Source organism: Demequina sp. NBRC 110055, from assembly GCF_002090135.1.
In the GTDB taxonomy this organism is placed as follows: Bacteria; Actinomycetota; Actinomycetes; order Actinomycetales; family Demequinaceae; genus Demequina.
In genome coordinates this window covers 227,847-283,736 of record NZ_BBRL01000004.1, presented here as the reverse complement: position 1 = coordinate 283,736, position 55,890 = coordinate 227,847, and the positions used below count along the sequence as shown (strand labels likewise).

52 protein-coding genes, 1 tRNA gene and 1 riboswitch (2 of these 54 running past the window's edge) are annotated in these 55,890 nt (G+C 69.0%); of the genes, 29 read left to right on the top strand and 24 right to left on the bottom strand.

Annotated elements, in window-relative coordinates:
• The 3 genes in view from B7K24_RS01390 to B7K24_RS01380 are tightly spaced (at most 8 nt apart) and all read left to right on the top strand, a layout consistent with a single transcriptional unit that may run on beyond the window.
• On the top strand, nucleotides 1-714 hold the 3' portion of the coding sequence (locus B7K24_RS01390) for a carbohydrate ABC transporter permease (RefSeq protein ID WP_307181561.1). It extends 234 nt beyond the left edge of the window; the window shows 714 of its 948 coding nt (coding positions 235-948); its start codon lies off the left edge, out of view; its stop codon occupies nucleotides 712-714.
• 1 nt (nucleotide 715) lies between these two features.
• The gene (locus B7K24_RS01385; protein WP_084128157.1) at nucleotides 716-2,113 is read left to right on the top strand and encodes an arabinan endo-1,5-alpha-L-arabinosidase; all 1,398 of its coding nucleotides are present in this window, start codon (nucleotides 716-718) and stop codon (nucleotides 2,111-2,113) included.
• 8 nt (nucleotides 2,114-2,121) lie between these two features.
• Nucleotides 2,122-2,829 (top strand): YesL family protein, encoded by a 708-nt coding sequence (locus B7K24_RS01380; RefSeq protein ID WP_159449099.1) that lies wholly within the window; start codon nucleotides 2,122-2,124, stop codon nucleotides 2,827-2,829.
• Between the two features lie 27 nt (nucleotides 2,830-2,856).
• On the opposite strand, the gene B7K24_RS01375 is transcribed toward B7K24_RS01380, so the two are convergent.
• Together B7K24_RS01375 and B7K24_RS01370 are read right to left on the bottom strand one after the other, a co-directional pair.
• Nucleotides 2,857-3,849, bottom strand: a complete 993-nt coding sequence (locus B7K24_RS01375) for a LacI family DNA-binding transcriptional regulator (RefSeq protein WP_084129192.1) — start codon at nucleotides 3,847-3,849, stop codon at nucleotides 2,857-2,859.
• A 37-nt stretch (nucleotides 3,850-3,886) separates the two neighbouring features.
• Nucleotides 3,887-5,818 carry a glycoside hydrolase family 127 protein gene (locus B7K24_RS01370; RefSeq protein WP_084128153.1) on the bottom strand — a complete coding sequence of 644 codons (1,932 nt, stop codon included), beginning with the start codon at nucleotides 5,816-5,818 and terminating at the stop codon, nucleotides 3,887-3,889.
• A 109-nt stretch (nucleotides 5,819-5,927) separates the two neighbouring features.
• On the opposite strand from B7K24_RS01370, the gene B7K24_RS01365 reads away from it, so the two are divergent.
• Nucleotides 5,928-6,251 (top strand): DUF4190 domain-containing protein, encoded by a 324-nt coding sequence (locus B7K24_RS01365; RefSeq protein ID WP_159449098.1) that lies wholly within the window; start codon nucleotides 5,928-5,930, stop codon nucleotides 6,249-6,251.
• 97 nt (nucleotides 6,252-6,348) lie between these two features.
• Here the strand turns inward: B7K24_RS01365 and B7K24_RS13755 are convergent, their stop codons facing one another.
• From B7K24_RS13755 to B7K24_RS01340, 5 genes are all read right to left on the bottom strand, one after another.
• Nucleotides 6,349-12,102 (bottom strand): fibronectin type III domain-containing protein, encoded by a 5,754-nt coding sequence (locus B7K24_RS13755; protein WP_307181557.1) that lies wholly within the window; start codon nucleotides 12,100-12,102, stop codon nucleotides 6,349-6,351.
• Between the two features lie 357 nt (nucleotides 12,103-12,459).
• Nucleotides 12,460-12,972, bottom strand: coding sequence for an LURP-one-related/scramblase family protein (locus B7K24_RS01355; protein WP_159449097.1), 513 nt, complete (start codon nucleotides 12,970-12,972; stop codon nucleotides 12,460-12,462).
• A 145-nt stretch (nucleotides 12,973-13,117) separates the two neighbouring features.
• Nucleotides 13,118-13,205 (bottom strand) — tRNA-Ser (locus B7K24_RS01350).
• A 33-nt stretch (nucleotides 13,206-13,238) separates the two neighbouring features.
• Nucleotides 13,239-14,351, bottom strand: a complete 1,113-nt coding sequence (locus B7K24_RS01345) for an FUSC family protein (RefSeq protein ID WP_084128147.1) — start codon at nucleotides 14,349-14,351, stop codon at nucleotides 13,239-13,241.
• A complete protein-coding gene (locus tag B7K24_RS01340) occupies nucleotides 14,352-14,783 on the bottom strand; it encodes a nucleoside deaminase (RefSeq protein ID WP_084128145.1) in 432 nt (143 codons plus the stop codon).
• Between the two features lie 93 nt (nucleotides 14,784-14,876).
• Between B7K24_RS01340 and upp the strand changes: the two genes are divergently transcribed.
• From upp to B7K24_RS01300, 8 genes are all read left to right on the top strand, one after another.
• Nucleotides 14,877-15,518 (top strand): uracil phosphoribosyltransferase, encoded by a 642-nt coding sequence (gene upp / locus B7K24_RS01335; protein WP_084128143.1) that lies wholly within the window; start codon nucleotides 14,877-14,879, stop codon nucleotides 15,516-15,518.
• 60 nt (nucleotides 15,519-15,578) lie between these two features.
• Nucleotides 15,579-16,589: a LacI family DNA-binding transcriptional regulator gene (locus B7K24_RS01330; RefSeq protein ID WP_084128141.1), complete on the top strand. Its 1,011-nt coding sequence runs from the start codon at nucleotides 15,579-15,581 to the stop codon at nucleotides 16,587-16,589.
• A 228-nt stretch (nucleotides 16,590-16,817) separates the two neighbouring features.
• On the top strand, nucleotides 16,818-18,467 hold the full coding sequence (locus B7K24_RS01325; RefSeq protein ID WP_200808286.1) for a glycoside hydrolase family 13 protein: 1,650 nt from the start codon (nucleotides 16,818-16,820) through the stop codon (nucleotides 18,465-18,467).
• Nucleotides 18,468-18,491: 24 nt separating this feature from the next.
• Entirely contained in the window at nucleotides 18,492-19,901 is a 1,410-nt protein-coding gene (locus tag B7K24_RS01320) for an ABC transporter substrate-binding protein (RefSeq protein WP_234986504.1), read from the top strand.
• 64 nt (nucleotides 19,902-19,965) lie between these two features.
• Nucleotides 19,966-20,901, top strand: a complete 936-nt coding sequence (locus B7K24_RS01315) for a carbohydrate ABC transporter permease (protein WP_084128137.1) — start codon at nucleotides 19,966-19,968, stop codon at nucleotides 20,899-20,901.
• On the top strand, nucleotides 20,898-21,902 hold the full coding sequence (locus B7K24_RS01310; protein ID WP_084128135.1) for a carbohydrate ABC transporter permease: 1,005 nt from the start codon (nucleotides 20,898-20,900) through the stop codon (nucleotides 21,900-21,902). The genes B7K24_RS01315 and B7K24_RS01310 overlap by 4 nt, the downstream gene beginning before the upstream one ends.
• 334 nt (nucleotides 21,903-22,236) lie before the next feature.
• Nucleotides 22,237-23,517: a multidrug effflux MFS transporter gene (locus B7K24_RS01305; protein WP_234986503.1), complete on the top strand. Its 1,281-nt coding sequence runs from the start codon at nucleotides 22,237-22,239 to the stop codon at nucleotides 23,515-23,517.
• Between the two features lie 22 nt (nucleotides 23,518-23,539).
• Nucleotides 23,540-24,142, top strand: a complete 603-nt coding sequence (locus B7K24_RS01300; protein ID WP_084128131.1) for a DJ-1/PfpI family protein — start codon at nucleotides 23,540-23,542, stop codon at nucleotides 24,140-24,142.
• Between the two features lie 23 nt (nucleotides 24,143-24,165).
• Here the strand turns inward: B7K24_RS01300 and B7K24_RS01295 are convergent, their stop codons facing one another.
• On the bottom strand, nucleotides 24,166-27,267 hold the full coding sequence (locus B7K24_RS01295) for a sigma-70 family RNA polymerase sigma factor (protein ID WP_084128130.1): 3,102 nt from the start codon (nucleotides 27,265-27,267) through the stop codon (nucleotides 24,166-24,168).
• Between the two features lie 174 nt (nucleotides 27,268-27,441).
• Here B7K24_RS01295 and B7K24_RS01290 point away from each other — a divergent pair, with 174 nt between their 5' ends.
• Complete coding sequence (locus B7K24_RS01290; RefSeq protein WP_084128128.1) at nucleotides 27,442-28,209, top strand: hypothetical protein; 768 nt, start codon at nucleotides 27,442-27,444, stop codon at nucleotides 28,207-28,209.
• Nucleotides 28,210-28,308: 99 nt separating this feature from the next.
• Here the strand turns inward: B7K24_RS01290 and B7K24_RS01285 are convergent, their stop codons facing one another.
• From B7K24_RS01285 to dnaK, 4 genes are all read right to left on the bottom strand, one after another.
• Nucleotides 28,309-28,725 (bottom strand): heat shock protein transcriptional repressor HspR, encoded by a 417-nt coding sequence (locus B7K24_RS01285; protein WP_084128126.1) that lies wholly within the window; start codon nucleotides 28,723-28,725, stop codon nucleotides 28,309-28,311.
• Between the two features lie 37 nt (nucleotides 28,726-28,762).
• Nucleotides 28,763-29,728, bottom strand: a complete 966-nt coding sequence (locus tag B7K24_RS01280) for a DnaJ C-terminal domain-containing protein (RefSeq protein ID WP_084128124.1) — start codon at nucleotides 29,726-29,728, stop codon at nucleotides 28,763-28,765.
• Between the two features lie 23 nt (nucleotides 29,729-29,751).
• Nucleotides 29,752-30,321, bottom strand: coding sequence for a nucleotide exchange factor GrpE (locus tag B7K24_RS01275; protein WP_084128122.1), 570 nt, complete (start codon nucleotides 30,319-30,321; stop codon nucleotides 29,752-29,754).
• A 66-nt stretch (nucleotides 30,322-30,387) separates the two neighbouring features.
• Entirely contained in the window at nucleotides 30,388-32,259 is a 1,872-nt protein-coding gene (gene dnaK / locus B7K24_RS01270; protein WP_084128120.1) for a molecular chaperone DnaK, read from the bottom strand.
• A gap of 232 nt (nucleotides 32,260-32,491) precedes the next feature.
• Between dnaK and B7K24_RS01265 the strand changes: the two genes are divergently transcribed.
• The gene (locus B7K24_RS01265) at nucleotides 32,492-32,965 is read left to right on the top strand and encodes a rhodanese-like domain-containing protein (RefSeq protein WP_084128118.1); all 474 of its coding nucleotides are present in this window, start codon (nucleotides 32,492-32,494) and stop codon (nucleotides 32,963-32,965) included.
• An 83-nt stretch (nucleotides 32,966-33,048) separates the two neighbouring features.
• Here the strand turns inward: B7K24_RS01265 and B7K24_RS01260 are convergent, their stop codons facing one another.
• The 4 genes from B7K24_RS01260 to dcd form a co-directional block, all read right to left on the bottom strand.
• The gene (locus B7K24_RS01260) at nucleotides 33,049-33,699 is read right to left on the bottom strand and encodes an ABC transporter ATP-binding protein (protein WP_084128116.1); all 651 of its coding nucleotides are present in this window, start codon (nucleotides 33,697-33,699) and stop codon (nucleotides 33,049-33,051) included.
• Nucleotides 33,696-35,333: an iron ABC transporter permease gene (locus tag B7K24_RS01255; RefSeq protein WP_084128114.1), complete on the bottom strand. Its 1,638-nt coding sequence runs from the start codon at nucleotides 35,331-35,333 to the stop codon at nucleotides 33,696-33,698. Before B7K24_RS01255 ends, B7K24_RS01260 begins: the two co-directional genes overlap by 4 nt.
• Before the next feature lie 21 nt (nucleotides 35,334-35,354).
• Entirely contained in the window at nucleotides 35,355-36,473 is a 1,119-nt protein-coding gene (locus B7K24_RS01250; protein ID WP_084128112.1) for a thiamine ABC transporter substrate binding subunit, read from the bottom strand.
• A 21-nt stretch (nucleotides 36,474-36,494) separates the two neighbouring features.
• A riboswitch (TPP riboswitch) is annotated at nucleotides 36,495-36,612 on the bottom strand.
• A gap of 40 nt (nucleotides 36,613-36,652) precedes the next feature.
• A complete protein-coding gene (gene dcd / locus B7K24_RS01245; RefSeq protein WP_084128110.1) occupies nucleotides 36,653-37,225 on the bottom strand; it encodes a dCTP deaminase in 573 nt (190 codons plus the stop codon).
• A gap of 156 nt (nucleotides 37,226-37,381) precedes the next feature.
• Here dcd and B7K24_RS01240 point away from each other — a divergent pair, with 156 nt between their 5' ends.
• Nucleotides 37,382-39,805, top strand: a complete 2,424-nt coding sequence (locus B7K24_RS01240; protein ID WP_084128108.1) for a GH36-type glycosyl hydrolase domain-containing protein — start codon at nucleotides 37,382-37,384, stop codon at nucleotides 39,803-39,805.
• A gap of 35 nt (nucleotides 39,806-39,840) precedes the next feature.
• Here B7K24_RS01240 and B7K24_RS01235 read toward each other — a convergent pair whose 3' ends face one another.
• Nucleotides 39,841-40,794: a DUF4349 domain-containing protein gene (locus B7K24_RS01235; protein ID WP_159449096.1), complete on the bottom strand. Its 954-nt coding sequence runs from the start codon at nucleotides 40,792-40,794 to the stop codon at nucleotides 39,841-39,843.
• Nucleotides 40,795-41,009: 215 nt separating this feature from the next.
• Here B7K24_RS01235 and B7K24_RS01230 point away from each other — a divergent pair, with 215 nt between their 5' ends.
• The 4 genes from B7K24_RS01230 (at nucleotide 41,010) to B7K24_RS01215 (ending at nucleotide 43,895) form a co-directional block, all read left to right on the top strand.
• Complete coding sequence (locus B7K24_RS01230) at nucleotides 41,010-41,816, top strand: DUF4397 domain-containing protein (protein ID WP_084128104.1); 807 nt, start codon at nucleotides 41,010-41,012, stop codon at nucleotides 41,814-41,816.
• Between the two features lie 69 nt (nucleotides 41,817-41,885).
• Nucleotides 41,886-42,572, top strand: a complete 687-nt coding sequence (locus B7K24_RS01225) for a class F sortase (RefSeq protein ID WP_084128102.1) — start codon at nucleotides 41,886-41,888, stop codon at nucleotides 42,570-42,572.
• A gap of 35 nt (nucleotides 42,573-42,607) precedes the next feature.
• Entirely contained in the window at nucleotides 42,608-43,153 is a 546-nt protein-coding gene (locus B7K24_RS01220) for an RNA polymerase sigma factor (protein WP_084129189.1), read from the top strand.
• Nucleotides 43,140-43,895 (top strand): anti-sigma factor, encoded by a 756-nt coding sequence (locus tag B7K24_RS01215; RefSeq protein WP_084128100.1) that lies wholly within the window; start codon nucleotides 43,140-43,142, stop codon nucleotides 43,893-43,895. The genes B7K24_RS01220 and B7K24_RS01215 overlap by 14 nt, the downstream gene beginning before the upstream one ends.
• Nucleotides 43,896-44,032: 137 nt before the next feature.
• Here B7K24_RS01215 and B7K24_RS01210 read toward each other — a convergent pair whose 3' ends face one another.
• Together B7K24_RS01210 and B7K24_RS01205 are read right to left on the bottom strand one after the other, a co-directional pair.
• Nucleotides 44,033-44,698, bottom strand: coding sequence for a TrkA family potassium uptake protein (locus B7K24_RS01210; protein WP_084128098.1), 666 nt, complete (start codon nucleotides 44,696-44,698; stop codon nucleotides 44,033-44,035).
• A complete protein-coding gene (locus B7K24_RS01205; RefSeq protein ID WP_084128096.1) occupies nucleotides 44,691-46,064 on the bottom strand; it encodes a TrkH family potassium uptake protein in 1,374 nt (457 codons plus the stop codon). Before B7K24_RS01205 ends, B7K24_RS01210 begins: the two co-directional genes overlap by 8 nt.
• A 172-nt stretch (nucleotides 46,065-46,236) precedes the next feature.
• Between B7K24_RS01205 and B7K24_RS01200 the strand changes: the two genes are divergently transcribed.
• Together B7K24_RS01200 and B7K24_RS01195 are read left to right on the top strand one after the other, a co-directional pair.
• Nucleotides 46,237-46,473 carry a helix-turn-helix domain-containing protein gene (locus tag B7K24_RS01200; protein ID WP_084101606.1) on the top strand — a complete coding sequence of 79 codons (237 nt, stop codon included), beginning with the start codon at nucleotides 46,237-46,239 and terminating at the stop codon, nucleotides 46,471-46,473.
• A gap of 67 nt (nucleotides 46,474-46,540) precedes the next feature.
• On the top strand, nucleotides 46,541-46,639 hold the full coding sequence (locus B7K24_RS01195) for a 30S ribosomal protein bS22 (protein ID WP_005504750.1): 99 nt from the start codon (nucleotides 46,541-46,543) through the stop codon (nucleotides 46,637-46,639).
• A gap of 81 nt (nucleotides 46,640-46,720) precedes the next feature.
• Here the strand turns inward: B7K24_RS01195 and B7K24_RS01190 are convergent, their stop codons facing one another.
• Nucleotides 46,721-47,578 (bottom strand): HAD family phosphatase, encoded by an 858-nt coding sequence (locus tag B7K24_RS01190; protein ID WP_084128094.1) that lies wholly within the window; start codon nucleotides 47,576-47,578, stop codon nucleotides 46,721-46,723.
• Between the two features lie 53 nt (nucleotides 47,579-47,631).
• On the opposite strand from B7K24_RS01190, the gene B7K24_RS01185 reads away from it, so the two are divergent.
• The 7 genes from B7K24_RS01185 to B7K24_RS01155 all read left to right on the top strand — a co-directional run bounded on the left by B7K24_RS01185 (nucleotide 47,632) and on the right by B7K24_RS01155 (nucleotide 53,650).
• Nucleotides 47,632-47,880, top strand: coding sequence for a glutaredoxin family protein (locus B7K24_RS01185; protein ID WP_084128092.1), 249 nt, complete (start codon nucleotides 47,632-47,634; stop codon nucleotides 47,878-47,880).
• 70 nt (nucleotides 47,881-47,950) lie between these two features.
• Nucleotides 47,951-48,571, top strand: coding sequence for a histidine phosphatase family protein (locus B7K24_RS01180; RefSeq protein ID WP_200808259.1), 621 nt, complete (start codon nucleotides 47,951-47,953; stop codon nucleotides 48,569-48,571).
• A complete protein-coding gene (locus tag B7K24_RS01175) occupies nucleotides 48,568-49,161 on the top strand; it encodes a TlpA disulfide reductase family protein (RefSeq protein WP_084128088.1) in 594 nt (197 codons plus the stop codon). The genes B7K24_RS01180 and B7K24_RS01175 overlap by 4 nt, the downstream gene beginning before the upstream one ends.
• On the top strand, nucleotides 49,158-49,916 hold the full coding sequence (locus B7K24_RS01170; protein WP_084128086.1) for a cytochrome c biogenesis CcdA family protein: 759 nt from the start codon (nucleotides 49,158-49,160) through the stop codon (nucleotides 49,914-49,916). Before B7K24_RS01175 ends, B7K24_RS01170 begins: the two co-directional genes overlap by 4 nt.
• Nucleotides 49,916-51,550 (top strand): cytochrome c biogenesis protein ResB, encoded by a 1,635-nt coding sequence (locus B7K24_RS01165; protein ID WP_144268054.1) that lies wholly within the window; start codon nucleotides 49,916-49,918, stop codon nucleotides 51,548-51,550. The genes B7K24_RS01170 and B7K24_RS01165 overlap by 1 nt, the downstream gene beginning before the upstream one ends.
• A complete protein-coding gene (ccsB, locus tag B7K24_RS01160) occupies nucleotides 51,547-52,521 on the top strand; it encodes a c-type cytochrome biogenesis protein CcsB (RefSeq protein ID WP_084128084.1) in 975 nt (324 codons plus the stop codon). Before B7K24_RS01165 ends, ccsB begins: the two co-directional genes overlap by 4 nt.
• A gap of 4 nt (nucleotides 52,522-52,525) precedes the next feature.
• A complete protein-coding gene (locus B7K24_RS01155) occupies nucleotides 52,526-53,650 on the top strand; it encodes a glycosyltransferase family 4 protein (protein WP_084128082.1) in 1,125 nt (374 codons plus the stop codon).
• On the opposite strand, the gene B7K24_RS01150 is transcribed toward B7K24_RS01155, so the two are convergent.
• On the bottom strand, nucleotides 53,647-53,925 hold the full coding sequence (locus tag B7K24_RS01150; protein ID WP_159449095.1) for a PLD nuclease N-terminal domain-containing protein: 279 nt from the start codon (nucleotides 53,923-53,925) through the stop codon (nucleotides 53,647-53,649). The genes B7K24_RS01155 and B7K24_RS01150 overlap by 4 nt on opposite strands.
• Before the next feature lie 83 nt (nucleotides 53,926-54,008).
• On the opposite strand from B7K24_RS01150, the gene B7K24_RS01145 reads away from it, so the two are divergent.
• The gene (locus B7K24_RS01145; protein WP_084128078.1) at nucleotides 54,009-54,299 is read left to right on the top strand and encodes a DUF4229 domain-containing protein; all 291 of its coding nucleotides are present in this window, start codon (nucleotides 54,009-54,011) and stop codon (nucleotides 54,297-54,299) included.
• Here the strand turns inward: B7K24_RS01145 and B7K24_RS01140 are convergent.
• The 3 genes in view from B7K24_RS01140 to B7K24_RS01130 are tightly spaced (each overlapping or abutting the next) and all read right to left on the bottom strand, a layout consistent with a single transcriptional unit that may run on beyond the window.
• On the bottom strand, nucleotides 54,290-54,568 hold the full coding sequence (locus B7K24_RS01140; RefSeq protein WP_084128076.1) for a hypothetical protein: 279 nt from the start codon (nucleotides 54,566-54,568) through the stop codon (nucleotides 54,290-54,292). The genes B7K24_RS01145 and B7K24_RS01140 overlap by 10 nt on opposite strands.
• Nucleotides 54,565-55,434 carry a 1,4-dihydroxy-2-naphthoate polyprenyltransferase gene (locus B7K24_RS01135; RefSeq protein WP_084128074.1) on the bottom strand — a complete coding sequence of 290 codons (870 nt, stop codon included), beginning with the start codon at nucleotides 55,432-55,434 and terminating at the stop codon, nucleotides 54,565-54,567. Before B7K24_RS01135 ends, B7K24_RS01140 begins: the two co-directional genes overlap by 4 nt.
• Nucleotides 55,431-55,890, bottom strand: partial view of an AMP-binding protein gene (locus tag B7K24_RS01130; protein WP_084128072.1) — the end only. Its footprint extends 560 nt past the window's final position; only the last 460 of its 1,020 coding nucleotides appear in the window; the start codon falls outside the window, past its right edge — the gene reads right to left on this strand; its stop codon occupies nucleotides 55,431-55,433. The genes B7K24_RS01135 and B7K24_RS01130 overlap by 4 nt, the downstream gene beginning before the upstream one ends.

The window sequence follows — 55,890 nt, the reverse complement described above, 5'->3', positions numbered from 1 at the left end:
TATTCATTGCCCCCGCAGTGGATCCCTGATCCGTTCGTGTGGGAGAACTACATCCGCGTCTTCGACGACACGTTTGTCCTGTCCGGCATCAAGAACTCGCTGATCGTGGCGGGCACGGTGACCATCATCGGCACCGTCTTCTCGTCGCTGGCAGCGTTCGCGCTCGCCAAGCTGCGCCTGCCGGGAAAGAACGCGATCTTCATCGCGCTGCTGAGCGGCATGATGGTGCCGTTCCCCACGCTGATGATTCCGCAGTTCGTGATGTTCTCGAACATCGGCTGGGTCGACACCCTGCTGCCGCTGATCGTGCCCGTCATCTTGGGCAATGTCATCATGATCTTCTTCCTGCGCCAGTACCTGCACAACGTGCCGGATGGCCTGGTGGAGGCCGCGAAGATCGATGGCGCGTCCTATCTGCGCATCTTCTGGACGATCATCGTCCCGCTGATTCGACCCGCCATCGCCGCGCAGTTCATCCTGTGGTTCATGGCGGTGTGGAACGACTACCTCGCGCCGATCATCTACCTGAACACGCCGGAGAAGCAGACCCTCCAGGTCGTCATTGCGAACATGAACGTGCAGTACGCCACCCAGCGCGACTACCCGCTCATCATGACCGCGTCGGTGATCTCGGTGCTGCCCATCCTGATCGTGTTCCTGATCTTCCAGCGTCAGATCATCGAGTCCGTCGCCCTGACCGGATCGAAGATCTGAGATGACCGCCCTGGACGAGGCCCCGCGGGAATCCCGCGGGGCCGGGGCAGACGCGTCCCCGCTTGCCCCGCTACCGCCCGACGTGGCCGGTTGGGGAGCGCGCAACTCCCACGATCCCACCGCGGTGAAGGACGACGACGGCGTCTACTGGCTATTCTCGACCGACGCCAACGCCGACGGTCCGCTGCCCGGCGCCGGTGCGCAGATCCGCCGCTCCACGGACCTCGTGACCTGGGAGTTCGTGGGCTGGGCGCTCGACGGCGTCCCCGGCCCGGCCCGCGCCTGGGCCTCGGCCGAGGGGCTCTGGGCGCCCGACGTGGTGCGTGTCGCCCCCGACGAGTGGCGCATGTACTACTCGGCGTCGAGCTTCGGCTCCCGTACGTCCGCCATTGGGCTGGCCATCGCCCCGCACCCGCGGGGCCCGTGGACCGATCGCGGCATCGTGGTTGCCACCGAGCATGACCGTGACGGCCACAACGCGATCGACGCGCAGCTGGTCATCGACGGCGACCGCCACCACCTGGTCTACGGCTCGTTCTTCGGCGGCCTGCACGTGCTGGGCATCAACCCCGCGACCGGCTTCGCGCTCGATGCTTCCGGCCCCGGCGAGCCCGCACAGTCCCCCGGGACCCTCATCGCACGCCGACCGCGCTCCGTCGACACGGCCATCGAGGGCCCGTACGTCATCCCGCGTCCCGGAGGCGGATGGGCGCTGATCGTGTCCTACGACTCGCTCGCCAGCACGTATCACGTGCGCGTGGGGGTCTCGGAGAGCATCGAGGGTCCCTATCGTGATCCGGCCGGTCGCGACCTGGCCGACCTCGAGGCCGACCCCGAGCTCACGGGCCTCACTGTCCTCGCGAGTCACCAGCTCGAGGGCACGCGCGGCCTTCTCGCTCCCGGTCACGCCGCGGTGCTGACCGAGCCAGAGCATCAGGTACTGATCCACCACACCCGTTTCCCCGATGACCCCCGCCAGCATGAGGTGCAAGCGCGCCGCCTGGTCTGGACGGCACTCGGCTGGCCCCTGGTGGCACCCCAGCCCTGGGGTGGCGACCGGGAGAACGACGACGAGTCGACGTGGCCCGCGGACGTCTCAGCGCTGGTGGGCGAGTGGGAGATCGTCGACTATGCGCAGCCTACGGGGCAGGTCACTGCCTCGCGCCGTATCCACGTGACGGCCGATGCCGTGGCCGGGTTGGTCGCCCACGGCAAGGGGCGCTTCACTCGCGACGGTGACGAGCCCGTCGACGCCGTGGTGTTCCCTGCCTGGGATGCGGCTCGCGCCTGCGTGACCCTGTCGTTCGCCGCACGCGCCCCCCATGGCTGTGTCGTGGTGGGAACGAAGATCGCGGATCCTGCAAAGGTCACGGAAGTGGCCGAAGGCACGGTGCGATGATGGCTGTCATGGCCAAGCCCGAATCCGACGAGCACCGCGAGGCGCGTCGGCGCCTCGCCCCGCTTGAGGGCTCGCCGACCGATATGCAAGATGTGCCGGGCTGGTCCGGGCGCATCATGATCTGGCTGCGCTGGATCACGCAGATCATCGGCATCCAGCTGCTGATGGTGGCCGGTATCGCGGTGGGCCTGGTGGCGGCGGGCGTGGGCCCTGCGCTGACGGCAGGAGGCGAACTTCTCGCCCGGCTCGTCGGCGGCGACCCGAGCGACCGGCTGTGGAAGGACTTTTGGGGCACCTACCGCTCCCAGTGGCGCCGCTCCGTGCTCGTGACGGCGCCCGCGCTGGTGGTCGTCGCGTTGGCCTGGTACGAGGTTCTCGTGTTGCAGGCCAACGGTGGCGGCGCCGTCACCGCGGTCCTGACCGGCACCACCGTGGCCGTAGCGCTGTACGCGGTCGCCTACCTCACGTACGCGCCCGCGGTCCTCCGCCGCTACACGGACGGGCCGCTGCGCACGGCGCGCTTCCTGCTGGTCGCGCCGCTCGTGTCGCCGCTGACCGCGTTGGGGTGCATGGTGACGGCGGTCGCTTTCGGGGTCATCGGCCTGCGCTGGCCGTTCTTGCTGGTGCTCGCGGGACTGTCCGTTCCGGTGGCTCTCACGGGGCTGCTTGTCGACCGTTTTCTCGACAAGGTCGACTCCCGCGACGACGAGGGGTAGAGCCCCCGGCTCCGATCGTGGAGGCGGCTACGACGCAGTCGACTCGCGTTCCTTAAGGGAGAAGTCGGCGATCACTCGGCGGAAGGGATCCGTGCCGCCCGCGATACGTGCCATCAGCACGTCGATGGCCGTTGCGGCGATCTGCTCGCGCCCGGGCGAGATGCTGGTCAGCGTGGGGGACGCGTAGGCGGCGTCCTCGATGTCGTCGAAGCCCACCACAGCGACGGATCCCGGCACGTCGATCCGGTGTGCATGGAGCGTGTGCATCGCGCCGAGCGCCAAGGCGTCGTTGAGGCCGAAGATCGCGTCGAACTCCACGCCCCCGGCGATCATGCGCTCCACGCAATCGGCGCCCGTGGCGCGGTGCCACAGCCCGCCCTCGATGACGAGGTCCGGATCAAACGGAATGCCGTTGGCGGCAAGGGCCGTCTGGTAGCCGAGCACACGCAGGGCCGCCGAACCCATCGCCTCGCCCGCGTGGGCACCGATCACGGCGATGCGGCGCCGGCCGCGGTCGATGAGGTGCTGGGTCGCAGCTCGGGCGCCATCCACGTTGTTCATCGTCACGTGGTCCCAGTCGCCGCCGAAGATGCGCTCGCCAAGCACCACGATGGGGTACGGGACCTTGAGCGCATCCGCGTCATCCGGGCCCAACTCCAGGGGCGAGAAGATCAGCCCGTCGGTGAGCTGGCGGCGCTCCGAGGTGAGGACGTCGAGCTCGTGCTGGCGGTCCGCGCTGGTCTGCTCGATGAGGACGACGAGGCCGCGGTCCTCGGCCGCACGAATGACGGAGTCCGCGAGCTCGGCGAAGTACGGCAGCGACAGCTCCGGCAGCGCAAGGCCGATGATGCCCGTGCGTCCCTGGCGGAGGTTCCGCGCCGACAGGTTCATTCGGTAGCCCAGCTCGTCGATGGCGCGCTGGACCTTCTCACGCGTCGCGGGCCGGATGTGCGGGTAGTCGTTGACGACGTTCGACACGGTCTTGACGGACACGCCTGCCGCGGCGGCGACGTCATGCATCGTCACCGCGCCGCGTGCACCGGAACCGTTCACCGTGTCACTCCTCTACGTGCGTGGGGATCCATACCCTCATCGCGCCCGGGGTGCGATTGGCCCAGCGGGCGTAGGGGATCGCACGCAGCGGGATCCTGCCAGGAAGCATGCCAGATCGCCATGCCGTGCGCGAGGACCTCACCATGAACGTGCCCGTGGCGTGGGCGTCATTGGGGTGCACGACCGCCTCGGCCAGGATGGTCGCTCCCGCGCGTAGCGAGGTGACCGACGGGCCCACCCGCGGGGGGACGCTCGTGTCGAGTCGCACGTCCTCGAGAGTGACGCCCGGGGGCAGGTCTGCCTGCTCGATGCAGTGGACCACCGGCCCACGTCGCAGCGTCACACACCCGCGGACCGCGTCGACGCGCGGGTGCGGGTCGAGGAGATCGACGGGCATGGGTAGGTCGAGCACCACGGTCGCTCCATCGTGGACGCTCACCCTGGCATAGCCGTCGGCATCGGGGGTGGCCGATGCTGCGGCGCCGTCGACGTCGATCGAGGCGCCCGCGCTCCACGCGGGGATGCGCAGAGCCAGGTCGGTGAGGGGCCCGCTCACCGCGATCTGGACTCGTCCGTCCCACGGGTACTCCGTGGACACCGTCAGCGTGGTCGGGCCGAGGGTGATGACGCCGCTGCCGTAGAGGTGCACGCGGGCTGCGGTCTCGGTTCCGGTGGCCACGTAGGCGCCGAGCGAGGCGACGAGCCGGGCGAGGTTGGGCGGGCAGCATGCGCACGCGAACCAGTCGAGGCGCTCGGAGGGCTGGTACTCGCTGGTGCCGTCGTGACCGGTGCGCAGTTGCAGCGGGTTGGAGTAGAAGAATCGCACGCCGTCCACGCCGGTGGACGACGCGATGCCGTTGTACAGCGCTCGTTCCATCGCGTCCGCGTGGCGGGCGTGGCCGCTGTCGAGCAGCATGCGCCAGTTCCACTGGAACGACGCGATCCCCGCGCAGGTCTCGGCGTAAGAGCGGTCCGGCGGCAACTCGAACGGGTCGCCGAAGGCCTCGTCCTTGTGCCGCGACCCCATGCCGCCAGTGACGTACTCCTTGGTGCCGTGGGCCGAGCGCCACTGGGCGTCGAGCGCCGAGGTCAGGGTGGCATCGGCCGTCTCTGCTGCGAGGTCGGCGAGTCCCGCGTTGAGGTAGAGCTGGCGCACGGCGTGGCCGGTCGCCTCGGTCGCCTCACGCACCGGGGTGTGATCCTGGTGATACGCGGATTCGAAGGGGCCGGTGCCCAGCGCGCCCGTGCCGCGGCGGTCCACCATCGCGGTGGCGGTGTCGAGATACGCGTGCTCGCCCGTGTGGCGGTACAACTCGACGAGTGCCGTCTCGATCTCGGGGTGGCCGCAGTATCCGTCCGCGCGAGTGGCAGACGGGCCGAACTCCTTGACTGCGAGATCGGCGAAGCGCCGTGCCACCGCGAGGAGGTCATCGTTGCCGGTCGCGCGCGAGCGGGCCACGGCTGCCTGCACCAGGTGGCCCAGGACGTACAGCTCATGACCCCAGCGCATGTCGCGCCATGGGTGCTGGTCGCCGTGACCCTGGACGTGGGAGTACAGGTAGCCATCGGCGCGCTGGGCGCGAGCCAGCAGCGCGGTCGCGTCTCGGGTGAACTGCTCCCACGGCTGGTCATCGGGGATGCGAGCGGCCTCCCACGCGAGGGCCTCGAGGGTCTTGTGGAGGTCGGAATCGGCGAAGTTGAAGCCGCGGTACTCCGCCTCGGACTCGCCCGTGATGCGGCGCAGGTTGTCCATCACGCCGCTCGTCTCCAGGCGTCCGACGACATGCGGGATGGTGCGCTCGCGGTTGACCGCTTGCCAGGCACCTAGTTCGCCCGCCGGGTCGAGCGTGACCGCGGTGAGGGGCAGGGGGGTGAGATCGGGTGTGGCCGCCGTGCGCGCCGCCGGTGCGCACAGGGTCCTGCGGGGGGCTGTCATGGGTCCTCGTCGTCGAGTGCTCGTGCCGGTCGGGGACGGCGTTTCTATCGTTGTAAATCATAGCCGAGTCCCGGCGATCAGCGGTCATCGACGGGTACAGTCGAGCGCTATGAGCACCGACCCGTATGACGACCTGCAGCACCGCGGTCCCGAGCGCGGCTCCTCCGAGTTTGTTGCCCCCACGATGAACGCCCTCGCGGTCGTGGCGATCGTGGGTGCGGTGCTGGGGATCATCGGGTTGTTGCCGGTCATCGGATCGGTACTCGGCATCGTGTGCGGCCGTATTGCCCAGCGGCAGATTGCGGAGCGCGGCCAGGACGGTGGATCCATGGCGCGCATCGCCGTGATCATGGGCTGGGTGGGGCTGGCGCTCGCACTGCTCGTGATCCTTTTCGTGGTGGTGCTGATCGCCACGGCCAGCGCGCCGCAGTAGCTCGGGCCTGCCCCCCGTCCTCGCCGCGGCCGCGTGAGCACCGCAGACGCGAAGGGGGCCCGCCTCACGGCGAGCCCCCTCCGGTCGTGCGGAACCGCTAGTTGACCTTGACAGTGATCGCCTTCGAGGACGTCTCGCCGCCCTTGCCCGCAAGCACCGCCACGTAGGTGTGGCTGCCGGACTCGGCGCCGGTGATGGCGGTGGTGGCCGCCTGCGCCTCGCGGCCGTTGACCGTGAGCTCCTGGGTGTCGATGAGTGCGCCGTCCTCGTAGAGGCGGTACTCCGACCCGTTGGTGCCCCACCACATGTTCATGGTGATGACGTACTCGCCGTCCTTGTCGTGATTGTCGTGGCTGAGCACCGGGGTACCGGGAGCCGCATTGCCGACCCTCACCGTCAGTTCGCGCGTCTCGGTCGAGCCGTGCTGGTTGGTGAGCACTGCCTGGTAGGTGTAGATGCCGTTGGTGCGGCCCTCCACGGTCCAGGCCGCCGTCTGCTGTGACGGCGTAGCGTCGGGCAGAGACACGGAGCCGAGTGACTCGCCGTCTTCAAACAACTCGACGGTTTGCGCGTTGTCGCCCCACCACATGTTCATGGTGATGACGTAGTCGCCGTCGCCGTCCCAGTTGTCCGAGCTCAGGAAGCCCTTGCCCGGAACTTCGGTCGCGGGACCGTCGACTCGCTCGCCCTGTTCGCCGGACGTCGTGTACGCGATGGACGGTGCCGCCGGCAGCTCCATGCCCTCACCCAGGAAATACGAGGGGTGCGGGGGCTGGTTGTAGCCGGTGTTCTGCCACGCGACAGCCATGCGGTACTGGGAGTCCGACTGTAGGGTGCGCAGGCGGTAGTCCGTGAGGTCAACCGTGGTCGCGATCCTGAGCGCCGAGGAGTCCTCGGTGCGAGTCACGATCTCCTCACGCCAGTCACCGAACAGGTCGGCCTGGAGCGAGACGTTGCCCTTGGTGCTGTTGTCGCTAAGCGTGCCCTCGGCGCGGTAGATCTCTACCGACTCCTCGGCCTCCCAGTCCCACTTCGCGATGGTCGGCACTCCCGCACCGGTGTCCGCGTCATAGTCGTGGTCCTGGATCTCGCGTAGGAGATCACCGTCCCACCACGTGACGCCGTTGGCGGCCGGGATCGAGTTGCTGATGAGGTCGCCCGTGGACGAGTGCAGGAAGCCCTCGATGTCATTCCAGGCTCCGCCGTCGGCAATGTTCCAGGCTTCGGCCGCCTCGTAACGGGGGTCGATGTCACCAGCCGCGCCGCGGCCGGTGTCCTTGGTGCCCGGTACCGACCACAGCACCTCGCCGGTGGCTGCATCGCGGAACGATGCGATGACGCCTCCGTTGGTCGAGATGTCCTCGTGGACGCCGAAGACTTCGAGCCCCTCGTGCGAAGGGTCGAGGTCGGTCACGTGCAGGGCGTCGCCGTGGAACAGCCCGGTCGTGTACAGGGGCGAACCGTCGTTGTCGATGGTCATCGCCCCGAACACGATCTCGTCGAGCTGGTCGCCGTCGACATCCGCCACCGAGAACTGGTGGTTGCCCTGTCCGCGGTACTGGTCGCCCGCCTCGTCCGAGTCGAAGGTCCACCGCTCGCTGAGCGATGTGCCGTCGAAGTCGAACGCGGCAATCACGGTGCGCGTGTAGTAGCCGCGAGAGAACACCACCGACGGGTGCTCGCCGTCGAGGTACGCCACGCCCGCGAGGAAGCGGTCCACGCGGTTGCCGTAGGTGTCGCCCCAACCGCCGACGTCACCGCGCTGCGGGATGTAGTCGATGGTGTCGATCGCGATACCGGTGAGGCCGTCAAACACCGTGAGGTATTCGGGACCGGTCAGGACATAGCCGCCCGAGTTGCGGTAGTCCGCACGGGCGTCACCGATGACGGTGCCCGCCCCGTCGACCGTGCCATCGGCCGTCTTCATCGTGACCTCCGCTCGCCCATCGCCGTCCAGGTCGAAGACCTGGAACTGCGTGTAGTGAGCGCCGGCCCTGATGTTCTTGCCCAGGTCGATGCGCCACAGGCGCGTGCCGTCCATCTCGTAGGCGTCGACGTACACGTTGCCCGTGTAGCCGCCCTGAGAGTTGTCCTTCGCGTTGGTCGGGTCCCACTTGAGGACAATCTCGTACTGGCCGTCACCGTCGACGTCGCCGATGGACGCGTCGTTGGCACGGTACGAATACGGCTGGCCGTCCTTCGTATAGGCGTCCGCGGGCTTGTCCAGCGGGATGTCGAGCGTCTGGGTGTCCCACACGCCAATCTCGCCGGTGGCCCACCGCTCGATGCCGTTCGTGACGCTCGAGATGCGGTAGGTCGAGGAGGAGGTTCCGTCGGCGTCGAGCACGTTGGTGCTGTCCGTCACGGGCTCCTCGGTGATGCGCTCGCCGTCGCGGTAGATGTGGAACGCGATGGACTCGGGGTCGAGGCCCAGCATGCGCCAGCCCACGTAGACACCGTCCTCGACCGCGACCGCGACGGGGGAGCGGTCCAGCCGCTCGGCCTGACGCACCAACGTCGTGACCGCCTCGGAGACCACGGCATCGGACTGCGCCGAGACGCCGCCCGCGTTCACCGCGGCCACCGTGTATGTGTACTCGATGGTGGTGAGGACATCCTCGTCGGTGAAGGTGGCGTCGGACGCGCGACCGATGAGGCGGAGGTCTCCGCCCTGCTCCGAGCGGTACACGTGGTAGAACAGCGCGTCCTCGCTGGGCTCCCAGCTGAGGGTGACGGAGTTCTTGAGGATCTCGTCCACGGTGAGCCCGGTGGGGGCAGCGGCTGTCGGGATCGAGTCGTCGACGGTAGTCAGTTCCAGGACATTCGATGCCACGGACTCCTTGCCCGTCGCGTCGAGAGCCACCACGTGGTAGCGGTAGGCGAGGCCCACATCGGCCGTCGTGTCGGTGAACGACGGCTCGGTGACGTCGCCGACCGCGGTCGGCTCGGTGGCGCCCTCGGCCTGACGATAGACGCGGTAGCCCACCGAGTCCTCGGTGCCGGTCCACGTCAGCGGCACGGAAACTTCGGTGCCATCGATCGAGACGTCGCCCGCTTCGAGGGCCGTCGGCGCGTACAGCAGTGGCGTCACCTCGAGGCCGTTGAGCCAGCCGTTGGCGGCGATGGTCAGCTGACCATCGGTGACGACGACGGGCTGGATGATCTTCGACGACGTGCTGCCACGGCCGGCGTTCGAGTTGCCGTAGTCGACGCCCTCGATCGCGACGCTGAGGCGTGCGGTACCGATGAGGTCACCCCAGATCACCTTGACCGCGTAGGTGCCGTTCGGCACGTCGACCAGGAACGGATTGGTCGAGCTGGGAAGGGTGAAGTCGCGCTGCAGGTCGTCGAGCGCGCCGTCACCCGTGCCGCGGTCGCGACCGCCAGTACCGGTGGTGGTGAACCCGTAGCCGAGTTCCTCCGAGTACACGGTGGTGCCGTCGACAGCGGTGTAGCCTTCGAGCGTCGCGTTGCCCGGCAACTGCATGTCGAACTTGTGCAGCGGAGCCCGGGTGGTGAGCGTGACGATCGCGGACGGTGCGGAGTCGCCCGCCCCGTTGGTCGCGATCACCCGCAGGTCGTAGCTGCCGCCCTCGGTGAGGCCGGTGACGTTGGCCAGCGGGATGGTCGAGGTGGTGGTGAGGTGCCACGCGTCGTCGCCCTCGTCCGTTCCCTTGATCTCCACCTTGTAGATGTCCGCGCCCTCGACCTCGGTCCAGGTCAGTTGCGCGCCGGAGTTCGACACGGAGCCGGCCACCACGCCCGCAGGTGCGAGCGGGACATCGGCCGGCGGCTCGACCTCGACCACGTCATCGGCGAGCGGGATGTTCAACTCCGCCACGTCGGTGGCGACCAGGCGGGCCATCTGGATGGCGCCGTACTCCTGGAAGTGAGTGTCGTCCTCGGTGCCGTTGGGGCGGTTGGGGTAGACCCCCGCGGGGACGTGAAGGAAGACCGACTTGGCGGCCTCGGGACCGATCTCCGTCAGGTAGGCACGCGACGAAGCGGACAGGTCCACCAGCGGCGTGCCCGTCTCCTCGGCAAGGCGCGTCGCGGCATCCACGTACTCAGGGAATGACACGTTGGCCGTGCCGTCCTCGGCGTAGGAGCGTCGTGACACCGGCGTCACGAGGACGGGCTGCGCGCCGCGCTGGACGGCACCATCCACGAAGGTGCGGAGGTACTCGTAGTAGTCGTCGGGCGCCGCGTAGCGGTCATCCACGCCGTACGAGTTGTCGTTGTGCCCAAACTGGACGAACAGGTAGTCGCCCGGGTGGATCTGCAGCAGCACCTCGTCGAGGCGACCCTGGGAGATGAAGTTCTTCGAACTGCGCCCACCGATCGCCTTGTTGGTGACCTCGACGTCGTCGCTGAGGTAGCGCTCGATCATCTGTCCCCAGCCGGCCTGCGGCTGGTAGTCAGCGGTGTACGACTGGACGGTCGAGTCGCCGGTGACCCACACCGTCGGCTCCGCTCCCACCTCGCGCGGCGACTGCTGCGTGAGGATGAGCGAGGCGAGGTTGGGGGCGGTGCCGCCAAACTCGATGTTGATCTGTCCGTCGACGACGGCCAGATCGAACGACATCTCGAGGGTGTCGCCCGCGTCGATCCCGGTCTGCTGGACCTTCGCCATCTGCTCGACGGTCATCGAGATGTCCGATGCCGCGGTGGGGTCTCCGGCGATGAGATCGACGGTGTAGTCGCCATTGGGCACGTCGATCACGAGTTCCGTGTCGCCGACCGTGACGAAGTCGCCACGGGCGGCGTCGCCGGTCGCGCGGTCGGTCCCGCCCACCTCGGAGGTGTCCACGAAGCCGATGCGCTGACTGGCCGAGTAGGCGGTCGTCTCGTCGACCTTCACGGCACCCGCGGCGGCCTCGCCGGGGCCGAGGTCGATGCTGAGCACGCCGTCGGCCGGGTAGTCCGGGGTGATGTCAGGAATCGAGGTGACCGCCGCGGCCGAGCGCGGTGACAGGCCTGCGGCCGTCTTGGTCTGCACGCGGTAGTACCGCAGTTGCGTGGCGTCCACGCTGTCGGTCGTGAAGACCTCGCGGGCGCCCGTCTCGGCGACCACGCTGTAGGGGCCGTCCACGGCATCGGCCCGGCTCACCACGTAGCCCGTGGCGCCCGTGACCTCGTCCCAGCGCAGCATGACGCTGTCGGACGTCACGTGGCCCATGCGAACCGAGTCCGGCGCGGCAATGGAGGCGTCCCCGCCGTCGCCCGGGTCGGTGCCACCATCGCCGCCATCACCGGGGTCAGTGCCACCATCGCCATCGTCGCCGGCCGCGGTCTGCGTCACCTCGAGTCCGCCAAGGTACGTCGACCCCTTGCCGTCCATGTCGAGGGTGAGCTGGCCGTCGGCGACCTCGACCGTCATCGTCTGAATCGTGGTCTGTTCCGCGTCCGTGTAGATGTGGGTGGCCTCTGCGCCCTCGGCCGAAATCGACGTACGCGTGCCGCTCGTGCCGGTGAGGGTGTCGCCCACCGTGGCCGTCAGGTCGTAGGTGCCGTTGGGGACATCGACGAGAAACTGCCACCCGAGCCCGAGCATAAAGTCGCGGGCCACGAGGTCATCGCCGCTTCGGTCGCGCGCGGCCATGGTGCCGTCAAACACGATGCCGTAGCCCGCCTCTGCGTCGTAGCGGTTCGAGGTGCCGATACCCGTCCAGCCGTCCGCGACGGGGCTGGTGTCGGTACCGAAGTCGAACTTCGCGGAGAACAACTCCGCGTCGTCCGCGGCGCTCGCGGCCGGAGCCACGAACGCCATGGAGGTGAGTGCCATCGCGGCGCCGGTGGCCCCTGCGATCGCTGACCGCGCCCGGTGGGCGCGGCGTGCTGCGTCTGTCATGCGTTCTGCCTTCGTCTCGTCGTTGAGGTCAGGAGGGCGGCGGCGTCCTTGCCGCTCATCACAGGCGGTCGAAGTGTGAAACGTTTCACCGCTGCGGTGTCCAATTCGCCCCGTCTGTGAGGTGGTGCGGCACCTTCCTACCGGCGGTTGTTCAACGATGTCAAGGCTCTGGAAGGCGCTTTCCATCCCGTGCGGGAAAAGCCTTTCCGTGCTACGCGTGCGCGGCCTTGCGTGGGACGCGTGAGGTGTCTCGGGTGCCCCGCACGAGGCGTGTCGGCTTCGTCACATTGAAAGAGCGAGAATCCACCCCGGCGGGGTGCGCGGGACGATGATCCGCGGACAGTGTGGGGACGCGTCCTAGTCGCGCTCGACCCAGCGGTCAAGCGCCCACACGAGGGCAAAGGCGAGCGGTGGCGGCGTGCCGTCGGCAACGTCGATCGTGTAGCGGTCGCGCACCGTGAGCCACTTCTGGGTGATCTGGATGCGCAGCGTGCCCTGTGCGTCGTGAACCGCGTAGTCCTTCTCGATGATGTTGCCTTTGAGGAGCCATTCCTCGCCTGAGGCGAGCGTGATCTCCACCTTGTCCTTGATGAAGTTGAAGGCCGGCGAGTGCAGGTGCGCCACCTGCTCGCCGTCGGCGTCGACCACGTCCATGCGTTTGGGGATGCCGAGCATCTTGCCCCGCACACTTGCGACGACCACGCCGTCGCTCCCGAGGACGTCGCACTTGGGGCGCGGACCCACCTTGCCGTCCACAAAGAACAGCTGCTCTTCGCTCGTCGGGTCGAGGATCTGGAAGTCACGGCCGGCGCCAAACTTGCTCTTCATGAGAAAGCGCTGGTAGCCGTCGGGCACTGGGGGCAGGGACATGTGTGCGATCCTCTCGTCGGATAGAGGAATCCCACCACAGATGGCGCGCGGATGTGCGGTGTCATGGCGCCCGGTTCCTTCGCGCGGGGCCATGGAAAAACACAAGAGCCCGGACCACACAGGGATCCGGGCTCTTGTTCGAGAGCGGTGACGGTGGGATTTGAACCCACGGTACGGGGTTACCGTACACAGCATTTCGAGTGCTGCACCTTCGGCCGCTCGGACACGTCACCGCGGAAAAGATTACAAGAGGGTGGCCGTGAAACCTAATCGAGCCTGCCCGGCGGCGCATGGCGTCCGGCGGGGTCGGGTGGGGCCGCCGGATGCAGCAGAGCTGTGGCGACGGCGATGGCGCATCCCACGATGGTGTCGAGGATGCGCTCGCCCACCACGGCGGCGTCACCAAAGCTCCCAGAGGCTGCCGTGACGATGATGAGCGCCATGGGCGTCACCGCGCTCACGGCGATCGCGTAGTGGCGAGTGATCGCCACCTCGGTGATGAACTGCAGCAGTCCCAGCGTCAGGGCGAGGACGACGGGCGCGGGGTCGAGGAACGCGATGCCCAGATAGACGCCCACGCCGGCGATGGTGCCGACCGCGCGGTGGAGACCGCGGGTGACGGCGGGTCCGCGCCCGGGGACGACGCCCACGACCACCACCCCAGCGGCGACGGTCCAGTACGCACGATCGGCGTCGAAGAACAGGAGGCTGACCGCCGTGCCGACGGCGGCGACGATCACGGTACGCCACACGAGCTCCCGTGCCCCGCGATCCCACGTCGGTCGGGCCAGCAGTACCGACAGCGGGCGCGGGGTGATGCGCCAGTGTGCCCGCCTCACCAAAGGCGCGATCGAGGCGACGACCGCCCAAGCGCAACCGGCTGCGACGGTCGCAATCAAGGTGCTCGCGGGCATCCCGCCATTGACAGCGTGCCCGGACAGCCCGTAGATCAGGATGGGAAACAACGGTCCGGGCGGTCCCAGCCGGTAGCCGTGCACGGCGACACCCACGAGGGACGTCACGACCACGAGACCCACGGCCGACAGCCACGGGTAGGGCGCGAGGAGGGCGCCGACGACGCTGGTGGCGACGAGCACGAGTCCTGCCAGTGGCCGCAGGCGAAGCCGCTCGAGCCGGGGTAGCGCGGCGAAGTACGGCACAGTGAACGCACCCGTCGCGGCAATGAGGCCCAGGTCCATGCGCCCAGACGCGATCCCCACCACAATCGGCGCGACCATCACGACCGCCGCCTGGAGCCCGATGGGCCAGCGCGGCTGACCTGGCGGCGCCACGGTGCCCAGGCTGATGACGGCCCGCTTGACGCCCCCGCGCCATGTGCCGGGGTGGCGTCCGTCGCGAGGCCGCGAGTCGCGCGCCATCTAGCGCCTCGCCTCGAAGAATTCGCGCAGCACTGCGGCACTCTCGTCGCCGCGTACGCCGGCGATCACCTCGACCTTGGAGCCGATGCGCGCGTCGCGCACCACGTCCCACTGCGATCCCGTCGCGCCGGCCTTGTCGTCCCACGCTCCGATGACGAGTCGCGGGATCCGGGCCGCGAGCAGAGCGCCGGCGCACATGAGACACGGCTCGAGGGTGACCACGAGGGTGCAGTCGTCGAGACGCCACGTGCCGACCGCCTCCGCAGCGGCCCGCAAGGCGAGGACCTCCGCGTGGGAGGTGGGATCGCCATCGGCCTCGCGCCTGTTGCGTCCGCGCCCCACGACGGTGCCGTCGGGGCCGATGACGACGGCGCCGACGGGCACATCGCCGGTGGCCGATGCCTCGGCCGCCAGGGTGAGCGCCTCACCCATTGCTTCGTCCCACGTGCGCACACGGCCAGGCTACCGGCGGCATCGGCCCCGCGGTCCCGGCCCAGTGGGGCGTGCTGCCCGTAGAGTTGGGGCATGGAGCTTCACGTCGCCGATCACCCGCTCATCCGTCACAAGGTCACCGTCCTGCGCAACAAGCAGACGCCGTCGCCGACGTTCCGTCAGCTGGTTGACGAGCTCGTGACCCTGCTGGCCTACGAGGCCACACGCGATGTCAAGGTCGAGCCCCACACCGTCGAGACGCCGCTCACCACGGCCACCGGTACCCGCATCGCCGACCCCGCCCCGATCATCGTCCCGATCCTGCGCGCCGGTCTGGGCATGCTCGATGGCATGACCCGCCTCATCCCGAGCGCCGAGGTCGGCTTCCTCGGACTCAAGCGCGACGAGGAGACCCTTGAAGCGATCACGTACGCCAACCGCCTGCCCGACGACCTCACGGGCCGCCAGGTGTTCCTCATCGACCCCATGCTCGCGACCGGCGGCTCGCTCATCATGGCGATCGACTACGTGCTCGAGCGCGGCGCGACCGACGTGACGTGTGTATGCCTGCTCGCGGCGCCCGAAGGCATCGAAAACGTTCAGGCCGCCGTCGGCGAGCGTGCCGACGTCAAGGTGGTCGTCGCGCAGGTCGACGAGAAGCTCAACGAGCAGGGCTACATCGTGCCCGGCCTCGGCGACGCCGGCGACCGCCTGTATGGCGTGATCGGGGACTAACGCTTCCATCGGCCACTGCAAGGCTTGCAGAATTCTGCAAGTTCTTGCATAGTCTGTCGCATGTCGAAGCGTCTGGCCGAGGTGGCCCGCAAGGTGGGTGTGTCCGAGGCGACCGTGTCGCGCGTCCTCAACGACAAGCCTGGTGTTTCGGAGTCCACCCGCGAGGCGGTGCTGACCGCGCTCGACGTCCTCGGCTACGAACGCCCCACGAAGTTGCGCGGGGAACGCGCGCGGCTCGTGGGCCTGGTGTTGCCCGAGTTGCAGAACCCTATCTTCCCTGCGCTCGCCGAGATCATCGGTGGCACGCTCGCGCAGAATGGCTACACGCCGCTGCTGTGCACTCAGAACGCCGGCGGCATCACGGAGTCCGACTATGTGGACCTGCTGCTCGCTCAGCAGGTTAGCGGCGTCATCTTCCTGGGCGGTCATTACACGGAGGCCGATGCCCCGCACGGCCACTATGAGCGCCTGCGACGGGTGAAGCTGCCCACAGTTCTGGTGAGCGCGCCGGTGGATTCCGTGGGCTTTGCGACCGTCTCCACAGACGACGGCTCGGCTGCTGAGCAGGCCATTCAGCACCTCCATCAGCTAGGGCACCGCAAGATCGGCCTGCTCCTGGGGCCCGCTGGACACCAGCCCTCCGTGCGCAAACTGGCCTCGGCGCAGCGCGTCTTCGCGCGGCTCGGCCTCGACCTCGATCCCGCGTTGGTCGTTAACGGCCTGTACTCCATCGAGTCGGGCCAGGCGGGAGCGACCCGGCTGCTGCAGGCGGGAGCGACAGGCATCGTGTGCGCGTCCGATCCCCTGGCGCTGGGCGCCATTCGTGCGGCCAAGAGAGCGGGGCTCGTGGTCCCCGCCGACGTCTCGGTGGTGGGCTTCGATGACTCGGCGCTCATGAGCTTCACGGAGCCCCCGCTGACCACCGTGCGTCAGCCCATCGATGCGATGGGGCGTGCGGTGATCGACATGCTGCTAGGCCAGATCGCCGGCACCATGGGCGCGGGCGACGAGTTGCTGTTCGAACCCGAACTGGTGCTGAGGGCCTCCACGGGCCCCGTCGCCACGCGCTGAGCGCGACCCTCTCCCACCGTTCGCCCTGAGGCGCCCCTTGCGGTGCCTCAGGGCTGCGTCGCGCCCGCGGGAGTCCGTGATGAAATCGTAATCTTCCTATGTAGTGTCAAGTTCTTGCGTAAGACGATTGAGAAAGTTACTGTCTCTCGTATTCAATCGTGACAACGAAGGAGCGATGTGGACAGCGACGTCCTGATCTCAACGACGCAGGGGAACACCCCGGCCGTCGTGGCGATCGACCCCGTGCTCGACGGTGACTGGTGGCGTACCGCCGTGATCTACCAGGTGTACGTGCGGTCGTTCGCGGACGGTTCCGGCGACGGCACCGGCGACCTGGCCGGAGTACGGTCCCGCCTCCCGTACCTCGCACAGCTGGGGGTCGATGCACTCTGGTTCAACCCGTGGTACCCCAGCCCACTCGCCGATGGCGGCTACGACGTGGAGGACTACCGCGCCATCCACCCCATGTTCGGGTCCCTTGCCGAGGCGGAGGCGCTCATCGGTGAGGCCCGCGCCCTGGGGATTCGGACGATTATCGACGTGGTCCCCAACCACATCAGCCACCAGCACCCGTGGTTCCGGGAGGCGCTTGCGGCCGGCCCCGGCAGCCCCGAGCGCGAACGCTTCTGGTTCCACGACGGCCGGGGCGCCCACGGTGAAACGATGCCCACCGACTGGGTCTCGAGCTTCCAGGGTCCCACCTGGACCCGGGTCACCGAACCCGACGGCACCCCCGGCCAGTGGTACCTCCACCTGTTCACTCCCGAACAGCCCGACCTCAACTGGAACCACCCCGACGTTCGCACCGAGCACGAGGGCGTTCTGCGCTTTTGGTTCGACCGCGGTGTCGCGGGCGTCCGCATCGACTCGGCCGCGCTCCCCATCAAGGACCCCGCCCTCCCGCAACTCCCGCTCGATCCAGGTCCGGGCGAACACCCGCACGTGGACCGCGATGAGATCCACGGCATTTACCGGTCGTGGCGTGCCGTCGCGGACTCGTACGAGGAGCCGCGCGTCCTGGTCGGTGAGGTCTGGCTCGAGGACTCCGCGCGCTTCGCGCGCTACCTCCGGTCCGATGAGATGCACACTGCTTTCAACTTTGCGCTCATGACCCAGCCATGGGACGCCGTGGCCATGAAGGCCTCCATCACCCGCACGCTCGCCGAACACGCGCCGGTCGGTGCACCTGCCACCTGGGTGCTGTCCAACCACGATGTCACGCGCCCGGTGACCAGGTACGGCCGCGAGGACACCGGCTTCGCCTTCGAGCGAAAGCGCTTCGGCACGCCCTCCGACCTCGACCTCGGCACGCGCCGTGCCCGCGCAGCTGCGCTGCTCACCGCAGCGCTACCCGGCTCGCTCTACGTCTACCAGGGAGACGAGCTCGGTCTGCCGGAGGTCGAGCTCCCCCTCGACGCGATCGAGGACCCGATGCATTTCCGCTCGGGTGGAGTCGACCCCGGACGTGATGGCTGTCGCGTGCCGTTGCCGTGGACCAAGGACGGCGTGTCCCACGGGTTCGGCGACGGGGACGCCCGGCCATGGCTACCCCAACCCCGTGGCTGGGGCAACCTCGCGGTGAGCGAGCAGGCCGACCGGCCGGACTCCATGCTCACGCTGTACCGCGCTGCCCTGGCGCGGCGCCGCACCGACCCCGACCTGCGCATCGGCCGCCTGCAGTGGGTCGATGCAGGCGACGACGTCATCGCCTTCAGGCGAGGCGACCGGCTCGTGTCCCTGACCAACCTCGGCAGCGAGCCCGTGGCGCTGCCCGACCATCACGGCATCGTCCTCGCCAGCAACCCGCTGGAGCACGGGGAGTTGCCATCCGATTGCACCGTCTGGCTCGACGTTGAGCCCGGAGCCCACAGCGCCTGAGGGCGCACACCAACCCCAAGGAGAATGACAATGATGTCGATCGGCCGCAGGACCGCCGCGGTGGGTGCCACACTCGCCGCGAGCGCCATGCTCGTTACCGCCTGCTCATCGGACGGTGACCCAGACACGACGCCCACCTCGGGAGGCTCCGCTGAGGCCGCCTCGGGCACCATCGAACTGCGCGTGGCGACCTTCCCGCCCGGCGCGGACGAGGCAGCCTACGAGGCCTTCGCCACGCAGGAGGCGCAGTTCGAGGAGGCGAACCCGGACATCGACGTCATCGGCGTCGAGTACGAATGGACCGGACCCACCTTCGCCGTGCAGCTCGCGGGAGGGAGCCTCCCGGACGTCTTCACGGTCCCCTTCACTGACTCCAAGACCCTGCTGGAGAACGGCCAGCTCATGGATGTGACCGCAGAGGTCGACGCGCTGGGCTACTCCGACAGGTTCAACCCGATCATCCTCGACGGCGTGACCGACGCGGACGGCAACATCTTCGGCTTCCCGCGTCAGGCCTACGCCATGGGGCTTCACTACAACCGGGACCTGTTCGAAGCGGCCGGGTTGGACCCCGACAACCCACCCGCCACCTGGGACGAGGTCCGTGAGGCCGCCAAGGCGATTGCGGACACGACCGGCAAGGCCGGCTACTCCCAAATGGCGATCAACAACACCGGTGGCTGGCAGCTCACCGCACAGACCGTGTCGCGTGGCGGCCGCACCCAGGTCGACAACGGCGACGGAACCTACACGTCGAGCATCAGCAATGCCGGCACCAAGGCCACCCTCGAGTTCCTCCACGACGTCAAGTGGGAGGACAACGCTTTCGGCGCCAAGGTGGACCTCGACTGGGGGACCATCAACCAGGAGTTCGCCGCGGGCAACCTCGGCATGTTCACCTCCGGCTCCGACGTCTACACGGCCCTCGTCCGTGACTTCGGCATGGACCCCGACCAGTACGGACTGACCGTCATGCCCCTGGAGGGCGACGATCCCGGCACACTCGGCGGCGGCGACATTGCCGTGGTCAGCCCTACCGTCGACGAGAGCACCAAGGCTGCCGCCGTGAAGTGGATCGACTGGTACTACATGCAGAAGCTCATGAACGAGGACGCCGCCAAGGCGGATGCGCAGGCGCTCGCCGATTCCGGGCAGGCCGTGGGCACTCCCGTGCTTCCGGTCCTGTCCCGCGAGCTCTACGACGAGTCGCAGCAGTGGATCGCCGAGTTCGTCAACGTGCCCCAGGAGCAGATGACCCCGTTCACCGAGAACATCTGGGACCAGACCCCCGTGGGTGAGCCCAAGGGCAAGACTCAGGAGATCTACGCGCTGCTCGACCCCGTGGTGCAGGCGGTCCTGACCGATGAGTCAGCCGACATCGACGCGCTCCTGACCCAGGCCGACCAGGACGCCCAGGCACTGCTCGACCAGTAACGCCGCACGGACGGCCGGGGCGCACCCACGCCCCGGCCGTCCGAGCCTCACCTCAAGGAGTGGCATGACCACCACGCAGGCACCCGCCGCGACGGCGCGACGGCGCCGCACCCCGCGCACCTGGGTCAAGAACGGAGGGCTGACGGCCCTCGCCTTCGCGCTGCCGATGATCCTCATCTTCACCGTGTTCAGCTGGGGGCCCATCGTGCGGTCCGTCGTCATGAGCTTCCAGAAGACGAACCTCCTCCAGCCCGCGGAATTCGTGGGCTTCGACAACTTCATCGCCGTCCTGAACGACCCCCTGCTCGGCACCGCGGTGCTCAATACGCTCTACTTTGCGGCCCTCGCGCTCGTCATGGGTTTCCCCATCCCCATCCTCATGGCCGTCCTCATGAGCGAGGTGCGACGCGGCAAGGGGATCTACTCCGCGCTCGCGTACCTGCCCGTGGTGGTGCCGCCCGTGGTCGCGGTGCTGCTGTGGAAGGTGTTCTACGACGCCTCGCCCAACGGCGTGTTAAATACCGTGCTGGGGTGGGTGGGCATCGGCCCTCAACCGTGGCTCCAGAGCCAGGCCCAGGCCATGCCGTCACTCGTCATCGAGGCCACCTGGGCCGCCGCGGGCGGCTCGATCATCATCTACCTCGCGGCGCTGCTAGCCGTCCCCCCGGAGCTCTACGACGCGGCGGAGGTCGACGGCGCCAGCATCTGGCGCAAGGCCTGGCACGTGACGCTGCCGCAGCTGCGCGGGGTGATCTTCGTGATGCTGATCCTGCAGATCCTCGCGACCGCGCAGATTTTCCTTGAACCTTTCCTCTTCACCGGCGGTGGACCCGTCAACTCCACCACCACGGTGCTGCTGCTCATCTACCGCTATGCCTTCCAGAACTCGCTCGGCGGCAACTACGGCATGGCCACGGCGCTATCCGTGATGCTCGCCATCTTCCTAGCGCTGCTGTCCTGGATCTACTTCCGCCTCACCGCCCGTTGGAGCACCTCATGACCACCGAAACGACCACCCCTGCGGCGCAGCGCGCCGGCTCGGCGGCACTCGCAGGAGGCGTCGACACGCGGCGCTCACGGCCGCTGCGGTGGCGCAAGCGTCGAGGCCCGATGATCGAGGACTCGCGCGGCATCGTGTCCGAAACGGACCTCCGCCAGCCGCGCGTGCGTCGCGGGATGCGAGTGGTGCACGTGTTCCTGTCGGTAACACTGGTGCTCGCGGGGCTCGGACCCCTGCTCTGGCTCGCCAAGGCGGCTGTGACCCCCACCCAGGACACGCTGCGAGAGCCGTTCGCGCTGTGGCCGAATGGCATCGACTGGGCAAACCTCTCGACCGCGTGGAACGACATCCACATCGACCAGTACTTCTTCAACACGGTCGTCATCGCGCTGGGCGCGTGGGTGTTCCAGATGCTGATCGCCACCACCGGTGCCTACACGCTGTCCGTTCTCAAGCCTCGCTACCACCGGGTGCTGGGTTCGCTGGTGCTCGCGACGCTGTTCATCCCTTCGGTCGTGCTCTTGGTGCCGCTCTACCTCACCGTGGTGAGCCCACCGTTCCTCGGGCGCGACTACTCGCTCCTGAACAATTACCTTGCGGTTTGGCTGCCGATGGCCGCGAATGCCTTCAACATCCTGCTCGTCAAGCGGTTCTTCGACAATCTCCCACGCGAGGTTATCGAGGCGGCACAGACTGACGGCGCGGGACCTTTCCGGCTGTTCTGGTCCATCATCCTGCCGATGTCGAAGCCCATCCTCGGCGTGGTGTCGGTCTTCGCCGTGATTGCAGCCTGGAAGGACTTCCTGTGGCCGCTCCTCGTGCTCCCCGACCCGGCGGTGCAACCGCTCTCGGTGCGGCTCCCCGCAGTCCAGTCGCAGACCGAGCTGGATGTCTTCCTTGCGGCGCTCGCGATAGCGACCATCATCCCGGTAGTGATGTTCCTGCTGTTCCAGAGGGTATTTCTGCGCTCGGCGGGCCTGGGAGGCGCGGTCAAGGGCTGACCGTCGCCGCCGCGCGACCTCGTGCCGCTCAACACACACGTGGGACGGGCGTGCGCCGTGGGGTCGGTGTGAACTCACACGGGCCTCAGCCGTCGCATGGGCCCCAGCCGTGTGTTGAGCGGTACGGGAAAGCCCGCGCCGCAGCATGGAGACGCCCACAACACCCCACCCCAACACGAGGCAAAGCCCACGTAGGGTGTTTTTTTACCGGCTGGTAGGAATAGACTGGCTGCGTCGGAGTTGTACTCGAGTGGCGCCCACCCCCGGAGCTGCCTTCGCAGACTGCCTTCGACGCCCGCCACCGCTGACCCCCTCTTGGAAAGTTGTCTTTGTCGTGTCTTCCGACGTCCACGCCCGCAACTACGTTGCCCCCACCGTTCCTGTCGACCCGTCGGTCGCGCAGACGCTTGGACAGACCCTGACGCGCCGCGACAAGCTCAAGTACATCCTCATCCTGGGCGCACTCGTCGCCCTCGGACCGTTCACCGTCGACCTGTACCTGCCTGCGTTCCCCGAGGTGGCCGCGGATCTTCAGGCGAATGACGCCGCGATCCAGCTCACGCTGACGGCGACCATGATCGGCTTCGCGCTCGGCCAGCTCATCGTCGGCCCGCTGTCGGACGCCCTGGGCCGCCGCCGCCCGCTGCTGATTGCGACCGCTGTCCACATTGGTGCCTCGATTGCCGTGGCCTTCGCGCCCACCGTCGAGCTCGTGATGGCCGGTCGCGTGCTCCAGGGCATCGGCGCCGCGGGTGCTGGCGTCGTCGCCATGGCGATGGTGCGTGACCTGTTCGCGGGCCAGCGCCTCATCCGCATGCTTGCCAATATGGCGCTCGTGAGCGGTCTCGCACCGGTGGTGGCCCCGGTGATCGGCTCCCAGCTGCTCGCGATCATGCCGTGGCGCGGGATCTTCCTCGTCCTCGCCCTGTACGGCATCGCGATGATCGTCGTCGCGGCGTTCCTCATGGTGGAGACTCGGCCCGCGCAGCAGCGCGGCACGTTCGAGGCCGCCGTCGTCGCCCGTCGCTACGGCCACCTGTTCCGCGACCGCGCCTTCGTGGGTATCGCGCTCGTGGGCGCGATGTCGTTCACCGCGCTGTTCGCGTACCTGTCCGCGTCGTCGTTCGTGCTCCAGGAGCAGTTCGGCCTGTCGGCCCAGCAGTACGGCCTCGTGTTCGGCATGAACTCGATCGGCCTGGTGCTGTGCAACCAGGCGTCCGCCCGCCTCATGCGTGTCCTTGCGCCGCGGACCGTCACCACTGGTGGTCTCGCCGTCCAGTCGGCCGGCGCGCTCGCGCTGCTGACCGCGGGGCTGACCGACGCGGGAGTCGTCTGGGTGCTCGTGTCCCTGTTCTTCGTGGTCGCCCCGCTCGGCCTCATCATGCCGACGGTCCAGGTGACGGCTCTCGCGGGGCACGCTGAAGAGGCCGGGACCGCGGCGTCTCTCATCGGCGCACTCAACATGGGCGTGGCGGGCCTCGCGACCCCGCTCATCGGGCTTGGCGGTATCTCCGTCGCGTCCATGGGTATCGTCGCCGTCGGCGCCATGCTGCTCGCCCAGGCGGCCTTCTGGGTCATCGTGTTCCCGAAGGCCTCGACGGAGGTCGTGCGCTAATCGCGTGCCCTAGGGTGGCGCCATGACGCGCATCGGCATCTTGGTTTTCGACGGCTTCGACCTCATCGACGCCGGTGGTCCCTACGAGGTTTTCCTCACCGCCTCCCGCCTGCAAGAGCGCGCTGGGGGGACAGCCGGCTTCGAGGTCGTCCTGGTGAGCCCTGACGGGGCCGACGCCACCGCCTTCGGCGGTATGCGGCTGACGGGATTGACGTCGGCCGATGCCGTGGGCCCCTGTGACGTCGTCGTCGTCCCCGGGACGATCGACGTCGGTAAGGCGACGGCCGATGCGTCCCTGGCGCGCGCCGTCGGCCTCCTCGCCGATGGGGCAGGGCTCACCACATCGGTGTGCACGGGGTCCTTCCTGCTTGCACGCGCGGGTCTTCTCTCCGGGCTCCCGGCGACCACGCACTGGGAGGACGTCGCCGATCTCGCACGCGAGGCGGTGGCCGATGCCGTGGCCGGCGTCCGTTGGGTCGACGCTGGCGATGTGATCACCAGCGGCGGCCTCACCTCGGGCATGCACATGGCCCTCCACGTGGTGGCCCGCGTGGCGGGCGAGGGCCTCGCGCACGCGACCGCGCGCCAGCTCGACATGGACTGGAGCGCCACGCCGGAGCGCTAATCGCTCGTTCAGGCGGTGCGCGCTCAGCGCTTGGTCGAGGTCTGCACCACCACGGTGCCGATGAGGAAGTCGTCGCCGGTGGAGCGCTGCCCGGCGTCGAGGGAGTCGTCGGCGTGCTCGTCAGCGGCGGTCGTCGTCACCTTGAGCGTGTGGGCGCCCTGCTGTGCCCACACGGTCTCGAACGGCTTCGCATCGATGCCCAGGGTGTTCGCGTAGAGGCCGCCGAACGCGGTCGAGTCGCCGGCGTTGCCCGAGTCTCCCGTGCCGCGCTCGCGCTCGGGCCTGAGTGGCGACCAGTCGAGCGCCATGCGGTCGTTGATGAAGCCGCGGTCGGTCTCGTAGGCGGTCCACGAGGCCGTCACATAGCGAGCCTCGTCCAGGCGGAATGGGAGCGTGACGGGAGTGGACTCGGACGCCCAGTGCGGTCCCTCGAACACGGTGACGGACGAGCTCTCCGGCGCTGTTGGGTCGTCGTAGATGACGGTGAGGGTGAAGCCGCCGTAGAGGTTGAAGCCCAGGGGTGAACTGCTGAGCGCGATGTCGGCGACGTTATACGAACCCCCGCCCGTGACGAGGTCCGTGACGTCCGCGCGTGACAGGTAGTAGTGCCACAAGGAACGGGTAAACGACCGGGTCGTGTCTGCCATGACGTCGACGTAGTCGCCTCCGGGCACGCGCAGCCGGGCCGTTTCCGTGTCACCTGACCAGTTGGTAAGGACCCGGCGGTTCGCGGACCACTCAAGCGTGGCGCTCATGACCGTCGCACCCGCAGGCAGGTCCAGGGTGGTGGTGCCGGAGGCGTACTCGCCACCCGCATCATTCAGCGGCACCATCGCGTAGGCGTTGTTGTTGTACTTTGCCTGGTCGCCGTTGGCGGTCTGGCTCATGACGTTCTTGCAGTATCGGTGCGGGTCAAAGACTTCGGAGCAGCCCATGAGGGTCGCGCCCACCTGGGTGGCTCCCACCCCGCCGGTGGAACCGTATCCGGCCGGCAGGTCCGTGATGCCGGTGGCGACCGAGTATGAGACGTGCTGTGCGCCAGCGTCGACCGTAAACGTCGTCGTCGCGTCGTCCGCGAGGCTGTCCGTCAGCAGGGTCACATCCATGTCGAGGCTGGCGCCGGTGCCAGCGCCGACGGAGTCGATGGCGCACGTAAGGACGCGGCTATCCCCGCTGAGGGTGCACTCCCACTCGTCGAGAGTGAATGGCTCCTGCGTCACGCGAGCCATCTGCTGGCTCCATACGTGCTGCTGTGGAGCGGAGAAGCCTGAGGCGCCTCCGGGGGCGGCGAAGGTGAGTCCCGCTGGAAGGGCGATGGAAGCCGTGACGTCCGCTGCGTCGCCGTCGCCGTCGTTGCTCAGGTCGAGCGTCATTTCGGGATTCGAACGCGTCAGCGCAAGGTATGACGTCGGCGACTCCGCGATGGTGAGGCGGCTGGTGCCGGTGGTCCCGCCGCCCGGATCGGTGGTGCCACCAGGGTCGGTGTCACCTCCCGTGTCGGTACCGCTTCCGGTGTCCGTGTCGCCCCCGGGGTCGGTACTACCGTCTGGCGTCGCGGAGCCGTCGCCATCAGTCGAGCCGCTCGTACCTGTGTCCGTACCGCTTCCCACATCGGTGCCCGCGCCCGGGTCAGTGTCGTCGTCTGTGCCAGTCGCCGGCGTCTCACTGCCCGTGTCGGTGCCATGGGCCCCGCCCGTGGCGCTTCCATCCGGCTCAGTGGTGCCTGGCTCAGTCGTGTCCGGCTCGCCATCGTCGCCGCTGGTACGCGCGTCCGTCGGATTGGAGCCAGCGCCGGTCGATCCTCCGGGTGCCGAAGTACCCCCTGCGGCTGCGGCTGCGGTCCCCGTCGCAGCCGCGGTCGACGAGGCGGTGACGGGCGCGACGCGTGCGCGCGGACCGACCTCACTCGCGCCGCCCGCGGCCTCGAGGTCAGCCGTAGCGCCGTCGGCGCCCGCCGCGTCGCTGGTGTCCACCACATCGTCGGACCCCGCGGTGCCGCCACTGCCGGACTCGTTCGACGGCGCGCCGTCGCCGAGGTTCGCGCGACCTTCCGTCGTAGCGGCGTCGTCGTTGCCGTCGAGCAGGTCGCCGAAGAAGTTCACTCCCGCGACGGTGAGGGCCACGGCTCCGAACGCCGCTGCCGTCGGCACCGCAATCTTGGCGAAGATGCCCACGGCCCCGAGCGTGCCAAGCCCGCCCAGCATGCCGGTTCCTGCGGCCGCCGCACCCGATGCCGCTCCGCCCGCACCGGTAGCGGCCGCCCCTGAGCCCGAGGCCGCCGCGCCCGACGCTCCCGAGCCGAATGCCCCACCCACCGGAAGGCCGCCCTCGAGAGCGCCGACACCGATGAAGCCCATGAACAGGGGCGCGATGATGCCACGCAGTCCGCGGTTGACGTCCTCGAGTTCGAGGACGAGGGCGGTGCAGCGCTCGCAGTCCTTCACGTGGGCGTCGATACGTGTGTGCTCACGCTTCGACAGGCCTCCCCGGACGTAGGCGCCTAGTTGTGCGTTCGCCTCCATGCAGCTGACCTCGACGGATGAGGACAAGTGCTGCTGGAGGTAGGCCTGGCGGAGGGCCTCGCGCGCGCGATAGGCGAGCGCGGCGACACCGTTGGCGCTGAGGCCCAGCAGGGGCGCGATCTCCTTCGGAGACTTCTTCTCGATCTCCGTGTACCACAGCACCGCCTGCCACCGCTCGGGCAGCGAGTGGTAGGCGTCGGACACCATCGTCTCTTCGAAGCCCTGGAGTGCGGGTTCGTCGGACGAGGCCTCGTAGCCGAGCGCTGCCTCGTACGGTTCCATGCTGTCGCGCGGTCGGGTGCGGTTGGCCTTGTTGATGATGTCGAGTCCGGTGCGCCGCACGATCGTGAACAGGTAGGCGCGGAAGGCAAGATCTGGTCCGTCGCCGCGTTGCAGGGCGCGCAGGACTCGAGAGAAGGACTCGGAAACGACGTCGTCGATATCGGAGGTCGAGTTCGTGTACTGATAGGCGACCTTGCGTGCCGCGTCCACGTGGCGTTCGTAGAGCACACCGAAGGCGGCCGGGTCGCCGGCGCGTACGCCGGCGATCAGCTCAGGATCGCTGGACGTCTCCGTCCACAGAGCGATCGCCTCAGTTGTCATGGCCCTCAGTCCCGTTCATGGCGATAGTGGCCCCTATCGTCCCTGTGACCAGTGGTCAAAAGCAAGCGCAACGTGGCACCCGCCACACCGTCCATCGGCCGGTGCTTGAGGTGTGGCCAGAAAAATTCTTCGCAAGTCGCGTCATGATCGTCTGAGTCACCCCTCTCACGTGGCATGACCGACATCAGCACCCCAGGCGCCCCCGCCGCGGCGCTGCTGCGCTCGTGGCAATCCACGAGCGTGCAGACCGTGTGGCGCCGCCCGGGTGACTGGTACACGCCTGCGGCGGAGGCGCTCGTCGAGGCCCTCGACGCCCGCCTCGACACCGCACCGGCCGCCTTCCGCCTGGGCCAGGCACGCTCGGCCGTGGGCGTGGGGATCACCGAGGCGATCGATGACATGGCGGTGCTGTTCAAGGCTGCGGGTTTTGCCTCCGCACCGATTCGCACGCTGCGCGCGTTGTGCGAGGGATGGACCGAGGGGGACTCGGCCGCGAGCGTCGCACCCGCGATGACGGACGCGGAATCGGGTCTGGGGACTCCCGAGTACCTCGTGCAGCGTCTGGCCGAGGTGTATGGCGACGCGATGCGGTGGGGAACCTCGGTGCCGACCACCCACGCGCTCGTGATGGTGGATGTCAGCCTCGACAGCGATGACCCGTGGCAGCGCATGGCGCGCAACGCGACCATCGGCGAGGCCCTGCGCTCCGCCTACGGTCCCGGCCACCCGATCGCGCGGTTGGGGGACGGCCTGTACGCGGTGCTCATCCTTCGTGACGCGCAACTGGGAGAGTCGCTCGCGATGCTGCGCGACCACATCATTCAGCGCTCCGTGGCAACACAGGTCGGCAATCTCACGCGCCAGCCGGCGCGGTTATGGGTGGAGTCGCTTCCGACCACCCACTCCTACGCCCAAGAGTTGGTGGATTCACTCCAACGCTGAGGGGAGGCAGGGGGCCGGGGCCCGGTACCGAGCTGAGGGCGGTACCGGGCCCCGCGTTTTCCTCGGACTGCCGGCGCACCCAGGCATGGCATCGGCCTTCTACTCGCCGAAGCCGCCTCGCCACACCACGAGCGAGCGTCCCTCGTCGCGCGAGGCGCGGCGACCGCGCTCGACGATCACGACGGAGCCGGTGGGGCCGGTGGTGAAGATGCGCGAGCCCACGTCGGCACGCGGGCGCAGCTTCTCCACCTCGGCCTCGAGACGGTCCACGCGGTGCTGGAGCAACAGGATGCGCTTGATGCCGGCGAGGTTGATGCCCTCGTCCTGACTCATGCGTTGAATCTCACGCAGGGTCGCCACGTCCCGTAGCGAATAGCGGCGTCCGCCGCCGGGACGCCGGCGCGGTACGACGAGGCCCAGGCGGTCGTACTGGCGAAGCGTCTGGGCGTGCATTCCGGCGAGCTCCGCGGCGGCGGAGATGAGGAAGACGGGCTCGTCCACGTCGGGGCGTTCCATGCGTCCTCCTTTCAGGCTCTCGTGAAAGAGTCTCTCGCTACTTGGCCGCGTCGTCGTAGAGGCTCGAGCGCGGGTCGTGCGACGCATCGGCCAGTGCGAAGGCCTGCAGGGCCTCCTTGGCCTTGCGGCTGAGCTTGCTGGGCACCGCGACCTGGACGGTGACGAGGAGGTCACCGGTGCCCTGCTTGGTGGTGATACCGCGGCCCTTGACGCGCAGCGTGGTGCCCGAGTTGGTGCCCGCGGCGACCTTCACCTTGACCCGGTCGCCGTCGAGCGTGGGTACCTCGACGGTCGCGCCCAGCGCCGCCTCGTCGAAGGTCACGGGGAGGTTCATGCGCAGGTTCTTGCCGTCAGCGGTGAAGACCGGGTGCTTGCCTACGCGCACGGTGAGGATGAGGTCGCCGGCGGGCCCACCGTGGGTGCCGGGGCGGCCCTTGCCCGCGATGCGGATCTTCTGCCCGTCGGTGACGCCCGCGGGCAGGCGGGTCTTCACGGTGCCCGTGGAGGTGCGCAGCGTGATGGTGTCGCCGAATGCCGCCTGGCGGAACGACACCTCCGTCGCCGCGGCCACGTCGGAGCCCTTCTGAGGCCCGCGCTGGAAGCCGCCGCCACCGAACATGTTGGACAGCACGTCCTCGAACCCCTGCGCGCGGTACTGCTGACCGCCCGCACGGCTGGCGCCACCGCCACCGAACATCGACGAGAAGACGTCCTCGAAGCCGCCGTTGCCCGCGCCGCCGGCTCCCGCCTGGAAGCGCGGACCGCCGCCACCCATCGCGCGGATGGCGTCGTACTGCTGGCGCTGCTCCTTGTCGGACAGCACGCCGTAGGCCTCGCCCACGTCCTTGAACCGCTGCTCGGCGCTGGCGTCGCCGGGGTTGCGGTCGGGGTGCAGGTCGCGGGCGAGCCGACGGTAGGCCTTCTTGACGTCCTCGGGGGAGGCGTCCTTGGAGACGCCGAGCGTCGCGTAGAAGTCTTTGGTGAACCAGTCCTGACTGGACACGGGCGTCTCCTTCCTGGAGTGGGTTACTCGGGCTGGGCGACGATGACGCGCGCGGGGCGCACCACCCGATCGCCGATGCGGTGGCCGGGCTGGGCCACCAACTGGACCGTCGGGACGGTCACGTCGGCCGAGGGCTGCGAGGTGAGGGCCTCGTGAACCTGGGGGTCGAACTCGTCGCCGACGGCGCCGAAGCTCGACCAGCCGAGGCGTCCCAGGGACTCCTCGAGCTTCACGGCGATCGACGCGAACGGGCCCTCCGAGAGGTCACCGTGTTCACGCGCCGCGGCGATGTCGTCGAGGACGGGGATCAGCTGCTCGACCACCTTGGCGGTGTGTTGCGTCGCTGCGGCCTCGCGGTCGCGCTCCACGCGCTTGCGGTAGTTGACGAACTCGGCCTGGAGGCGCTGAAGGTCGGCGAAGTTCTCCTCCGCTCGGGCCTCGGCGCGGGCGAGGTCGGTGTCGAACTCGTCGCCCTCGGCGTCGGTCTCGGCCGTCTCCGACTCGGCACGCGCGGCCTCGTCGTTGATGATCGACTCGGCCTCGGCCAGGGGGTCCTGGTCGTCGCGCTCGGGCTGGGGGTTGGTGTCAGTCATGTCACGCCTTCCGTGAGCGACCGCGGCGGGCGACCGAACGCATCGGCCGCCCGCCCACGGGGTTCGCTACTTTTTGTCGTTTTCGTCGTCGACGATCTCGGCGTCCACGACGTCGTCGTCCTGCGACTCGGTGGCGTTGTCGGCGGAGCCATCGGCGGGAGCCTCGCCCGCCTCGGCCTCGGCGGCCTGGGCCGCGTAGACGGCCTCGCCGATCTTCTGCGCCTTCTCGACCAGCACGTCGTGCTTGGCCTTGATGTCGTCGACATCGTCGCCCTCGAGTGCCGTCTTCACGTCGGCGATCGCGGTCTTGACGTCGTCGGCCACCTCGGCGGGAACCTTGTCCTCGTTCTCGGACAGGATCTTCTCGGTCGAGTAGGCGAAGGTCTCCGCGTTGTTGCGGGTGTCCTGGTCCTCGCGACGCTTCTTGTCCTCGGCCTCGTGCTCCTCGGCGTCCTTGATCATCTGCTCGATGTCGTCCTTGGACAGGGCCGAGCCGCCGGTGACGGTGATCGACTGCTCCTTGCCGGTGCCACGGTCCTTGGCGCCCACGTGCACAATGCCGTTGGCGTCGATGTCGAACGTGACCTCGATCTGCGGCACGCCGCGGGGGGCCGGCGCGATGCCGCCCAGCTCGAAGGTGCCCAGCAGCTTGTTGTCGCGGGCGAACTGGCGCTCACCCTGGTAGACCTGCACCAGCACGGAGGGCTGGTTGTCCTCGGCGGTCGAGAAGACCTCCGACGACTTCGTGGGGATCGCGGTGTTGCGCTCGATCAGCGTGGTCATCACGCCGCCCTTGGTCTCGATGCCGAGGCTCAGCGGGGTGACGTCGATAAGCAGGACGTCCTTGCGCTCACCCGAGATGACACCGGCCTGGAGGGCGGCGCCGACGGCGACGACCTCGTCCGGGTTCACGCCCTTGTTGGGCTCCCGGCCGCCCGTGAGCTCCTTGACGACGTCGGTGACCGCGGGCATGCGGGTCGAACCGCCGACGAGGACCACGTGGTCGATCTGCGACAGCTGGATGCCGGCGTCCTTGATGACCTGGTGGAACGGCGCCTTGGTGCGCTCGATGAGGTCCGAGGTCATCTGCTGGAACTGCGCACGGGTGAGGCGGGTGTCCAGGTGGACCGGGCCGTTCTCGCCGATGCTCAGGTACTGCAGCGAGATGTTGGTGCTGGTCGCGCTCGACAGCTCCTTCTTGGCCTGCTCCGAGGCCTCGCGCAGACGCTGGACGGCGGCCTTGTCCTTGGACAGGTCCACGCCCTCGGTGTTCTTGACCTCCTTGATGAGGTGGTCGACGATGCGCTGGTCCCAGTCGTCGCCGCCCAGGCGGTTGTCACCGGCCGTGGCGCGCACCTGGATGGTCGAGAAGTCGTCCTCGTCCTTACCGACCTCGAGGAGCGAGACGTCGAACGTGCCGCCACCCAGGTCGAAGACCAGGATGAGCTCGTCTTCCTTGCCCTTGTCCAGGCCGTAGGCGAGGGCCGCGGCGGTGGGCTCGTTGACGATGCGCTGGACCTTGAGGCCCGCAATCTCGCCGGCGTCCTTGGTGGCCTGGCGCTCGGCGTCGTTGAAGTACGCGGGGACCGTGATGACCGCCTCGGTCACCTTCTCGCCCAGGTACTCCTCGGCGTCGCGCTTGAGCTTGCCCAGGATGCGGGCCGAGATCTCCTGCGCGGTGTACTTCTTGTCGTCGATCTCCGTCGACCAGTCGGTGCCCATGTGGCGCTTGACCGAGGTGATCGTGCGGTCGACGTTGGTGACGGCCTGGCGCTTGGCGATCTCGCCCACCAGGACCTCGCCGGTCTTCGAGAACGCGACCACCGACGGGGTGGTGCGGGCGCCCTCGGCGTTCGCGATGACGGTGGGCTCGCCGCCCTCCAGGACGGTCACCACCGAGTTGGTGGTGCCGAGGTCGATACCGACTGCTCGTGCCATGAGATGTCCTCCTTGTGATGCGGCCGGGGCCGGGGCCCTGGCCTGAGTTGTCGCCGGCTCCATCGGAGTTGAGCCGCCTACGCTCAAGTATGCTCGCGGCGTCGCGGATGTCAAGCCGGCGCGGCAAAAGTTGAGTGAACTCTGCTCAACTCTTGCGTTTTGTGTTGCTGCGGCCGATGCCGGCGCCGGTTTTTCGCTGACAGGCACCAGGGTGCGGGGATAGGTTGGCGCCATGGCCGATGCTCCCGACACCTCCGCTGCCGCCGCACACTTTCGTGCGAAGCTCGCGTTCGAGACGGACCCGTCGGACGTGGCGCCCGCGGTCGGCTCCGGCGACTTTGTGCTGATTGACAGCCGCGACGAGCGCGCCTGGCGACAGGGCCACGCCCGCGGGGCCGTCCACATCGCCAAACCCGACATGCCGGAGCGTATTCCCTCGTATCCGCCGGGAACGCGGTTCGTCGTCTACTGCTGGGGGCCCGGCTGCAATGGCGCCACCCGCGCAGGGCTCATCATTTCCGAGCTCGGTTACGAGGTGAAGGAGATGATCGGCGGCTTCGAATATTGGGCTCGCGAGGGACTTCCCGTCGATGCGGTGACTCTCGACTCCGAGGGGCGCGAGGTCACGGTCGACGCGACGCGGACGCCCGATCCGCTCACGGCGCCGCTGTCGTCGACGGGCGCGCCGATCGCCTGCGCCTGCTGAGCCGCCGCAGCGTCCTGGGAGCCACTCGGCGCACGGTTTCGCGCGACAGCGGGCACTGCGTGGCTCGTACGACGGCAGCCGTGCTACTGGATCCGTCCCGCGCTCATGCGTAGCACGCGGGAGGCCATGGCCTCGGCCTCGGCGGGGTCGTGAGTGACGACGAGCGCGGCGGTGCCGGCCGCGTGCAGGATGTCGCGGACCTCGACGGCGAGTCGCGCGCGCAGGTCCGCGTCGAGTGAGGACAGCGGCTCGTCGAGGGCCAGGAGCTTGGGCCGCGGCGCGAGCGAACGGGCCAACGCCACGCGCTGACGCTGGCCCCCGGACAGCGCGGTGACGGCGCGCTGCCCATACCCGGCAAGCCCTACCATCTCGAGCAGCTCCTCGACTCGCGCGCGACGCTCTTCGCGCGCCACCCCGGCCATCTCGAGCCCAAACGCCACGTTGCGCGCCACCGAGCGGTGGGGGAAGAGCTGGCCGTCCTGGAAGACGAGACCGAATCCGCGACGGTGCACGGGCACTTCCGTCACGTCCTCGCCATCCCACCGCACGCGGCCCGCGGCGGGCTCCACGATTCCCACGATCGCGCCCAAGAGCGACGATTTGCCGCATCCCGAGGGACCCAGCAGCGCCACGGTCTCGCCGGGCGCGACGGTGAGAGACGCGCCGTCGACGGCCAGGACCGGGGGCGTGCCCGGGTACTCGACCCGGAGGTCCTCGACGGTCAGCCCGCTCATAGATCAGCTCCTACCTGCGTGCGCATGCGCTCGGACACCATCATGATGGCCGCGGTCATGACCGCCAGCACCACCGCGGCGGCGAAGGCCATGCCGATGTTTGCGATGCCCGGGCGTCCCAGCAGCCGATAGATGGCGGTGGGCAGTGTGGGCCGGTCGGGTCGCGCGACGAAGGTCGTCGCGCCAAACTCGCCCAGCGCGATCGCGAAGGCGAACCCGACCGCGAGCCCGAAGGCCCGGCGCAGCAGCACCCAGTCCACCCAGAGCCACACCCGCCATGGCGAGGCCCCCAGCGTCGCGGCCGCGGCCCGCAGGCGCGGGTCGATGGCCCGCGCGGCGGGCACGAGCGTGCGTACCACCAGCGGCAGCGCGACCACCGCTTGCGCCATCGGCACCAGCCACCACGACCCGCGCAGGTCGATGCCGAGGACGGGGCGGTTGAGCGTGAGCAGCATGCCCAGTCCGACCACCACGGCGGACACCCCCAGCGGCAGCATCACCACGGCGTCGAGCGCGCCGGAGCGGCGTGACCGCCGCGTCAACAGCGTCGCCACCAGCTGTCCCACGACGCATGCGACGGCGGCGGCGATCGCGGCGGTCACGAGCGAGTTGACCGCCGCCTGCGCCACGGTCACCGGTAGTACCGTGCGCCCCGGCTCCGAGAACAGCGCCACATAGTGGTCAATCCCATAGCCGTCGATGGTCCTGAGCGAGCGCTCGACCAGCGAGTACAGCGGGAGGGCCAGCAACAGGCCCAGGGTGAGGAGGGTCGGAAGGGCGACCCACGCATCGGCCCCCCGGAAGGGGCGCGTGCCGTCGAGGGCGCGCCCTCCTGCCACGCGCTCCCGGCGCCGCCTCGCCGCGGCCGAGAGCCACAGCGCGAGCGCCACGAACGCCATCTGAAGGATCGACAACACCGCCGCAGAGCGCAGGTCGAGGAACTGGTTGACCTGCAGGTAGATCTCGGTCTCGAGGGTGCGGACCCGCGTGCCGCCGAGTACCAGCACCACCCCGAACGCGGTGGCGCAGAACAAGAAGACTACGGAGGCGGCCGATGCGATGGCAGGCATGAGCGCCGGCACCGTGACGTGGGCGAACACCCGCCGGCGGTCGGCGCCCAGCGTCGCGGCTGCTGCCCCGAGCGACGGGTCCAGCCCGGCCCACGCGCCGCCCACCACGCGCACCACGACGGAGACGTTGTAGAACACCAGCGCCGCGACGATCGCGACGACGGACTGGTCGAGGTCAAGAAAGCCCAGCGGCCCCGAGCGGCCCAGCAGGGCAGAGAAGGCGGCCGCCACGACCACGGTCGGCAGCACGAACGGCACCGCCACGAGCGAACGCACGGTGAGCTGACCTCTCCATCTCAGCCGGTACAGGACATACGCGCAGGGCACCCCGAGCGCGACCGAGCCGGCCGTGCCCGCGAGGGCCAACCCGAGCGTGGTGACCACGGCATCGGCCGTCCGGCTCGAGGCGAGCACCGCCCAGGTGCCGGCGGCGTCAAAGCCGCCGTCGAAGAGGCCGTGGACCAGGACGGAGCCGAGCGGCCACAGGAAGAACAGGCCGAGGAACGCGAGCGGCACGGCCGCCAGCAGCCACCAGCTGAGGCTGCGGCGGGCGGCCAGGCTCATGTCGCGTTCCTCGTCCTGGGGTCAGTCGAGGACGATGGACGTCCACTCGGAGATGTACGCGTCGCGGTGCGCGGAGATCTCGGCGGGGTCTATGGTGTGGGGGGAGTCGGCCAGCGGGGCGTACTCGGCCCACGCCTCGGGTACGTCCACCGACGACGAGACGGGGTAGACGTACATGTTGTCCGGCACGCTTGCCTGGAACTCGTCCGAGAGCAGCCAGTCGATCACGGCCTCGCCGGCCGCGGGGTTCTCGGCTCCCTCGAGGACGCCCGCGTACTCCACCTGGCGGAAGCACGTGTCGAGCAGCGCGGCCGAGGTGGGCTCGCCGTCGGTCACCTCGGAGGGCGGGGACGAGGCGTAGGACAGCACCAGCGGGTAGTCGCCGCCGTAGTTGGGCACGGAGAAGTCGACGAAGTAGGTGTCGGACCAGGACGGGGTCACGCGCACGTCGTTCTCGCGTAGTGCCCGCCAGTAGTCCTGCCACCCGTCGCCGAACTCGTCGACCGTCGCCAGCAGCAGCGCGAGGCCGGGGGAGGACGTCGCGGGGTTGGTGACCGACAGGAGGCCCGCGTACTGCGGCTCGGAAAGGTCGCCCAGCCCGGTCGGGGTGTCCACGCCGTTGTCCTCGAACCACGCGATGTCATAGTTGAGGCACACGTCGGAATAGTCGATCGCGGTCAGGGCGTCCGAGCCGCTGATGGCGTACTCGGCGGCGTCGGCCGCCGCGGGCGCGCTCGAGGCGTAGTCCGCGAACACGCCCTCGTCGATTGCGCGGGAGGCGAACGTGTTGTCCACGCCGTAGACCACGTCGCCCAGCGGCGCGTCCTTGGTGAGGACCAGCTGATTGACCAGGGCGCCGGCGTCACCGGGCGCGGTGAACTCGACGGTGAGGCCGGTCTCCTCTTCGAAGGCGGCGAGCACCTCGTCGGGCACCGCGAACGAGTCGTGGGTGACGACCGTGACGCTCTGGCCGGCGAGGTCGGTGGCGGTGTCGCTGGCCGATGCCGTGGGCGACGCGGCCGTCTCGGCGGCGCTCGCGGTCGGGCTCGCCTCGGGGTCGGCGTCGTCGGCCGAGCAGGCGGCGAGGGTGAGGGTGGTCAGGGCGATGGCCCCATAGGTGGTGGCGCGCGTGATGCGCATCAATGCCTCCCATTGCTAGGAGGGGAACGAGTCTCGACTCCCTACGCCGGTATCACCCGGATCAGGTTCGAGGGTCTGCGGCGGTTCCGCACTCTCAGCGCTCTCATCCCGTGAGGGAAGCGCTCCCCTGTCGTGTCCGGCCAGCATAGCGCCGGCCAGTAGCGGCAGGAAACGGCCTGCTAGACGTCGATGCGGTGGAAGTTCTGGAAGCTCTTGGATGCCGTGGGCCCGCGCTGGCCGCGGTAGCGCGAGCCGTACGTTGAGGAGCCGTAGGGGTGCTCGGCGGGGGAGGACAGGCGGAAGAAGCACAACTGGCCGATCTTCATGCCCGGCCACAGGTTGATGGGCAGCGTCGCGGTGTTGGACAGCTCGAGCGTGACGTTGCCCTCGAAGCCGGGGTCGATGAAGCCCGCGGTCGAGTGGGTCAGCAGGCCCAGGCGCCCCAGCGAGGACTTGCCCTCGAGCCTGGCTGCGACGTCGTCGGGCAGCGTGACCGATTCGTACGTCGAGCCCAGCACGAACTCGCCCGGGTGGAGCACGAAAGGCCCCTCGGTGATGTCGACCAGGCGAGTCAGTTCAGGCTGATCGACGGACGGGTCGATGGCCGCGTACTTGTGGTTGTCGAACACCCGGAAGTAGCGGTCCAGCCGGACGTCCACCGACGACGGCTGAATCATGTCGGGGTCCCACGGGTCGAGGGCCACGCGGCCGGTCTCGATCTCGGCGCGGATGTCGCGGTCGCTGAGCAGCATGGGGCCAATCTAGCCCGCGTTTGCTCCGTACGGACGCGGCCGCGGCATCGGCCGCCTCAGGTCACAAAATCGAAACGTTTCGGCCAGCGACTCGCAACGTTTCGATGGGCGCATTACGATGGGCGCGGATACCCCTGACACCGGAAGGCCTGCCCCATGCAGTTTGGACACTTCGACGACCAGGCGCGCGAGTACGTCATCACCACGCCGCACACGCCGTACCCCTGGATCAACTACCTGGGCACGCAGGACTTCTTCGGCCTCATCTCCCACACCGGTGGCGGCTACTCGTTCTACCGCGACGCCAAGCTGCGTCGCCTCACGCGCTACCGCTACAACAATGTGCCCGTGGACGACGGCGGCCGCTACTTTTCGATCAACGACGGCGGCGACGTGTGGAGCCCCGGCTTCCGCCCCTACAAGACCGAGCTCGACCGCTTCGAGACCCGCCACGGCATGGGCTACACGCGCATCACGGGCGAGCGGAACGGCCTCGAGGCCTCCGTGTTGTTCTTCGTGCCCGTCGACACGAACGCCGAGATCCACCAGGTGACGCTGACCAACACCTCGGACCAGGACAAGTCGGTCTCGCTGTTCAGCTTCCTCGAGTTCTGCCTGTGGAATGCCGAGGACGACCAGACCAACTACCAGCGCAACCTCTCGATCGGCGAGGTCGAGGTCGAGGACGGCGCGATCTATCACAAGACCGAGTACCGCGAGCGTCGCGACCACTACGCGGTCTACGGCGTGAACGCCCCGATCGCGGGCTTCGACACGGACCGCGACACGTTCCTCGGGTTCGGCAACGGCTTCGACGAGGCCGCCGTGCCGCACGCCGCGACGTCCGGCGACTCGATCGCCTCGGGCTGGTACCCCATCGCCTCGCACCACCTGAAGGCCGACCTGGAGCCCGGCGAAACCGCGACCTACACGTTCGTGCTGGGCTACCTCGAGAACGACCGCGACGACAAGTGGGAGGCCCCCGGCGCCATCAACAAGGCCGGCGCCCGTGCGCTGCTCGATCGCTTCGCGACCAATGAGGCCGCCGACGCCGCGTTCGCCGAACTCAACGAGTACTGGGACGGCCTGCTCGGCTCGTACACGGTCACATCGGGCGACGAGAAGCTGGACCGCTCGGTCAACATCTGGAACCAGTACCAGTGCATGGTGACCTACAACATGTCCCGCTCCGCCTCGTACTTCGAGACCGGCATGGGCCGTGGCATGGGCTTCCGCGACTCCTCGCAGGATCTCCTCGGTTTTGTGCACCTGGTGCCCGAGCGTGCACGCGAGCGCATCATCGACATCGCCTCGACCCAGTTCGAGGACGGCAGCGCGTACCACCAGTACCAGCCGCTGACCAAGCGCGGCAATCACACGCTCGGCTCTGGCTTCAACGATGACCCGCTGTGGCTCATCCTCGGCGTCGCGGCCTACGTGAAGGAGACAGGCGACTTCGGCATCCTCGACGAGATGGTGCCGTTCGACAACGACGAGTCGAAGGCCGCGACCCTCATGGAGCACCTGCGTCGCTCCTTCAACCACCCGCTCGTCAAGGCCGGCCCTCACGGCCTGCCGCTCATCGGCCGCGCGGACTGGAACGACTGCCTGAACCTCAACTGCTTCTCCACCGAGCCGGGCGAGTCCTTCCAGACCACCGGCAACAAGACCGGCGGCGTCGCGGAGTCGATCTTCATCGCGGGCATGTTCTGCGCCATCGGCCCCGAGTACGCGGCCCTCGCCCGTCGCCGCGGCGACGACGCCGAGGCGGATCGTGCCGAGAAGGCCGTCGCGGACATGCGCGCCGCCGTCACCGAGCACGGCTGGGACGGCGAGTGGTTCCTGCGCGCCTACGACTACTACGGCAACAAGGTCGGCACGCACGAGACCCAGGACGGCCAGATCTGGATCGAGCCCCAGGGCTACTGCGTCATGGGTGGCGTGGGCGTCGAGGACGGCAAGGCCGTCCAGGCGCTGGACTCGGTGCGCGAGCGCCTCAACACCCCGCACGGCATCGTGCTGCTGAACCCCGCCTACACCGAGTACCACGTGGAGCTGGGCGAGGTCACGAGCTACCCGCCGGGCTACAAGGAGAACGCGGGCATCTTCTGCCACAACAACCCCTGGGTGATCATCGCGGAGACGGTCGTGGGCCGCTCCGAGTACGCCTGGGAGTACTGGAAGCAGATCGCCCCCGCCTACCGCGAGGAGATCTCCGAGGTCCACCGCACCGAGCCGTACGTCTACGCCCAGATGATCGCGGGCAAGGACGCGGCCCGTCACGGAGAGGCCAAGAACTCGTGGCTCACCGGCACCGCGTCGTGGAACTTCGTCGCCGTGTCCCAGCACCTGCTGGGCGTCCGACCGGGCTACGACGGCCTCATCGTCGACCCGTGCATCGGCGCCGAGATCTCCGAGTACACGGTGCGACGCCAGATCCGCGGCGCGACCTACGTCATCACGGTCAGCAACTCGGGTGGCAAGGGCGCGAGCCTCACCGTCGACGGCCAGCCCATCGACGGCAACGAGGTGCCCTACGCCGCGCCCGGCGCGACGGTCGAGATCACCGCGACGGTCTAAGCGCGGCGCCGCGCTCGCACTCCGCGCGCAGGCTCCTAGGGTTGTTCGGCCGATGCCGCGGTGGGCTCGGCGGCATCGGCCGCCTCCCGCCGCGGTCGCCGGCGTCGCACCGCCAGCACGATCAACCAGGCCAGGATCCCGACCACGCCAGCGAGCGCCGCCCACGGCAGTAGGACGCCAGTGATGACGAGCAGGCCGGATAGGAATCCGAGCAGGGCCTCCCACCCGGACACGAGCCCATCCCAGAAGGACGCGGGAGAGTCGTCGACGTCCACGACGGGTTCCGTCGTCAGCGACAACTCGATTGTGGACAGGGCGACCTGATCGCTGAGGCCGCGCTCGCGGGCCTGCAGGCTCTCGAGCTCGGCCTGACGGTTGTCGAGCTCGTTCTCGAGCACGATGATGTCCTCGATGTCCCCCGCCTCGAGCAGCAGTGCCTGGATGCGTGCGGTCGAGGCCTCGAGAGTCGAGATCTGCGCCTCGAGGTCGGTCACCGCGCGGGTCACGTCCGAGGACTGTGTCGAGAACTCGTCGACCGTGCCCAGGTCGCGAAGGTCGTCCACGACCGCCTCGAGGTCATCCGACGGGATGCGCAGTGTCAGCCAGGCCTGTCCGCCGTCGTACTCGCTCGGCGCCGTCTCGCTCCTCGCGTCGACGCGGCCACCGGCGTGGCGCACCACGCTCGCCGCCTCGTTGGCCGCCGCGCGCGGGTCGTCGACCGTCATGTACATCGAGCCCGTGACGATGACAGCACGGTTGTCGTCGGGGGTCTCGCCTGCGTTGTAGGCCTCGGCGCCGTCGCCGCCCTCCGCCATCGCCTCCTCGGCCATGGCATCGGACTCGGCGTATTCGCCCCCGGTGTCGTAGGAGGCGTCAGCGCCCGACAACCCGCTGTCGCTGGACGAGCACCCCGCGAGCAGCCACACGGCTGCGGCCACGGCGATTCCAGCAATCAGGCGGCGCTTCCCCGCCTCTGCGCGAGTCCTCATGATGCTCATGTTAGGGAGACGGCCCACGCGCCGGAAGCGTTGGGTCGTTGCGGTTCGGTCACGGTTGCGTCGCAGCGTCACCCCAGGTAAAGGCGTCATCTGGCCGAGGACCAAAAAACTTCCATGCGCCTGCATCCAAACCGCACGGTCAGTCGGAAGTAGGGGGTGAGGGAGGTCGCACCCGGCGGCCTCTTCAACCGCAAGGGAGAAGCATCATGCGCACGTCACTGACCGCCGGCGCCGCCGCCGGCACCCTGCTCGCCGCGGGCTTGGCCGCCCCCGCCCTCGCTGTCGAGGACGATGTGGCGGAAGTCTCCGTCCTGCACGGCATCCCGGACACGCCCGTCGACGTCTATGTCGACGGCGCCAACACCATCGACGACTTCCAGCCCGGCGACCTCGCCGGGCCTCTCGAGCTCGCGCCCGGCACCTACGAGGTGGCCCTGACCGCCACCGATGCTGCCGACGACTCCGACCCGGTGCTCGGCCCCGTCGAGCTGACGGTCGAGGGCGGCATGAGCTACACCGCCGTGGCGCACCTCGACGCCGACGGCAACGCCACCGTCACGCCATTCGGCAACGACCTCAGCGAGACCGCCGCAGGCGAGGGACGCCTGACCATCCGCCACACGGCGGCCGCCCCGGCCGTCGACGTGTGGGCCGACGGCAACGTGCTGTTCGAGAACCTCGCCAACCCCGATGAGGCGACGGGTGACGTCCCGGCCGCGACCTACGAGGCCGCCGTGTCGCTCACCGGAGAGACCGACCCGGTGCTCGGGCCCACCGACGTGGAGATTCAGGCGGGCGTGAACACGATCGTGTATGCGTGGGGCTCGGCCGAGGACGGCAACCTCGACCTCGCCGTGCAGACCGTCGATGTCCACGCCGCCGCCCCGAGCGAGGTCCAGGCCGGCACCTACGGGTATGCCGACCAGGGCGGGATCCCCGCGATCGCCGTGATCGGTGGCGCGCTCGCGCTTGCGGGCGCGGCTGGCCTCGGCCTGCGGTACGCCCGCCGGTAATACCGACCCCCTATCAACCCAGGAGGGGCGGGCTGCGGCCCGCCCCTCCGCTAGCCGTGGAGGTGGCCGATGCGGTGGTGGCGTCCCGTACCGCGCGTCGCCGTGGTGACGCTCGCGGTAGCGCTCGGGGGCTGTGTGAGCGCACCGGTGGGCGAGGCGTCGCCGACGGGCTCTGGGCGAGCGACCGACGAGCCGGTGCCCGCCGCGAGCCTTTCGTCAGGCATCGACGAGGTGACGGCACCTCGTGTGCTCGGCGAGGTCGAGGTTCGCTCGGCCTCCCCGGCCGATGCGGAGGTGGTCGCGGTCGACGAGCCGACCCGGCTCGAGGTCGACGCGCTGTCCATCGACATGCCGATTGAGTCCGTCGGTGTGGATGAGCGCGGCGGCATGGTGATCCCCGAGGGTGCGTTGACGGCGGGCTGGTATCGGTTCGGTCCGGCGCCGGGTGATCCCGCGGGGCGCGCCGTCCTTGCGGCGCACGTTGACAACGCGCAGGGGACGGGACCGTTCGCGCGTCTTCGCGACATCGAGAGGGGTGCCGCCGTCGTGGTCACGACCGCATCGGGGGAGCGCGTCCGCTACGAGGTCGTGGAGATCGAGCAGACCGACAAGGACGAGGTCGACGTCGAGGCCGTCTTCGACGCCGACGCAGCCCCCGCACTGGTGATGGTGACCTGTGGCGGCGACTGGCAGGCAGAGGTCGGCCACTACGCCGACAATGTCATCGTCACGGCCGCGCCGGTCGATGTACCGTGAGCATCACGACGTTGCCGACGACCGAAGGGCCGCAGATGACCATCGGTACCAGCGCCCATGGGCGGGCGCTGGCGCGTGCGTTCGTCGCGGGCGAGGAGGGGGCGCTCGAGGAGCTCTACCGCGATGTGTCGTCCCTGGTCTATAACCTCGCGCTGCGTGCGCTCGAGTCGACGGCCGATGCCGAAGACGTCACCCAACAGACCTTCGTTTCCGCGTGGCGTGGGCGCGAGAACTACGACGCCGCCCGTGGTGATCTGCGCGGTTGGGTGGTCGGTATTGCCAAGCGCCGCATCGCCGATGCGCTCGCGACCCGCGCGCGCGAGGCGAGACGGGAGGAGGCGGTCCAGCACATCCACGCCACGACCGTCGACGAACATGCAGATAGGGTGCTGCTCGCCTACGAGGTCGAGGCTCTCGGCGATCCGCGCAAGACCATCGTCGCCCTCGCGTACTACGAGGGCGCGACGCACGAGCAGATCGCCCAGCGGCTCGGAATGCCGCTGGGCACAGTGAAGAGTCACCTCAGGCGCAGCCTGATCGAGCTGAGGAACCGGTGGGAGGTGTCCAATGTCGCATCTTGACGATGACGTGCTCGCCGCGATCGCGATGGGCGACGGCACCGCTGCCGACGTGGAGCACGCGACCTCGTGCGAGCGGTGTGCCGCGGAGCTCGCCACCTTCACCGCCCTGACCGAACGCCTCGGCGCGATGGGTTCCGGCGCGCTCACGCCACCCCCCGCCGGGGTGTGGGACGCGATCGCCGCCGACGTTTCCGGCCGGCCGTCCGCGACGCAACCGGAGCCCGAGCTTGGGTCCGCGCCTCGGCCGCGAGAAGACCTTGCCGCGCGGCGGGAGGATCGTGCGCGGGCGACGACCGGGCGCTCGGGCCCGCGCTGGTGGGCTCTCGGGGCCGCGGCGGCTGCGGGCGTCGTGATCGGCGGCGTGGGTGTCGCGGCCCTGGGTGGTGGCGACGACGAGGCCGTGCGATCCGTCCTCGCGAGTTCCGAACTGACGGACCTCGCGACCGAGCAGCCGGCGGGGGAGGCCACCGTTGAGGTCCTTGACGACGGTGAGCGAGTGCTGGTCGTGGACACGAGCGATTTTGAGGATGTCGAGGATGCCTACCTCGAGGTGTGGCTTATCGATGAGCAGATCGAGGGCATGGTGAGCCTCGGCCATCTCACGGGTGAGCGCACCGTGTTCACGCTTCCCGCGGGAGTCGACATCGCGCAATTCCCCATCGTCGACATCTCCGTCGAACCTGTGGACGGCATCCCCACCCATTCGGGCCAGTCCGTGACGCGGGGTGTGCTGGACGCCTGACCCGGCCACGCCATCGGCGACCCTGTATCGGTTTGGCCCACGGATGTGACAGGTGTCTATGGGTGTGGCGCATGGGAGCGTCGCTCGAGTCACACCCTCCCCACGGGTCACATCCGTGGGCCAAACCGATAGGGGGTTCAGGGACGCTGTGCGAACCGCTCGACGAGGTCGCCGTCGCCACCCACCACGAGCAGGTCGTCGGCGTGGATGACGGTCGCCTTGGAGCCGTACTCGAACTCGCCGCCGGGCGACATGACGCCGATGACCTGGATGCCGTACTTGCCGCGCAGGTTGAGGTCGGCAAGCGAAAAGTTGTGGGTCTCCTGCGGAGGCGTCATCTTGACGATGGTGAAGCCCTCGTCGATCTCGATGTAGTCGAGCATCTTGCCGCCCACCGAGTGGGCGACGCGCACGCCCGCGTCGGACTCGGGCAGCACGATGTGGTGGGCGCCGATGCGCCTGAGGATGCGCGCATGTTCCTCGGAGATGGCCTTGGCCCAGATCTCCTGGATGCCGATGTCGACCAGGTTGCCGGTAATGAGCACGGACGCCTCAAGCGACGTGCCCACGCCCACGACGGCGGCGGAGAAGTCCTTCGCCCCGATCTGCTCGAGCGCGCGGGGGTCGGCGGCGTCGGCCTCGACGACGGGAAGGCGCTTGGAGAGGCGTTCGACCTGAGCGGCGTCACGCTCGACGGCGAGGACCTCGACGTCCATCGAGTCGAGGGTGTCGGCCAGCGACGTGCCGAAGCGCCCCATACCGATGACCAGGACGCCCGATGCGGTGGACAGCGTGTTAGCCAATGAGGGGCCTTTCTGACGGGTAGCGGATGACGCGCCGCTGCTTGTTCAACGCTAGCGCCGCCGCGATGGTCATGGAGCCCACGCGGCCCACGTACATCATCACGATCAGCGTGGTCTTGGCCTCCGGCGGTAGGCTCCCGGTGATGCCGGTCGACAACCCGCAGGTCGCGTAGGCCGACACGACCTCGTACAGCGCGCGGTCCAGCGGGATGTTGGTTTGCGCCATGAACACCGTGGTGCCGACCACGATGATGGCGATGCCGATGACGGTCACGGCCACCGCACCGCGCAGCACCTCGGTGCCCACGCGCTTGCCGAAGGCCTCCATGTCGCGGCGTCCGCGCGCCTCGGCCATGATCGCGAGCAACAGGACCGCGACGGTGGTCACGCGAATACCGCCGGCCGTCGAACCCGAGCCGCCGCCGATGAACATCAGCACGTCCTCAAGGAGCCACGTCTGCTCGCGGGCTTGGCCGATGTCGAAGGACGCGAAGCCGCCCGAGCGTTGGTTGATCGATTGGAAGAAGATATTGCCGATGGTGTCGCCCGAGCCGTGTGCTCCCAACGTGTCGGGGTTTGACCACTCGAAGATGGCGAGCAGGCCAGCCGAGATGATGGTCAGCGAGGTGACCATCACGAGCGTGAGCTTGGTGTGCAGCGACCAGGTGCGGGGCCGGCGCCAATTGCGCACCAGATTGAGGTAGACCGGATAGCCGAGCGCACCGATCCAGACGCCTAGGCCGATGGGGATCAGCATCCAGAAGTCGTGCGTGTACGGGTACAGGCCCACCGGGTCGGGTGTGAAGCCCGCGTTGTTGAAGGCGGAGATGCCGTAGAAGAACGAGTAGCCGATGGAGCGGCCGATGCCGTAGTCGAGGGTGAGGAAGCGCGGGATGAGGATCAGCGCGATCGCGATCTCGACGGAGAACGACACGACGATGACGGTGCGCAGCAGCGAGCGCAGGTCGCCCAGGCCGGTCGCGCGGGCCTCCTCGGCGGCCAAGAGGCGCTGGGTGAGCCCCAGGCGACGTGAGATCGCAAGGCCGATGAGCGAGGCGAGCGTCATGATGCCCAGGCCGCCCACCTTGATGGCGGTCGCGATGATCGCGAGACCCCATGCGGACCAGTAGGTGCCGGTGTCGACGGTGGTCAGGCCCGTGACGCACACGGCGGACGTGGCAGTGAACAGGGCGTCGATGAAGGGGGCGCGGTGGCCGTCGGCGGTCGCGGCCGGCAGGGACAACAGACCCGTGAAGAGCAGGATCACCAGGGCGAACGATCCCAGTGCCAAGCGTGCGGGGGATCTGAGCGCGGAGCGAGAGAACTTCTCGCTCAGCACGGACCTCATGCCGCGCAGCCTCTCCATGAATCCCCTTCGCCGTCCGGCCTACGCCGTGCGTGGCGCGCGGGACCCGCACGCCTCTACTGCCATCATCGACAGTTTTCACTTACTTCACAACAGTCACTTCAGCCCCTACAGTAGGGGGAAGGTCCTGCCGATACAGCAGCCGGACTTCGCTTGAGGGGAGAAAGACTGCATGGCTGACAATGGCGCCGCCCGCACCACCTTTTTGACGGTGGCCGAGGTGGCCGAGCTGCTGCGAGTCTCGCGCATGACGGTCTACCGCTGGGTTCACGCCGGCGAGATCCCCGCCGTCCAGTTCGGGCGCTCCTACCGCGTGCCCCGCACGGCGGTTGAGCAGTTCATGGAACAGGCAGGCTACGAGGGCTTTTCCGGCGAGAGTGACGACCGCCGCTCCGGCACGGTAGGCTAGGTCCTCGTCTGTCGCGTCCAGCGCGCACTGGACGCCGTAGCACTGTCAATGATTCGAGGTAGGTTCCGTGGGTTCCGTCATCAAGAAGCGTCGCAAGCGCATGTCGAAGAAGAAGCACCGCAAGCTGCTTCGTAAGACGCGCCACCAGCGCCGTAACAAGAAGTAACGTCCCGCCGGCGCAAGCCGGCCGCACGTCACGCGCCCGTGTCACCGTCAGGTGGCGCGGGCGTTCGTGCGTGCGCTGCGACTACAGCCCGTGCGCGCGCTCGTCGGCCACGGGATCGGGGTCCCGGCGGGAGAGCCCCACGGCCGCCCGCGCCGTCGCGCGAGCACCCCGCGCCACCGCCATCGCAGTCCACACGGCACCCGCGCCCGTCGAGCGCACAATGCCGCGCCGGCCGTCCCCTCGCCGCCCGCGGAAGTCCTCGATCTCCCAGCCGCGCGAGACGGCCAGACGCCTGAGTGGCCCGTCGGGGTTGATCGCACACGGGTTGCCGACGGCGGACAGCATCGGGCCGTCGTGGATCGAGTCGCCGTACGCGAAACTCGCGGACAAATCCAAGCCTCGCTCGGCCGCCAAGGCCTCCACGGCATCGGCCTTCGCCGCGTCATGGAGCATGGGGCCCACGAGTCGTCCCGTGTACAGGCCGTCGACGTTCTCGGCGACCGTGCCGAGCGCGCCGGTGACGCCCAGGCGCGAGGCGATGATGGTGCCCACCTCGGCGGGGGTCGCCGTGACGAACCACACCTCGTGGCCCTGCGACAGGTGCGAATCGATCAGCGCGCGCGTGCCGGGGAAGATGCGCAGCGCGAGGATCTCGTCGTAGACCTCCTCGCCGATCGCGATCATCTCCGCGACCGACCAGCCCTTGATGATCGACAGCGCCTCGTCGCGCACGTCGTCGATCTGCTCCTTGGATTCCCCGAGCATCGAGTACTTGGCGGTCTCCCATGCGAAGTGGAAGACGTCGCGCTTGCGGAAGAACCCGTGCCGCTGCAGGCCGCGCGCAATGTGGTAGGCCGAGGCGCCGCGGATGACGGTGTTGTCGACGTCGAAGAACGCCGCAACCGTCGTCCCGGTCGGTGTCGTTGCCTGAGGGGCCATCACCGTCTCACTCTAGTCAGGAACGCAAGCACGCCCGCCGTATCCTGGCCGGCATGACAGCGCGTGTTCACCTCTACTCCCGCCCCGGCTGTCATCTGTGTGACGACGCGCGCGCCCTGGTCGCCGCGACGTGTGGCGACAAGATCGCGTGGGAGGAGGTCGATATTTCGGCCGATGCGGCCCTCACCGAGCGCTATGGCGAACAGATCCCGGTGGTGACGGTGGACGACGCCGTGGTGGGGTTTTGGCGCATCGATCCCGACCGTCTGAAGGCCGCAGTGAAGGCCAGGCGCCGGCGCTAGCGCCGCCGCCTGGTCGGGGGTGAGCCGCGCGCGTGCCGCGCACGCGTGAGGGTGGGTGACAATAGTGGCCATGCCCGTCGTCCATTTGTTGCGCCACGGCCATGTCCACAACCCGGACAAGGTGCTCTACGGGCGCCTGCCCGAGTTCCGGCTGTCCGACGCGGGCCAGGCCATGGCAGCCGCGGTCGCCGAGGACCTCAGCGCGCGCGAGGTGCCGGTCACCCGCGTCATCGCCTCACCGCTGCTGCGTGCGCAGCAGACAGCGCAGCCCATTGCCGCGGCGTATGGCCTGGACATCGACACCGACGAGCGTCTCATCGAGGCCCTCAACGCGTACGAGGGCACGGTGCTGCAGTCCGGTGCGAAGGACTTCCTCCACCCGCGCAACTGGTGGCTCTTGCGCAACCCGTGGCGCCCGTCGTGGGGCGAGCCCTACACGGAGCAGCGCGACCGCATGTGGGCCGCGATCCGCGACGCCGCCGCGGCTAACCCCGACGGCGACACCGTCATGGTCAGTCACCAGCTGCCCATCTGGGTGGCGCGCATGGAGTTCGAGAAGCGCCGCTTCCTGCACGACCCCCGCTCGCGCCAGTGCGGCCTCGCGTCGCTGACAAGCTTCGAATTCCGCGACGGCGAACCCGTCGCGATGAGCTACGCGGAGCCCGCCGCGCACATCGAGGTGCCCAGGTGAGGCGGTCCGCCCGGTACGTGGTCATCGCGGCCATCGTCCTCGCCGTGGTGCTGTGGCTCGCGGGCTGCGCTCCCGGCGACGCCGTCGAATCCCCGGGGTACGTCTCCGGTGACGGCACCGTCACCGAGTGGGGGCCGGGAGAGCGCGGCGAGGTCGTCGACCTCGCCGGTACCTCGTTCGAGGGTGACGCGATCGACGTCGCCGACTATCGCGGCCAGGTGGTCCTCGTGAACACCTGGTACGCCGCCTGCCCGCCGTGCCGCGCGGAGGCGCCCGAGCTCGTCGCGCTCGACGCGCGCGACGACGTCCAGCTCATCGGCCTTAACTCGCGCGACGACGCCGCCACCGCGGAGGCCTTCCAGCGCACCTTTGACGTCCAGTACCCGAGCATCGACGACAACAACGGCAAGGCCACCGCGCAGTTGCAGGGCCTCGTCGCCATCAACGCCGTCCCCACCACCCTGGTGCTCGACCCCGACGGCCGCGTCGCCGCGCGCGCCGTGGGCCGCGTCGAGGCCTCGACGCTCGAGGCGCTCATCGACGCCGCGAGCGATGCTGACACCACCGACCCAGATGAGACCGCCCCGTGATCGTCGCCGCCTCGTCCCTCACCTCGCAGGTGCTCTCGGGCTCGCTCCTCGCCGCGATCCCGATCGCGCTGCTCGCCGGACTCGTGAGCTTCGCCTCGCCCTGTGTGGTCCCGCTCGTGCCTGGCTACCTGGGGTACGTGTCCGGCATGGCAGGCACGGGCGGCACCGGCAAGGCCAGCCGCCCCAAGCTCATCGTGGGCGTGTTGCTGTTCATTGCGGGCTTCACCGCCGTGTTCGTCACGCTCGGCATCCTCGTCTCCGCGGCTGGCGCGCAATACCGCGAGCAGCTCGACATCATCACCCGCGTCCTCGGCGTGCTCGTCATCCTGCTCGGCCTCGCCTTCATGGGCGCCGTGCCCTTCTTGCAAAATGAGCGCCGCCTGCACGTCAGCCCCAAGGCCGGCCTCGCCGGGGCGCCCCTGCTGGGCGTCGCCTTCGGGCTCGGCTGGGCCCCCTGCATCGGCCCCACCCTGTCCGCCGTCCTCGCGCTCGGCCTCAACGAGGGCACTGTGGGACGCGGCGCGCTGCTCGCCGTCGTGTACTGCCTGGGACTCGGGCTGCCGTTCCTCGCGCTCGCCATCTGGTTCGAGCGTTCCGGCAAGGTCCTCGCGTGGCTGCGTCGCCACCGCCGTGCCCTCCAGCTCTTCGGCGGCTCCATGCTGGTGATCCTGGGCGTCATGCTGGTCACCGGATTGTGGGGCACCCTCACCGGCCACCTGCAGGGCTGGATCGACGGCTTTTGGGTGGCGATCTAGTGGCCAGGGTCAAGCTCGACAACTACGCCTACGCGGACGTCCCGCGCCTGGGCCCGCGTGGGTGGCTGCGGTGGATGTGGCGGCAGGTCACGTCGATGCGCGTGGCGCTCATCCTACTGATTCTGCTGGCGCTCGCGGCCATCCCCGGCTCCGTGCTGCCGCAGTGGCCGCAGGACGCCTCGGACACCGCCGCCTTCCTTGCCGAGAACCCGACGTGGGGGCCCATCCTCGACCGCCTGGGCTTCCTCGACGTCTTCGGCTCCGCGTGGTTCACGGCGATCTACCTGCTGCTCTTCGCCTCCCTGATCGGCTGCATCATCCCTCGCATCGGCGTGTACTGGCGTGAGCTGCGAGCCGAGGTGCCCGCCGCGCCCAGCCGCCTGGACCGCTACGCGCCCGTCACCGAGGACAGCCCCCTCAGCCCGGCCGATGCCGTCGCGGCCATCCGTACCGAACTCGCCGGCCGCGGGCCCGCGCCGTGGCAGTGGCTGACGGGATTCCGTGTACGCGTCGACGAGCGCACTGGGCGGGACGGGGTGGCCGAGATTGCCGTGTCCGCCCACCGCGGTCACGTGCGCGAGGCAGGCAACCTGGTCTTTCACGTGTCGCTCGTGGGCATCCTGCTCGCCGTCGCCGCCGGCTCGCTGCTGACGTACCGCGGCCAGGCGCTCATCGTCGAGGGTGACTCCTTCACCAATGCCGTGGTCGCCTACGACACCTACGAGGCCGGCTCGCTGTTCAGCGAGGACGACCTCGAGCCGTGGATCCTCACGCTCGAGGAGCTCGACGCCCAGTTCGATGACACGGGCCGGCCCACGATGTTCACCGCGCACGCGACGCTCACCGAACCCGGCCAGGAGCCGCGCGCCGTCGATGCCCAGGTCAACCGCCCCATCCAGGTCGAGGGCGCCAAGATCTACCTGCAGGGCAATGGCTACGCGCCGTCGTTCACCGTGACGGACTCGGCCGGCAACGTCGCCTTCCAGGGTGCCGTGCCGTTCATCCCGCAGGACGACGTCTACACCTCGACCGGCGTCATCAAGGTGCCCGACGTGACCGAGGGTGAGCAGCTGGGCTTCTCCGGCACCCTGCTGCCGAGCGCCCTGGGTGAGGGTCCGGACGCGATCTCGGTCTTCCCGTCGCCAGAGAACCCCGTCATCTACCTGCAGATGTATACCGGTGATTTGGGTCTCGACGACGGCATCCCGCAGAACGTCTACACCCTCGACGAGAGCCAGCTCAGCCCCGTGCGTGACGACGCCGGCGACGTCGCCGTGATTGAGCTGGTGCCCGGCCAGACGGTGGAACTGCCCGAGGGTCTGGGCTCCATCACGTGGGACTCGCTCGACCGCTTCGCCGGCTTCGACCTGCGTCGCGACCCCTCGCTGCCGTGGCTGCTGGCCTTCGCGATCACCTCGCTGCTGGGACTTGGCATGAGCCTGTTCGCGCCCCGCAGGCGCGTCTGGGTCACCGTCCCGACGGCCGATGCCGCGGGCGGCGAGGTTACAGTGGTCACCGCGGCCGTGTGGTCGCCCCCGCACGACGCGGGCGCCGCGCTCACGCGCGAACGCGCCCTCGCCGCCGCGACCGGGCGGCCCCGACCTTCCTCGACATCCCCGGAGGACGACGAATGAACGCCCAGGAGCTCAGCTGGCTCGCCCTGTGGGGCGCGACGGCGCTGTATGCGATCGCGATGGTCGCCTCGTCGATGCATCTGGCCCGCGTGGCCGACGCCAAGGTCGCGCGCAAGCGCGAGCGTGAACTCGTTGCCGCGGGTGCGATGCCCGCCGACCCCGCCGCCGGGGTGAGCATGAACGGGGCGCCGGCCGCGGCATCGGCCCCCCTCAAGGTCACCTCGAAGGCGCGCGGCATTGCTCAGGCGACCACGCTCATGGGAGCCGTGCTGCAGGGCATTGGCGTGATCTCGCGTGGCATCGAGGCGGGGCACGTCCCCTGGTCGACCATGTACGAGTACACGATCACCGGGACCTGGGTCGCCGTCGTCGTGCTGCTCATCGTGCAGCGCCGCCGGGACGTCGCGTACCTCGCGCCCGGCGTGACGGGTTTCGCGACCATCGGCCTCGGGCTAGCGATGACGGTGCTGTACGCGCAGTCGACGGGCCTGCAGCCCGCGCTGCAGTCCTTCTGGCTGGTCATTCACGTGTCGATCGCGATCATCTCGACGGGCATCTTCACCGTCGGTGCTACCGCAACGGTGCTGCAGCTGATGCGCGACTACCGCGACGCGGGCACGGGATGGTTGCAGCGCTTCCACTGGCTGGAGGCCACGCCCTCGCCCGCGCGCCTCGAGGCGCTCGCCTTCCGCCTGCACGCCGTGGGCTTCGTCCTGTGGACCTTCACGGTCATGGCCGGCGCCGTGTGGGCCGAGCACGCGTGGGGCCGCTACTGGGGTTGGGACCCCAAGGAGGTGTGGTCGTTCGTCATCTGGGTGATCTACGCCGCCTACCTGCACGCCCGCACCACGCAGGGCTGGGCCGGGCGCCGCAGCGCCGTGATCGCGCTGATCGGCTTCGTCGCCTTGATTATGAACTTCACCGTGGTGAACCTGGTCTTCCAGGGCCTGCACACCTACTCGGGAACGTGAGCGCGTGAAGGTTGCGCTCGTTCTGGACGATTCGATCGACCGGCCCGACGGCGTCCAGCAGTATGTGCTGACGCTCGGCGCGTTCCTCGAACGCGAGGGTCACGAGGTGCACTACGTGTGCTCGGAGGCGTCCCGCACCGACGTCACGGTGCACTCGCTCGCGCGCAACGTGGGCGTGACGTTCAACGGCAACGGCCTGCGCATCCCGCTGCCCACCTCGCGGCCCATGCTGCGTGAGTTCCTCGAGCGCGAGCGCTACGACGTGATCCACGTCCAGATCCCGCACTCGCCGCTGTTCGCGGCGCGCGTGGTGGACGAGGCGCGCCGCGTGCAGGCCCGCTCGGTGCGGATCGTCGGCACGTTCCACATCCTCCCCGACGGCGCGGTGTCGGAGTACGGGACGCGGCTGCTCGGTCGCTGGCTGCGGCGCAACCTCGCGAAGTTCGACGCATTCTGCGCCGTGTCCCCGCCCGCGCGGGAGTTTGCCTCACGCGCCTTCGGCATCGCCCCCACGGTGATTCCCTGCCCGGTCGACGTGACGCGGTTCGCGCGCGAGTCCTCCTCGGCTGAGCGTCACCCCGGCGCCGACGGTCGCCTGGTCGTAGCGTTCCTGGGCAGGCTCGTGGAGCGCAAGGGAGCTGTCGAGTTGGTCAGTGCCTTAGGGGCGCTGGACCAGGCGGTACTGTCGCGCATCGAGGTGCGGATCGGCGGCAAGGGCCCGCTGCTGGGAAGGCTGGAGGAGGCGGTGGCGCGCCACGGGCTCGAGTCCGTGGTGACCTTCGCCGGGTTCGTGGCGGAGGAGGACAAGGCCGGCTTCTATGCGGATGCGGACATCGCCGTGTTCCCCGCGACCGGGGGAGAGAGCTTCGGCATCGTGCTGGTCGAGGCGATGGCGTCGGGCGCCGGCGTGGTGCTGGCGGGGGCGAATCCCGGCTACCTCTCGGTGATCGGACCGCGGCCCGAGGTCAGCGTCGATGCCACGGACGTGAAGGCCTTTGCGGAGGCGCTCACCCTGCTCATCCAGGCACCCGACCTGCGTCGCGACGTTCACGCCGAGCAGGCCGAGCGCGTGCGGCAGTTCGACGTCGAGACCGTCGGCACCCGGGTGCTGGAGCTGTACGGGGTCTAGTCCCGGTTGCCCTTGCGGCGTTCTTGTTGGCGCAGCCACCGCAGGTAGTCCGGGTCATCATCGGGGGCGCGCTGAGGCGGGGGAGCGCCGCGCCCACCGCCGCGCCACTGCAGGCCGATCCAGATCAGGGCGCCGATGTACGGGGCCAGGATGATGATCGCGATCCACGCGCTGCGGTGCAGCCCCGCGTACGACTCCCGGCCCTTGTTCAGGACGTCGGTCACCGCGTACGCGGTGAGGGCGACGTAGAGCGCGGCCAGGAGCAGGAACTTCATCCTCCTACTGTAGGCAGGTCCGGGTGGGGTCGCGCCATCGGCCGCGAGCATGATCCTTCTCGGCGTCCGCGTACCCTAGAGGCATGAAGATCCTTGCCTACTGGGGCGCCCGCACCGGCATCTTTCTCGCCGTCGTGGGCGTGCTGTACCTGGTGGGGTGGTTCGACATCATCGCCTTCATCGCGGCGTTCATCATCGCCTGGCTGATCTCGTATCTGCTGCTGCCTGGCCTTCGTCGCGAGGCGGGGCTGCAGATGGAGGGTGTCATCGACCGCTCGCATAAGGGCTTGCGTGACCTCGACGCGGAGGAGGACGCGGAGGCTGGCGAGGGCGATGATCGACCGCGCCCCGACAGCACCGTGCGTCAGGACTGAGGCCGTGCCTGCTCCCGCGCCACCCGGCGCGCAAAGTGAGCGTCCGTGAACTGGTGCCACGCGCACGCGGCCAGCGCCACGGTGAAGGCCAGGTACAACCACGGCTGGCCCTGCTGCAGGTCCCACGCGGCGGCGGTGTACAGCCCCTCGAGGGTCGCGAGCACGACGAAGATGACGCCGAAGACCACGTGGCGAACGGGCTTGCCGTCGCGGCCCCACACCAGGCGCAACCACCGGATGCCCGGGTAGCGGGCGGGGAGCGTGCTCACAGCACCAGCCCCAGCGCGAACAGCAGGCCATACGCGAGCCCAATGCCCGACAGCGCCTTGAAGATCAGCGGCATGCTGATCCTCTCCGCACCCACGCGCATGCCGAACGCGACCAGCAGGCTCGGCAGCGCCACCACGGTGGAGATCAGTACCCACGGATGCACGAACGCCACGATGATCGAGCACAGCACGGGCAGCATGACGACCCCCATGAACAGGCGGCGGGCGCGGGCTTCGCCGATGCGTACCGGTAGCGTGCGCTTGCCCGCGATCGTGTCGGTGGCGATATCGCGGATGTTGTTGACCAGCATGAGCGCCACCGAGTAGAGCCCCACGCCGACCGAGGCGACGACGGCCCACCAGGTGATCTCGAGGGCCTGCGTGTACAGCGTCCCCAGCGTCGCAACGGGGCCAAAGAACAGGAAGGCCATCGCCTCGCCCCAGCCCGAATACCCATAGGGGCGGGAGGTGCCGGTGTATCCCCACGCGGCGACGATCGCCACCGCTCCCACGGCGAGCAGCCACCACGTCTCGGTGAGCACCACAAGCGCGAGGCCGGCGACGGCGGCCACGCCGAAGCTGACGAACGCGGCGTTGCGCACCGCGGTGGGGGTCGCGCGGCCGGTGGCGACCAGGCGGTCGGGTCCCACCCGGTCGATGTCCGTGCCACGTACGCCATCCGAGTAGTCGTTCGCGTAGTTCACCGCGATCTGCATCGCGAGGCCGACCGCAAGGGCCAGCAGGGCGGGAAGGAGCCGGAACTCATCAAGGAGAACCGCCGCGCCGGTGCCGACCGCGACGGGCGCGATGGCCGTCCACAGCGTGCGGGGGCGAGCGCCGGCCACCCAGTCCTGGGTCGTCGTCATGAGGTCTCCTCGAGGTCCGATGCCGCGGCGAGTGCGCGTGCGGCGCTGCGGTCGATTTTGCCAGCCTCCGTGCGCGGGATCTGCGTCACGCGCACGAGGGCCCGCGGGAGGGCATGGCGAGGCAGGTCGAGCGTGGCACGCACAGCGGCGATCGAGGGGGCGTCGTCGTGCACCACGGCAATGATGCGCTCGCCCCACTCGGGGTCGGGGAGGCCGACGACGATCGCGTGGGCGACCCCGGCATCGGCCATCGCCCTTTCGACGGCGGCGGGGTGGACGTTGTGCCCGCCGGTGATGATGACGTGGTCGGCACGGCCATGGACCACCAGGCGCTCTCCGTCCCACGCACCCAGGTCGGAGGTGCGGAACCAGCGTGCGGCATCGTCGGTGAGGAAGGCCGAGTTGTCGCCATCGCGGTAGCCGTCGGCGAGCGTGGGGCCCGCGATCTCGATGCGG

Bases quoted from the DNA above. Each gene is read 5' to 3' on its own strand.
- B7K24_RS01310 (WP_084128135.1), top strand. From the start codon at position 20,898: ATGACCACCGAAACGACCACCCCTGCGGCGCAGCGCGCCGGCTCGGCG.
- B7K24_RS01185 (WP_084128092.1), top strand. From the start codon at position 47,632: ATGACAGCGCGTGTTCACCTCTACTCCCGCCCCGGCTGTCATCTGTGT.
- B7K24_RS01230 (WP_084128104.1), top strand. From the start codon at position 41,010: ATGCGCACGTCACTGACCGCCGGCGCCGCCGCCGGCACCCTGCTCGCC.
- B7K24_RS01340 (WP_084128145.1), bottom strand. From the start codon at position 14,783: ATGGGTGAGGCGCTCACCCTGGCGGCCGAGGCATCGGCCACCGGCGAT.
- B7K24_RS01300 (WP_084128131.1), top strand. From the start codon at position 23,540: ATGACGCGCATCGGCATCTTGGTTTTCGACGGCTTCGACCTCATCGAC.
- B7K24_RS01365 (WP_159449098.1), top strand. From the start codon at position 5,928: ATGAGCACCGACCCGTATGACGACCTGCAGCACCGCGGTCCCGAGCGC.
- B7K24_RS01190 (WP_084128094.1), bottom strand. From the start codon at position 47,578: ATGGCCCCTCAGGCAACGACACCGACCGGGACGACGGTTGCGGCGTTC.
- B7K24_RS01275 (WP_084128122.1), bottom strand. From the start codon at position 30,321: ATGACTGACACCAACCCCCAGCCCGAGCGCGACGACCAGGACCCCCTG.
- B7K24_RS01145 (WP_084128078.1), top strand. From the start codon at position 54,009: ATGAAGATCCTTGCCTACTGGGGCGCCCGCACCGGCATCTTTCTCGCC.
- B7K24_RS01200 (WP_084101606.1), top strand. From the start codon at position 46,237: ATGGCTGACAATGGCGCCGCCCGCACCACCTTTTTGACGGTGGCCGAG.
- B7K24_RS01180 (WP_200808259.1), top strand. From the start codon at position 47,951: ATGCCCGTCGTCCATTTGTTGCGCCACGGCCATGTCCACAACCCGGAC.
- B7K24_RS01295 (WP_084128130.1), bottom strand. From the start codon at position 27,267: ATGACAACTGAGGCGATCGCTCTGTGGACGGAGACGTCCAGCGATCCT.
- B7K24_RS01235 (WP_159449096.1), bottom strand. From the start codon at position 40,794: ATGAGGACTCGCGCAGAGGCGGGGAAGCGCCGCCTGATTGCTGGAATC.
- B7K24_RS01290 (WP_084128128.1), top strand. From the start codon at position 27,442: ATGACCGACATCAGCACCCCAGGCGCCCCCGCCGCGGCGCTGCTGCGC.
- B7K24_RS01240 (WP_084128108.1), top strand. From the start codon at position 37,382: ATGCAGTTTGGACACTTCGACGACCAGGCGCGCGAGTACGTCATCACC.
- B7K24_RS01320 (WP_234986504.1), top strand. From the start codon at position 18,492: ATGACAATGATGTCGATCGGCCGCAGGACCGCCGCGGTGGGTGCCACA.
- B7K24_RS01355 (WP_159449097.1), bottom strand. From the start codon at position 12,972: ATGTCCCTGCCCCCAGTGCCCGACGGCTACCAGCGCTTTCTCATGAAG.
- B7K24_RS01345 (WP_084128147.1), bottom strand. From the start codon at position 14,351: ATGGCGCGCGACTCGCGGCCTCGCGACGGACGCCACCCCGGCACATGG.
- B7K24_RS01330 (WP_084128141.1), top strand. From the start codon at position 15,579: ATGTCGAAGCGTCTGGCCGAGGTGGCCCGCAAGGTGGGTGTGTCCGAG.
- ccsB (WP_084128084.1), top strand. From the start codon at position 51,547: ATGAACGCCCAGGAGCTCAGCTGGCTCGCCCTGTGGGGCGCGACGGCG.
- B7K24_RS01265 (WP_084128118.1), top strand. From the start codon at position 32,492: ATGGCCGATGCTCCCGACACCTCCGCTGCCGCCGCACACTTTCGTGCG.
- B7K24_RS01215 (WP_084128100.1), top strand. From the start codon at position 43,140: ATGTCGCATCTTGACGATGACGTGCTCGCCGCGATCGCGATGGGCGAC.
- B7K24_RS01250 (WP_084128112.1), bottom strand. From the start codon at position 36,473: ATGCGCATCACGCGCGCCACCACCTATGGGGCCATCGCCCTGACCACC.
- B7K24_RS01375 (WP_084129192.1), bottom strand. From the start codon at position 3,849: ATGCATGACGTCGCCGCCGCGGCAGGCGTGTCCGTCAAGACCGTGTCG.
- B7K24_RS01380 (WP_159449099.1), top strand. From the start codon at position 2,122: ATGGCCAAGCCCGAATCCGACGAGCACCGCGAGGCGCGTCGGCGCCTC.
- B7K24_RS01205 (WP_084128096.1), bottom strand. From the start codon at position 46,064: ATGGAGAGGCTGCGCGGCATGAGGTCCGTGCTGAGCGAGAAGTTCTCT.
- dnaK (WP_084128120.1), bottom strand. From the start codon at position 32,259: ATGGCACGAGCAGTCGGTATCGACCTCGGCACCACCAACTCGGTGGTG.
- B7K24_RS01220 (WP_084129189.1), top strand. From the start codon at position 42,608: ATGACCATCGGTACCAGCGCCCATGGGCGGGCGCTGGCGCGTGCGTTC.
- B7K24_RS01370 (WP_084128153.1), bottom strand. From the start codon at position 5,818: ATGACAGCCCCCCGCAGGACCCTGTGCGCACCGGCGGCGCGCACGGCG.
- B7K24_RS01135 (WP_084128074.1), bottom strand. From the start codon at position 55,434: ATGACGACGACCCAGGACTGGGTGGCCGGCGCTCGCCCCCGCACGCTG.
- B7K24_RS01260 (WP_084128116.1), bottom strand. From the start codon at position 33,699: ATGAGCGGGCTGACCGTCGAGGACCTCCGGGTCGAGTACCCGGGCACG.
- B7K24_RS01385 (WP_084128157.1), top strand. From the start codon at position 716: ATGACCGCCCTGGACGAGGCCCCGCGGGAATCCCGCGGGGCCGGGGCA.
- B7K24_RS01285 (WP_084128126.1), bottom strand. From the start codon at position 28,725: ATGGAACGCCCCGACGTGGACGAGCCCGTCTTCCTCATCTCCGCCGCC.
- upp (WP_084128143.1), top strand. From the start codon at position 14,877: ATGGAGCTTCACGTCGCCGATCACCCGCTCATCCGTCACAAGGTCACC.
- dcd (WP_084128110.1), bottom strand. From the start codon at position 37,225: ATGCTGCTCAGCGACCGCGACATCCGCGCCGAGATCGAGACCGGCCGC.
- B7K24_RS01150 (WP_159449095.1), bottom strand. From the start codon at position 53,925: ATGAAGTTCCTGCTCCTGGCCGCGCTCTACGTCGCCCTCACCGCGTAC.
- B7K24_RS01255 (WP_084128114.1), bottom strand. From the start codon at position 35,333: ATGAGCCTGGCCGCCCGCCGCAGCCTCAGCTGGTGGCTGCTGGCGGCC.
- B7K24_RS13755 (WP_307181557.1), bottom strand. From the start codon at position 12,102: ATGACAGACGCAGCACGCCGCGCCCACCGGGCGCGGTCAGCGATCGCA.
- B7K24_RS01315 (WP_084128137.1), top strand. From the start codon at position 19,966: ATGACCACCACGCAGGCACCCGCCGCGACGGCGCGACGGCGCCGCACC.
- B7K24_RS01225 (WP_084128102.1), top strand. From the start codon at position 41,886: ATGCGGTGGTGGCGTCCCGTACCGCGCGTCGCCGTGGTGACGCTCGCG.